Raw genomic sequence first — 57,671 nt, forward strand, 5'->3', positions numbered from 1 at the left:
CCTAAAGCTGCGGTGTAAAATTAACAATCAGATGTCCGGTATAATTCCCGGCTTGTTTACTGTTGATATCCATTGTCTTGGTGCTGAGTTCCAGTGGCGCAGGAACACACAATACTGCCTGTGGGATCCCGGGCAGATGTACAGGCCGGATATGAGCGGTCTGAATATCAGAAATCACCAGATCATCACCGCGTATTACGCTGACGTATTTGCCGTCGGGTGCCTGCATTCGCACATAATAATCAATGCGTCCTGAATCCAAATTAGTGTCGCCGTGATCAGAATAAATAGAGAAGTATCCGTTATTGCGCTGGGTTGTCCCCTGCTGCTGATCGTCAAATTTTATGGTGAAACTGCTGCTGTTCGAGCCATACCCATCGTACAAACACATATCTATAGTAGCCGAGCCGTTCATTTGCATTTGATTACCTTTAGTGCCGGGCAATGGACGCAGGTTAAGGTCAACACGCGGTGCGGCTTCGCCAAATTCGGGTAAATAGATTTGCTGGTTGTTGGTATCGGTGAGATTGACTGTGATGTTGGAATCCCAGTGATAAACCTCTGTTCCGCTGCTGTTATGCAGAAGGATTTTTAGCTGAGCAGTCCAGATGCCGCCAACCGGTAACTTATTGAGTTCGGTGGCAGGGATTTTCAGGGTTAAGTTAACACCATCTGTTGAATCACCGCTGCAGGAGTTTTGTGCGCTTTGATTCATGGGCTTAGGATCGCCATACATCGCGCAATTTCCGTTATACCAGTAGGCTTCGCGTATTCCCTGCAATTCGAGAGTCTGCGTTGCGCCACTGCGCTTTTCCGTAAATTTAAGATAAACCGGCAGATAGGCGGCATATCCGCCTTTACCCGTTGGGCATTTACCATTTTCATCGCTGGTGCTTGACGTGCAGGCCCAATAGTTAAGGCCCCAGCGACTGGAATTAGTCGAGTCGTATCCGCCGCTTTCTCTCGACCATATATTTACCGTTGATGCGGTACCCTTCGCGATGTTCAGTTCTGTATTGATGCTGTGATCCAACGGAGCAACCGTGTCAGCCTGAGCATCGGACAACGTGACTAACAGGGTGCTCAGTGAAATAAATAAAGCAGTCAGAAGTTGTTTATGTTTCATTTTCTTTCTCGAATCGCAGCGGGCAAATCCGCGGGCTGAACCGGTTTACACAATGTTTTACCGACATAACGCACGACATCGCGGCTTGATTGCACGGTGACTGCACACTGGTAATTCTGACTGCCACTGCGCAGATACAGGTTCTTCGCTAACGAAGTCATTTCTGCGGTAAAGCCGCCATCTTCTGAGCTGCTGAAGGCATTGGCATTGAGCAGGGTGCCCTGGGTTAACGGTTCGCCCGTGGCGGTAACCAGTTGTCCGACATAGGTATAATGCGATTCCATCGTCACTTCGCGTACTTTCATTTTCCCCGGCAGGAGGAACAATTTCTGGCTGCCTGCGCCCTGTGTAATGCTGGCCTGGCTACCTGAACTGACATCACGGCTTTCATCGACGGACACCTTGCCTTCTTCAAAACCGGTCACCGGGAATAACGCTTTGCTGTTCTGCTTCATGTGGGCCGCGCCGCCGCCCTGAACTGAAACGTCGATCAGTGCGTCATCTGCGGCATCCGCCTCTTCTTCATTACTGCCTTTCACCTTCACGGCTACCGCAGCACCCGGTGAGCCTGTACCGCCTGGCCCCCAGAAGAAGCCGGATTTAGATACCGCAACGGAAGAACTGTAGCTGCCGGTCACTGCGCCCTGATGGGTTTTTTGCTCATTGTCATAGCTGTCGGAAACGGTCAGTTCGCCTTCGCCATACTGGCCATTGAGACGGCCATGAACCGAGGCGTTAGCGTTGTCGGTATCTGTGCCGCCCACATCAATACCCAGTTCGCGGTCGTTATTGCTGCCCCAGTCCCAGTTCTGACTGGCGTTATACGTCATCTGCGCATCGCCGTTCTGGCTGCCCTGATAATCGGTGCTGAATGAAGTGTTACTGCTGCGAAGCTGCGCATCTTTTGGCGTATTACGTGACAGGGAGAAGCCGACGTAGACACCTTTGTCACTATCGCCGTCACTGCTGCTCTGACGACGGTAGCCACCAAAACGCGTGGTGATCGTCATCTGTTTCCAGTTGAAGCTTTTATTCAGGCTCAGTTGCAAGGTTTTGGATGTGCTCTGTGATTCGGTATTGTTGATCATGTTGTCTTCAAAAGGTTTTGAAGGATCGTACGTCGCAGAGTCCGGTGAGAGACTGGTATTTTTATTGTAAGTGTAGCCCAGAGAGGCAGACCAGCCCTTAACCGGCACGGAAAGTGTGGCGTTAACGGATTCGTAGCAGCCAATATCCGCATAATCATTTTCCCCGACATCGGCACTGGTGCAGCTTTTACCGTATGCGGCATTGCGATAGACGCTCATGGAAAAACCGTCGTTGTAGCTGATTTGCTCAACGTTACCTTTGGAACCGTCGGTGCCGCTAAACACGCTGGTCTGCATATCCAGCACGCCGTCGATCACTTTGCCGTTAAAACCGTGTGTCCATTGCAGGCCCGCTTCGCCATAATTTTCATTATCGGTATTGGCAATACCTGCCGTCGCTGTCAGCTCGGCAAACACCGGCAGACGCGCACCGGCTTGCATCACCGGTTTGCGTGATGTGCTGTCATTTTCTTCGTCATCTGTTGAGCTGACGACTTTGTTATCTGCCGTTTCACCGGCCTGTACAAACCATTGCATATGCCCGTCACTGATCCCGCCCGTTTTGGTAAACGGCTGGGTTTCGGTGCGCACGAGCTGGTTATTCTCATAAATTCGCAGGGTGACGGCATAACTGCCGCTCGGGAAGTTGCCGGTATCCAGCGTATTTGAACCGTTATTGAGATAAAACGTGCCGAGCAACTGATTGCCGCGATAAGCATCGACGCGGGATTTGCTGGAAAGCAGTACCACCAGCGGTGAACCTTTGCTGGCTTCATCAAGATTCAGGTAGCTCAGGGAACTCCCGGCACGGACGCCATCGATCGCATTCAGCGGTAACAGCGAGAAACTGATATTACCGCCCAGGTTGCTGGAAAGGTCGCGTGAGTCCATGCGTCCGGCCTGCACGTAGTGACGCTTACCTAAGCTCTGGCGGAAATAGAGATCATCGACAGATACTGTCTGGCTGTCACTGTCGTCACTTTTGTAAGAATCAAGCGACCAGTCGAAACCCACATAGCCGCTGGTCAGCACGCCCAGTGCGCCGGAGCCTTGTAGTGACAGACTCTGGTATTGATCCTGCGCTGCCACGTTCAGGGTTTGCTGATGAATTAAGGCATTTTCAGTCTGCGCGGTCGGGGTGTAATAAAGGGCTTTTTTATCAGCATCAGGCACCAGTGCTTTGCTGACAAAGACGTCGGCGGCGCTGTTGTTTTCATCGTAAATCAACGCCAGCGAGTCGGTTTCCAGATAACCACAGCCCCGGGCATCGGCATTGCTGCCACAGGCCAGGTTGCCATGGCGGGGAAGCGGTGCAGACAAGGTCGCCAGCATTTTCTGGTAATCCGGCGTGCCTGTTTTCAGCGGCAGATTCAGTGCGGTAAGTACCGCCTGCGGGTCTTTAAACTGTACGGTTTCCAGTGTGACGCTGGCTTCAAATAAGCCGGCAGACTGGCCGAGCAGATTGACGTTCAGCCAGACGTTCTGACCTGAGACCAGCTCTTCGAAACCCGGAGGAACGTCAGAGACAGCTAAAGCAAGATTGCTGAATAAAGCAAAATGAATCGCCAGAAAGCAGAGCGACACTTTCAAGTTAGGTTTCATTATTTTTCCTTTATTCAAAAATCTGGGAGGTGAAAAGAATCGGCCTGATTAACAGGCCGATGAGGAGTGATTCAGGTGGAATGAACGCTTATGGCGTTTCAGTTGCCTGAGTCAGTACCACGCTGACAACGCCGCTGTAGTTACCGGAAGCAACAGGTGCCTGAGTGGTCTGGCTGACTTTCAGAGGCTGAATGATGGAACCGTTAGTGGTATCGCCGTTCGGGAACAGGGTAGTTGCAGCCATGGTCTGCTGAGCCTGAGTCAGGGTCAGTTCGCCGTATTTAACAGTCAGTGGGATATTTGGGTTGGTACCCACGGTATCCATTAATTGCGGGGTACCTGCCAGGTTGATGTTCACATCTTTTTCAGCATCGTTAGAATAGATCTTGGTCATCTGTGTAACAGGTTCCAGACCTACGCCAGGCATATAAGTCATTTCCATCGTAGAAGGTAATACTTCGCCAGTGTCAGTGGTCATATCCAGAGTGGCGTCAACGTTTGCAGTCACAGTAATATCTTTCTGTACAGCAGAAGCGTTAATAGCGAAGCCCATGATTGCAGTGACCAGCAGTGGTTTGATAATTGATTTCATTTTTAATTCCTAATTTAGAAGATGCATATTGATATGCGGGGTTTATAACAAGAGTTATTCTTTATGCAAAATAATGAGATCTATTTTGCGCTGAATTCTTTTACGCCAACGGTTTTATCTGTCCAGTTGAAGTATTTCACTTTCACCACGTGGTAATTATTTCCTTTAAATAATGCCGGAGATAACGTTGCGTGCTGATTAGGGTAAATGCTATTTTTTATCGGTTTACTCCATTTACATCCGTCATCAGTGAGTTGCTGAGGACATAAACCGATACTGTTAATTTTAAGATGAATATTGCCGGTGTTGCTTACCTCACGACTCTCCAGGTTCAGCGTGAAGTCCAGCCGCGGTGCGGCAGGCGGGACGGTAACCAGTACGCCCCAGATCATGCTGATGCCGAGTTTGGTCTGATTCTTCTGGTCACTTTTCCCGCCGTTATTATTCAGCCCCGGAACACCTTCAAAGTAAACGCGGTACGCTTCTTCTGTTTGCGGTTGCTGAATATTAATCAGACGTATAATTCGGGTGGTGCCGGGTGCCAGTCCGAATTTCTCCGGTGTCACAACAATACCGTTGCCAGATGACTGAGTTATTGTTGTTTCATTTTCCTGCGGCGTTGCCGGGTTATTTATTTTCTTTACTGTCGTTTTTACATATTCCGTGGTAGCGGAGTTTGTTGTTACGCTAATTTGTGCGCCACCGCTTTTCTGCATAGGAACCGAAATAGGGTAGACGCTTATTCCTGCAAATGATGATGCTGATAAAAGTAATGGGGAGGCCGCTAAAATCATTATTAATGATTTTAATTTATTTGATGGCATTGTCATTTTCTCAATGTTTAATAAGTCGCTATCCTGAAGAAGATTTCGTTAATTCCCTTTGAGTAAATATTAGTCTGAACGCTTTCGATGGGGTGAATAATAGATTCAATGAATGTTCAGGTCAATGGCACGCAAATTAGCTATTTGTGTTATTTGTTTAAGTATAAATGTTCGACAACACAAATATAACATTTGAAAAAACGCTCACCATACTGATTATGAAGGGCTTTTAATCAGTATTTTATGTTAGTTATCGTCAATGTTAAAAAAAAGAGAGGGGGTAATTTAAATATTACGCATATCTACATAATGTATTAAGTAAAATAAATAAGAATGCATCTAAGAAAATAACCTTAAAAATCATTCAGATAAAACAACTGTGTTTATCTGTTGTTGTAAGCTGTTTAGGTATTAGAATGATGAAAAAGAAAGGAAAAAGAAAATAAAGGGAAACCAGAGAAATAAAAAACCCCGCTTGCGGCGGGGTTTGAGAGGTTTTATGTCGCGTGGGTTTCTTATAAACCCGCGGCTTCGCGCAACTGAGCGGCTCTGTCGGTTTTTTCCCAAGGGAAATGTTCGCGACCAAAGTGACCGTAGGCTGCGGTTTCTTTATAGATAGGGTGCAACAGATCCATCATCTGGATCAAACCGTACGGACGCAGGTCGAAGAACTCGCGCACCAGCAGGGTCAGTTGTTCGTTGGAGACTTTACCGGTACCGAAGGTTTCCACCATGATGGAAGTCGGTTCTGCCACGCCGATAGCGTAAGACACCTGGATTTCGCAACGATCTGCCAGACCGGCAGCCACGATGTTTTTCGCCACATAACGTGCCGCGTAGGCCGCTGAGCGGTCAACTTTAGACGGATCTTTACCAGAGAACGCACCGCCACCGTGACGGGCCATGCCGCCGTAGGTATCCACGATGATTTTACGACCGGTCAGACCGCAGTCACCCATCGGGCCACCGATCACGAAACGGCCAGTCGGGTTAATGTGGTATTTGGTACCGGCGTTCAGCCATTCTGCTGGCAGGACAGGTTTGATGATTTCTTCCATCACCGCTTCCTGCAAATCTTTCAGCGAGATGTCTTCAGAGTGCTGAGTAGACAATACCACTGCATCGATACCGACGATTTTGCCTTCGTCATACTGGAAAGTGACCTGGCTTTTCGCATCCGGACGCAGCCATGGCAGGGTGCCTGATTTGCGCACTTCAGCCTGACGCTGCACCAGACGGTGAGCATAAGTAATAGGTGCTGGCATCAGTACGCTGGTTTCGTTGGTCGCATAACCAAACATCAGACCCTGGTCGCCCGCGCCTTGTTCCAGCGGATCCGTACGGTCAACGCCCTGATTGATATCCGGAGATTGCTTACCGATAGCGCTCAGTACTGCGCAGGAATTGGCATCGAAACCCATGTCGGAATGGATATAACCAATTTCACGAACAGTCTGACGTGTGATTTCTTCAACGTCGACCCATGCGCTGGTGGTGATTTCACCGCCAACCAGGACCATGCCGGTTTTGACATAAGTTTCACATGCAACACGTGCTTTTGGGTCTTGCTCTAAAATTGCGTCCAGTACCGCGTCGGAAATCTGGTCAGCGATTTTATCTGGATGTCCTTCCGAAACGGATTCGGAAGTGAAGAGATGTTTAGCCATTATGTTCTTTACCTTACATACGACGGGTTAGATATCACTGCATAGCACTGGGGAGACTGGCAGATGAGGAGCAGAGCTCGCCATTGTCGCAATGCGTCCTGCATGTCCCCATTAGGCAAAGCCTTGAAGCAGTTTGCGCGTTAAACCACCCAAGCGTGTGGACGGATTAACATCTGGATGGCTATTTTAGGATAGCAGGCGTTCTGAATGCCAGTCATTTTTGTGACGGAGTGGGTGTTATTGTGCGGGTTTGCAGTGATATTCACGGTCTGAAACTATTTGTACTGCATTTTCATTTTGCATTTACAGCGTGTTATCGGTATAAACGGCGCGCGCTATGCACATTTCTGCAGGCCCTGCAGAAGCAGCGTATTCCAGTAATTACTGTTTTCTCAGCTCGAATGCCCGCGGGTGATGCGTGGCACGTGTGGAGGTGGTTAGTTTAATGACCCACTTTTTACCGTTTGTAACATTTCAACAGCATCCCCTGCAGCCTTTATTGCGTTCTGCAGCACTTCTTTCAGACCTTCATTCAGAAAAGCGTCTGTCATCTCTGCGATGTTTCAGACAGCCTGATTACAGACAGGTCAGTCACCGACATCGGTACGCTACTCAGTAAGCTCAGGTCTGCGTGAACATCGCATTCCCGACATATAACTGATGTAGCCTGCAATCTCCCGGGGCATTTGCTCCTGATTTCTCCCGACTCGTTACACGGAGTCTAAAAACGTGTTTTACAATGATATGAGTAGAAAACAGTCCCGTGGCTGTGGCTCGCAGGGTTTTATCCTGTCTGAAAGCCAGCCTTGCGGGTTGTTCTCACCTGTTGTTACTGCGATAGTGGCTGGCCATGTTGTCAGTATAGAAAGAGGATTTACCTATGTCTGATGACATCCAGTCCCACCGTCCGTCACACGCGGGCGATACTGTTTCTTTGCGCTCCATGCAGGAGGTTGCCGTGAACGATCGTGATGCCAGCAAGATGCTGCGCACTTACAACGTTGCCTATTGGGGTAACAACTATTTTGACGTCAACGAACTGGGCCACATCAGTGTCTGCCCGGATCCTGACGAGCCTTCTGCCCGTGTTGATCTGGCACAACTGGTGAAAGACATGCGTGAGCAGGACGGTCAGCGTCTGCCGGCACTGTTCTGTTTCCCACAAATTTTGCAGCACCGTCTGCGTTCGATTAACGCGGCGTTCAAACGTGCGCGTGAATCGTTCGGTTATGAGGGTGACTACTTCCTGGTTTATCCGATTAAGGTTAACCAGCACCGCCGCGTGATCGAATCGCTGGTGGAATCCGGTGAACCGCTGGGTCTGGAAGCCGGCTCGAAAGCTGAACTGATGGCCGTTCTGGCGCACGCCGGGATGACCCGTTCCGTGATCGTGTGTAACGGCTACAAAGACCGCGAATATATTCGTCTGGCGCTGATCGGTGAGAAGCTCGGTCACAAGGTATATCTGGTTATCGAGAAGATGACTGAGATTAAACTGGTGCTGGAAGAAGCCGAACGTCTGAACGTGATCCCACGTCTGGGTGTGCGTGCACGTCTTTCCTCGCAGGGCTCCGGTAAATGGCAGTCCAGCGGCGGCGAGAAATCCAAATTCGGTCTGGCGGCCTCTCAGGTTCTGCAACTGGTCGAAATGCTGCGTGAAGCAGGGCGTCTGGAAAGCCTGCAACTGCTGCATTTCCATCTGGGTTCACAGCTGGCGAATATCCGTGATATCTCGACCGGTGTACGTGAGTCTGCGCGTTTCTACGTCGAACTGCACAAGCTGGGCGTCAACATTCAGTGCTTCGATGTGGGTGGTGGTTTGGGCGTGGATTACGAAGGCACCCGTTCGCAGTCTGACTGCTCGGTGAACTATGGCCTGAATGAATACGCTAACAACGTCATCTGGGGTATCGGCGATGCCTGTAACGAACATGGCCTGCCACACCCGACGGTGATCACCGAGTCTGGCCGCGCCGTGACCGCGCACCATACCGTGCTGGTCTCCAATGTGATTGGTGTTGAACGTAACGAGTTCAAAGAGCCGGTTGCGCCTGAAGATGATGCACCGCGCGCGCTGGGCAGCATGTGGGATACCTGGAACGAAATGCACGATCCGGAAAACCGCCGCTCATTGCGTGAATGGCTGCACGACAGCCAGATGGATTTGCATGATGTCCATTCGCAATACGCACACGGTATTCTGGATCTGACGCAGCGCGCCTGGGCGGAAGATATCTACCTGAATATCTGCAACAAAATTCAGGATCAGCTGGATCCGAGCAACCGTGCACACCGCCCGATCATTGACGAATTGCAGGAACGTATGGCGGACAAACTGTACGTCAACTTCTCGCTGTTCCAGTCGATGCCGGATGCGTGGGGTATTGATCAGTTGTTCCCGGTGCTGCCGCTGGAAGGTCTGGATAAGCCACCGGTAGGTCGTGCTGTGCTGCTGGACATCACCTGTGATTCCGACGGCACTATTGATCACTACATCGACGGTGACGGCGTAGCCACAACCATGCCGATGCCGCCGTACGACCCTGAGAATCCGCCGGTGCTGGGCTTCTTTATGGTCGGTGCGTATCAGGAAATTCTCGGCAACATGCATAACCTGTTCGGCGATACCGCAGCGGTAGATGTCTTTGTCTTCCCTGACGGCAGCATTGAAGTGCAGCAGTCCGACGAAGGCGATACCGTGGCGGATATGCTGGAATACGTGCAGCTGGATCCGAATGTGTTGCTGGCCCGTTTCCGCGATCAGGTAAAAGAAACTGATCTGGATGCGGAATTGCAGGCGCAGTTTGTTGAAGAGTTTGAATCCGGATTATACGGTTATACGTATCTGGAAGAAGATGAATAATTCGTTGAAATAATACGTCGTATTACCGTCACAATAAAATGGCGAAGGGGTCCCCCTTCGCCATTTTTTTACTATTCATAATTGACAACAAAAGTACCGGTGGCAGAGAAGCGTCCTACCGAAATACTCCTGGAATCGCCGACCAGTTGCGCGTTGAATTGTAATTGTTTAGATGAGGGCATATTCAAATCAGTCACTGAGTAAACGGAATTGGTGTCGTTAGGTTTTAACTGACTGCCAGAACCCGTGGTGATTTTCACACCTACCCCGGTTGCCGCACTTGACGTCACCGAATTACCCAACAACATATTGTTCCCCGGCGCGACAATATTCGTCGTCACCCGGGTCTTAAACATGTTCACATTCGTACAGCCGGAAGCATTCAGGCTGAATTTCATCACGCTGGTAGCCCCTGAATTGACTTTTGCTGCACTGTAATCCCCCAGCGGGATAGTACCGCCGCCCGCACTGCTGACCAGCGCAGTACAGGTTGGGGTTTGCACGGGGAAGGAGAAAGTACTCATATTCAGACTAATATGATGGTTGTCAGAGTCCTCCTTACCCACCCTGAATCCACCAATATAACCCGCCGAAGCCGGTCGAATGGAGGTTACGCCTGCGGGTATACCGGTGAACTGGGGGGTCTGAAAAAGCACAATATAGTAATCATACCACTGACCCCCATCCATTGAGCTTTCCATATTGGAGGTATACTGTGCCGTGCTTTCATTTTCAAGGTAAAAATAAGGCATAAAAGCTTGAATTCTGTAACTGGCCCCGGTGCCTCTGATTTGAACTGAATAAAGGATCCCCGGGATATTGGTGGCATATAACCCCGCACTGGGGGAAGCCCCCGCGTAATCGTCAACCTGAGGAATGGCGCCGGCGATCCCATATAAAATCTCACCAGAATCGCCCGCGCGACAATCGGTACGCGCATTCCTAGTTGTGGTTGCTTTTTGATTTAAGTCCGTAATCATTTGCGTCCTGGCCACGTGCGGTAACAGGGAAACCACAGGGCCGGAAAAGCTTAGTGTGGCGGTGTAGGGAGCGTCCCTGAAATAACATTCTTCTGCCGCCTCAGCCGGTTTAACGGTTAAATCCCCCGTTAGTACTAATAAAACGGTAAAAATGAATGTGCGGATGAAACGAGACGACCGTATATACACTGTATTAAAAGGTAAATGATTATTCATAGCTAACACTCACTAATACTTTTGATGTAACCCGGCCTGCTGAGACAGCGCCTGTATTCTGATAACGTGTGTAGAAGTGATAGTCCGTTATTTCAGCAACGGGTGTTGCGGCGTTTATCGGGAAATTCACATCGGAAGAACCGTCTGCCTCCAGCACATTGGTGTTGTATTTCTGGGAAAATATCACCAGGCCCACGTTATCGGCGCCATCTGCTGCACCGTCTGTTTCGCTGATAAATACCTGTTTAGAGCCAGGTGCGAAATTTCCTGATTGCGGGGCAAAACTGAAATGAACATTCTCTATCACATCCGTGCATTCGCTCAGGCTAACAGTGAACGGATAACCGCCCAGCTGATCGGTGGGTAATATTGGCGCAGGCGGGGAACCGCGATCATCAAAATAATTGACGCTGACGGTAGGTAAATGAATGGCGCCGCCATTTTGTACGGTTAAGTGGCAGGTCGTCTCGAGAATATTAGCTTGTATATTCAGGTTGAGATCACTTTCTGCACTGGTGACGAAAGGAAACCCCACGGCTAATACCGTTAACAAACGTAATAATGTATTATTCATATTCACCGGGTGATTTATCATATTCCTTCCATTAGTCTTTGCTCGGCGATTTATTGATAGATAATCACAAACGTGATCGGTGCAATAAAGTTCCCTGGGGTAACATTTGATAGTGTACTGCCTGCTGCAATCACCATTCGGGCATTCATATTCAGGGTTGTGCCCGCAGTGGTGAGTGTGACCGTTTGCGGTGTGGCTCTGTCGACACAACTGAACTGAGTGCCGCTGTCAGGTGCATTCCGCCAGAGTTCAACCGCAGTCGCCGCTGCAGTGCCGCCATTGTTGGCAAATGAATCACCACTGGCTCCGGTACCGGAGCAGGCTCCTGCTGTTGGGTTGGCGGTGATCTCGGCGGATTTAACGCCGGAGCAATCGCTGAAAACCAGTTTAAAAGGCTGAATTTTACTTTTCTGTTTCAGTTCTGATTTATAGACATCATTAAAGTTAATGGCGGATGTCGGTGTCCCTGATGAGTCTTGAATCTGGGCAGCACAAGTCCCTGCTTCAATAGTAGAAGTAAAAGTAGCGGTTAAATTTTCAGTCGGCGTGAGCTCAACGGCATGTGCTGAACACGTCATGATGAATGCTGCTGTAAGCAGTAAAATTTGATTGGGTTTCACGTTATTCTTCTCCATGCAGATCTTTCATAACCTGATTTTTTCTATTTTATTCATAGTTAAAGTTAAAGGTGGCAACGGCGCTGAAATTCCCCGTTGTTCCTTTATTTGATTGCGTTTCTTGCAGGCGTGAAATCAGGGTGACCTCTTTTGCATTGATTTCTGCGCTGCTCCAGTTGAGCCGCTGGCTGTCATTGGTGGAGTTAATCACAAAAGGCTGGTTTGACGCCGAAGCCCGTGCAATAGAAACGCCCAAAAAGGAGGATGCCCCTTCACCTGAAATTCCATTACTAATCAGTGTGTTAACATAATTTGACTGCGTACCCTTTATGGTGGTTTTAATCGATGTGACTCCCGCCGGGCATTCCACAATTTTTATTTTGAAGGTTGCCGTAGCAGCAGTATCACCGGCAATAATTTTATCTAACCCTACCTTTCCACCCGAACCAACAGGAATGGTATTGTTAATGCCATTTCCTGAACCGCCTTCCAGTCTCATTTCACACGTCGTTTCAATAATATTAGCGCTAAAAGTAACGTTAACATTTTGTGCGAAAGTCGGTGTCATGTTTATATTGATAAATAAAGCTGAAAATATCGAGAATGATATTCTGTATCCATTTCTCATTCTTTTTCTCCTGTTTATTCTATTTACCTGGAAATCAATGGGTGATTTTGCAAAGGATGTTTTTTAACATGATTGTCATGTTCACTTTTTCCGGGTTTTCCGGGATGGAATAATTAATCTGACAGGATTGGTCAGACTGACTTCCCCAGACAACATGCAGTGTCCCTTTATCATCGATACCGCGAATGAAAGCCATTCCGCCCTGGCCCATATTTCCCACGAGGATGTTTTTATCATTAAAAACATCAGCACCTAAAGGAATGAATCCGTTATCGGAACGTTGCAACTCCATAATAACTGAGCGGCCTTCATCGGTTTCGAAATTAACTAATACCACTGAACCACTGCGCGGGTAGGTAATCGTGCTGGTATTAACAATATTAACGTCTGCCTCCAGTGTGCTGATGTCCAGACCCACCGTATTTTCCTGATAGGGTGAAAGATAAGGTGTGATTGCATATCCGTTACTGTCAATCCGACCTTCACCCGTACTCATTTTTGTGCCCTTCGCCCCTTTGGCGCTGACCAGTGCCAGCGTATCGGAGTCATTGATGTTTCCGGGAGCAAAATGTAATCCCGTCAGCGTGAATAACCATGCCTCCGCTGGAGCCGAAAGACGCCTGCCGTCCTCCGTCATCGGTTAAAGAGGCGGAAAGACTCACGGGGCCGTAAGCGCTGTTATAGCTTCCGTATCCGCCAATTTGATTTAAATTCTCTGAGTCGGCGAGTGAAGATGACGTATTAACGCTGTAGTTGTAGCGATTATCCTCGCTATAACCGCCAGCACTCATGTCCATTTGCGAGGAGCCTTTAAAGTCAGTGCTTATGCCGGCATTTAGGTTGGTAAATCCACCGGGACGTTTACCCTGCGTGAAAATGTTTTCCAGAGGAATACTCAGATTAACATACAGTCGATTATCCTGGTCGCCATTCTCGTTATACTCACGCTGAAGGGAAATACTATAGTTTGCCCAACGATAGCTATTGTTATATCCGAGAGAAAACTGAGACGTTTTCTTATTTTGATTCCAGTAAGTTTCCCAACTGCCCGTCATATAAAGAGAACCATAACTCTGTTCACGATATTCCAGAGGCTGGTTAACATTAATTTGTATCTGGTTTTTCATTCTGTCGTAATTGTTAAAAGTTTCCTCTTCATTCATTGGATCCCGGCTGAGTTCATCCTGAAGTGAAGCGGCATCGCGTAAGCTCAGATAGTCCTGTGTCGAAAATCGGTAAGCCGCAACATTCAGCGACGTATTGGTTTCAGTCAACAGCTTATTGTAAGAGATTCGATAGCTCTGACCGTCGAGTGACCGGTCGTCGTCGATATCGGCACGGGAGTGGGTAATGTCGAAGGCAAATGCACCCGCCGGGGTATTCATCGCAACCCCTGTCAGCAGGGCAAGGTAGTCCGATGACATCGCTTCAGCACCGGCATAGCCGGTGAAGGTATTATTGATCCCATAATAGCCAGTCAGCACCGCCACCTCGGGGGAGTTGCTGGATGAACTCTCATTGAGTTTGCCGAAGCCTACATCCCAGCGGCTATTACCGGGGCGTAACATCTGTGTGACCGAGGAGAAGGGCACTGAGAAAGAACGCCGGGTGCCATCTGATTCTTCTACTGTCACGTCTATACTGTTGCCATAACCCGTTGGGTTAATGTCATCAAGAGCAAAAGGTCCCGGCGGTACGGTGGTTTCATAAATCACCGTACCGCTCTGGCGGACAGTCACTTTCGCATTACTGTTTGCGGTGCCGCGGATCACTGGCGCATAGTTGTTAGATGAACCCGGTTGCATGCGGCTGTCACTGAACACCCTGAATCCTCTCAGATTGATGGAATCAAAGGCATCGCCCTGAGTGTAAGTATCACCCAAAACGAACTGGGCTTTTAATCCGGTGATATCGTGCTGAACATAAGCATCCTGACTGGTATAGGACAGGCCATTTTCCTGATCCCAGTTGGTTGAACCTCTGGCACGAAAACGCCAGCCAGATAAGTTCGCGCCATAATTCAGCCCTGCATAGGCGCTGTCGCGAGAATCTCCGTCAGCGCTTGAACGGTAGGCATTCATGTCGTAAGACAGCATGAACGCTGGAATGCCTTCTTCCCACAGAGCCGGATTGACATAACCAGAAGGACGTTTTGCGAGATAAATCTGCGGAATAGTAATATCCAGGCGTTGTTCCGATGAATTGAATTTGACCTTTGAATGACTGAGTTTTTCGGTCAGATTAATGCACGTGGTTTCCCCGCCTTCCGGCGAAATATCTGCAGTATCTTCTTTATCGATATCGATGAGGATATCTAACTGCTCAAGCAATTTTTGCGTGAGACACGGGCTGGCAATATTCGTCCCGTTATCAACGAAATTGACTTTAGAATTTAGTTTTAATGAACCGTTAATAAAAATACCGACGCTGTAAACGCCTGGCACAACAGGATTTCCCTTGCTAAAACGGCGGGTGTCTATTTTTTCACTGTTTGCTGTGCTGTAGAGAAACTGACTATCAAACTCTACATTTTCATCATCGTCTCCAACTTGATCATCGGATTTATCATTAGTAACCGCAGTTTCCGCCACGGACCTGGGTGACCACACAGCGCTGACGCCTATAGTCAAAGGAAGCAGTAATAAACCCGTTGTGATTTTATTTTTTTTCATAATATTGCTTTTTTTATGAATCAGATGGCGTCAGGGTTTTATTTAAAGGGATACTTCGTATTTCATATTTCCGCCATAATCATTAATTGCGGTATAATTTATCTTCCCTGCGTTTACCGTCGTCGTCAGCCCGTCGACTTTCATCAACTGAGTGGAATCGGGGGCGATCATTTTTGTCTCCAGTTCGTACTTGCGGCCATTCGCATTCAGAAAAGCTTCGTTCACAGTGACGAAGTAAGGGGTAGCATTTTTCACTTCTGCAAAAACCTGTTGACCGTTTTTCACTATTTTCCATGTCAATGCCGTCGCTGCTTCAGAAGCGGAACCCTTCAGCCCCTCAGGACGATAAAACAACTTTATGCGGGTACGAAAAGCCAACTGAAGCAAATTTTCATCGGTACTATTTTGGGCTTTAGGAGGAACTTCAAGAACGTTAAACCAAAATACAGTTTCTTTATCTTTGGGCAATTCGCCCCCAAAGCTGGAAATTTTCACTGTCTGGCCTTGTTTGGCGTTCATTCGTGAAATAGGGGGGGTCACAAGGAAAGGAATTTTCATCTCCTGCGGATTCACATCCTCGCGGCCATCATCCAGCCAGGATTGAACCAGCAAGGCTTTTTCTCCGCGGTTATCCAGTTTCACCGTAATCTCTTTCGCCTGAGCCGGATAAATAATCCGGGTGCCAGAAATGACAACATCTGCACAGACATCACAAGCAATAAACCCCAGAACGGCAAGGCAGAATGAAATGATTTTTGGTGTCGGTATAAAATTCATATTTCCCTCTATTAAATTTTATAATAAAAGCGCACCTGTTTGTTCATCGGGTACGCTTAATCATTAATTAACGTTGAATATTATTCGTAGTTCATAGTAAAGGTGACGTTAGTATTTACTTTACCCGCCTGAACACTATTTGTTGCAGACCAGTCAGCACTGGGTACATAGGCTGCTTTATAGGCAAACACACCACGACCTTCGACCAGAGCCACGCTTTGTGCCACATCAGTCGGGTCGCCGATCAGAACCTGGCTAACGTTGGTTGCTGTGTTGTTGTAAAGCGCAATACTGACGTTTTGCGCACTACCAGAGACGGTAGAGTCAGGTTTCAGCGTACCGCTGGATAATTCAGCAAATTGCTGTGAAGAGAAGCTGACGGAGGCTTTCTTCACTGATTCGGCGCAATCATTCAGCATTAACTCGAACTCTTTGGCACCGACACCGCCAGCAGCGCGAGTGGTGACATCCACTGCCGCTTTCGTCACCACAGGCATTGAGATAGTGACATTATTCGCTGCAATACCGTTGTTAGTGGTGATTTCACAGGTCGTGTCAGAGACCGCACCATCAAAGGTAATTAATCCCAAATCCGTTGCCTGGGCAGATAAGCTGCCGAATGCCAGACAAAAGACGGATAAAGGGAAGAGCGTCTTAATTTTTTTCATGAAATGTCCTTTTCATTATGAAAATAACCAAATAGTAAGGTGAAAGTATTAGTGGGCTAAATAAGCTTTTTTCAAAGACTTACTAAGGGGGGGGTTATAATTACGTTGTTGTTTATATCAAGTTGTACACACTGCAATATGGATGTAACTAAATATTTCATTGCGGGGTGTGTAATTAATCCTATAATTATTTTTTAAGTATTGAATTTTATTATGAGGGAAGTTATTAATTATCAGATAAAGAGATCTTAAGGATCGATTTTTCTAATTGAAATGGAAAAGTGCATGGAAATATATATCAAAATATATGATGGATTTAGTTTTAAAATCCGTGAAAATGATAAACAAATTGTGCTATTGAAAGTGGATAAGGTAATCAGGTTTTGTTTGCTTGCATAACGTACAGGTGTAATGACATGCTGAAGAGGAGGGGAGGCAGAAAGGAAAAATATTAAGGCACCCGAAGGTGCCTGGATGATTAACACGGAAATTAAAAGTCAGAGGCCCGACGCTTTTAGTGACGAACCGCAGGATGACTTCTTATGCATCTCTTTATTATTTCCCGGCAGCAATACGCTCGCGAATATGTTTAGCACGTGCTTCTGAAGACGGGTGATCATCAAACCAGCCGATGCTGCTGCCCTGATCCAGTTTTGCCAGTTTCTCAAAACTGGTTGCCAGACCTGTCGGGTCGATACCGCGTTTTTTCAGCAAATCAAACGAGTAATCATCCGCTTCGGATTCCTGTTTCTGCGAGAACTGCGCATTGACGTATTTCTCGCCCAGATCCGCCAGTTGCGATTGTGACAATGTTGCGCTGACGCCGCCGAGTGACGAAATCGCGGAACGTGCCGCCGTGGCGCTGTAGGCGACCTGCATGGCTTTACGGGTATGGCCGAGTGCGACGTGGCCCATTTCATGGCCGAGCACGCCTTCCACTTCATTGTCGTTCATTATGTCCATCAGGCCGCTGTAAACGCGGATACAGCCGTTGGCCATTGCCCAGGCATTGACGTCTTTGGTCAGGTAAACCTTATAGTTGGCGGGCGTGCCGTTAATGTTATCGCCCAGTGCTGCGGAGATTTTTTTCAGGCGCTGTGCGTATTCGCTGCTGTCGGGTGCTATCTGCGCCTTTTTATCCATTTCTTCACAAGACTGCACGCTCAGTGTTTTGACGTCGGCATCGCTCAGGGTATACGCCTGATAAGCCTGCGCGCCGGACTGCATTAAAGTGTCGGTATTGACGGTCGCACAACCGCTGACCAGTGACGCGGTAAAAAGGCTTAACAGAAGAGGGTGAGATTTCATCAATTTGTGTTCCCAGAAAAAGTTAACAAAACAGAAAATGTAGCCTGAAAAAGGCTCTGGTTGTAAGGATAGCGTTAAGGTAGGTTTTTCGCAGTGCACGATCTATAGTGTAAGTCCGAAAAAACGCCCTGATTTAAAAGCGGATTTTGTGAACTTAATCACGAGAGTGATTAGAGATTGCCGTTTTAATGCCGAGTCTGAGAAAATGACTTTCTTGACTGCTTTTTTAATCCGACCTGGAGTAGAACATGTCCTCTCGTAAAGAGCTTGCGAACGCTATTCGCGCACTTAGTATGGATGCCGTGCAGAAAGCGAATTCCGGCCACCCTGGCGCCCCTATGGGCATGGCAGACATTGCCGAAGTGCTGTGGCGCGATTACCTGAATCACAACCCGACTAACCCGCACTGGGCTGACCGTGACCGCTTCGTGCTGTCCAATGGTCATGGTTCTATGCTGATTTATAGCCTGCTGCACCTCACTGGCTATGATCTGCCGATGAGCGAACTGGCTAACTTCCGTCAGCTGCACTCGAAAACCCCGGGCCACCCGGAATACGGTTATACGCCTGGCGTTGAAACCACTACTGGCCCGCTGGGTCAGGGCATCGCGAACGCCGTCGGTTTTGCTATCGCAGAACGTACGCTGGCTGCGCAGTTCAACAAACCAGGCCATGACATTGTCGATCACCAGACTTATGCATTCCTGGGCGACGGCTGCATGATGGAAGGCATTTCTCACGAAGTGTGTTCTCTGGCCGGTACCATGAAACTTGGCAAACTGACCGCGTTTTATGATGACAACGGTATCTCCATCGACGGCCACGTAGAAGGCTGGTTCACCGATGACACTGCGGCACGTTTCGAAGCTTACGGCTGGCATGTTGTACGTGGTGTTGATGGTCACAATCCTGACTCTATCAAAGCGGCTATTGAAGAAGCGCACAAAGTTACCGACAAGCCTTCCCTGCTGATGTGTAAAACCGTGATCGGTTTCGGTTCGCCGAACAAGGCCGGTACTCACGATGTACACGGTGCCGCACTGGGCGCAGCCGAAGTGGCCGCTACCCGCGAAGCACTGGGCTGGAAATACGCTGCGTTTGAAATCCCGCAAGATATCTATGCGCAGTGGGACGCGAAAGAAGCCGGTAAAGCCAAAGAAGCGGCGTGGAACGACAAGTTTGACGCTTACGCTAAAGCGCACCCTGAACTGGCAAAAGAGTTCAAACGTCGTGTGAACGGCGAGCTGCCAGCAAACTGGGAAACCGAAGCACAGAAATTCATCGAACAATTGCAGGCTAATCCTGCGAACATCGCCAGCCGTAAAGCCTCCCAGAATGCGCTGGAAGCTTTCGGTAAAGTGTTGCCTGAATTCCTGGGCGGCTCTGCTGACCTGGCACCAAGCAACCTGACCATGTGGTCTGGTTCGAAGTCTATCGGCGACGATCAGGCAGGTAACTACATCCATTATGGCGTACGTGAATTCGGTATGACCGCGATCACCAACGGTATCGCGCTGCACGGCGGTTTCCTGCCGTACTCTGCGACTTTCCTGATGTTCGTGGAATATGCGCGTAACGCCGTGCGTATGGCCGCACTGATGAAGATCCGCAACGTGTTCGTGTACACCCATGACTCCATCGGTCTGGGTGAAGATGGCCCGACGCACCAGCCGGTTGAGCAAATCGCCAGCCTGCGCGTTACGCCAAACATGAGCACCTGGCGTCCTGCGGATCAGGTTGAATCTGCCGTGGCATGGAAATACGCCATCGAGCGTAATGACGGCCCGGTTACCCTGATCTTCTCCCGTCAAAATCTGACCCAGCAACCACGTACCGCTGAACAGCTGGCCAACGTGGCGCGCGGGGGTTACGTGCTGAAAGATTGTGACGGTACGCCAGAAGTGATCCTGATCGCGACCGGTTCTGAAGTCGGTATCACGGTAGAAGCGGCAGACAAACTGGCTGCTGCGGGCACCAAAGTGCGCGTGGTTTCTATGCCGTCTACGGATGCCTTCGACAAACAGGACGCGGCTTACCGTGAATCTGTCCTGCCGAAAGCCGTTTCTGCGCGCGTTGCGGTTGAAGCCGGTATTGCTGATTACTGGTTCAAATACGTTGGCCTGAATGGTGCTATCGTCGGAATGCACAGCTTCGGCGAATCTGCGCCAGCAGAACTGTTGTTCAAAGAATTCGGTTTCACTGTTGATAACGTTGTTGCTCAGGCACAAGCGTTACTGAAGTAATCCCGCTTTCTTAAAACTGCTTAAAAGCACCTTCGGGTGCTTTTTTTTTCGCCTGCATTTTCATGCGCCGGTTCTCAGTTTCGTACGAAATGACGCAGGTCAAACCCTTCTGACGCGGACTCGGTTACACTGCCTGCATTCTGAAAATGTTTCATTCGGTCATTTTTTGCGAAAAATCACTGTCGAAAAGGTGACGAAAAAGTAAAATCACTGTGAATACACAGAATTGACTGGTGTTTTTTTCAGCGATCGGCGCGATTAATGCGGGGTTGTTCTACGAATTATTCCTTTTATTCATCGTTTGGTTTATTCTCAGCTGAACCGTTTCAGTCCGGCTATTTGAGCTTAACATCGTCACCAGGTTGTTATCGTGCCTGAAACTGAAACTTTTCTGCCGCATGCATTGTGCGGACAGATGATGATGGTGATTCACCGTAAACGCACGCTGCATTACTATAGGTGTTACTGATATTGAGTAACAACCGTGTAACAGGGAGATGTATGCCAATACGTATTGCAATTAATGGCTTTGGTCGCATTGGCCGTAGCGTATTGCGCGCGTTATACGAATCCGGGCGTCGGGCGGAAATCTCCGTCATTGCCATCAATGAAATCGCCAGCCCTGAAGGCATGGCACATCTGCTTAAATACGACTCCAGCCACGGGCGCTTTGCCTGGGATGTCCGCCAGGAAGGTGAAAACCTTTACGTCGGCGATGACTCCATCCGTTTACTTCATCAGTCTGATGCCAGCCAGTTGCCGTGGGGCGAACTGAGCATTGACGTCGTGCTTGATTGCACTGGCGTTTATGGCAGCCGTGCAGACGGTGAAGCCCAGCTTGCGGCCGGCGCCAAAAAAATTCTGTTCGCGCATCCGGGCGCTCATGATCTTGACGCCACGGTGGTTTACGGTGTGAACCACCAGTTGCTCGAACGTCAGCACCGCATTGTGTCCAATGCGTCCTGCACCACCAACTGTATTATCCCTGTGATCAAACTGCTCGACGATGCTTTTGGCATTGAGTCCGGCACGGTAACGACCATCCATTCCTCAATGAATGACCAACCGGTTATCGATGCGTACCATGCGGATTTACGCCGTACGCGCGCCGCCAGCCAGTCCATTATCCCGGTCGATACCAAGCTGGCCGCAGGGATCACACGCATCATGCCCAAATTCTGCGATCGCTTTGAAGCGATCTCGGTGCGTGTGCCGACAATCAATGTCACAGCCATTGATCTGAGTGTATTTGTCGAGGGTTCTGTGACGGTAGGCGAGGTTAACCAGTTGCTGCAAAAGGCTGCAACAGGTGCTTTTCGTGGTATTGTTGACTATACCGAACTACCATTAGTCTCGACAGATTTTAACCATGATCCCCATAGCGCCATCGTAGATGGAACGCAGACGCGGGTAAGTGGACAGCACCTGATTAAGACACTGGTCTGGTGCGATAACGAGTGGGGTTTTGCCAACCGAATGTTGGATACAACATTGGCAATGTCCGCTAGCGGTTTCTAGTACGGCTGTTCCGGTCTCCCGACCGAAACGGCCTTCAAGCAACTTTAAAGAGAATCAACGAGAGGATTCACCATGTCTGTTATTAAGATGAGCGATCTGGATTTAGCGGGTAAACGCGTACTAATCCGTGCCGATCTGAACGTGCCAGTTAAAGATGGCAAAGTAACGTCAGATGCACGTATCCGCGCTTCTTTACCAACCATCGAAATTGCCCTGAAACAAGGCGCACGCGTGATGGTTACCTCGCATCTGGGTCGTCCGACTGAAGGCGAATATAACGAAGAGTTTTCTCTGCTGCCGGTTGTTAATTACCTCAAAGAGCATCTGAAATCCCCAGTACGTCTGGCGAAAGATTACCTTGATGGTGTTGAAGTTGCCGAAGGTGAGCTGGTGGTTCTGGAAAACGTTCGCTTTAACAAAGGCGAAAAGAAAGACGACGAAGCCCTGTCCAAAAAATATGCTGCCCTGTGTGACATCTATGTGATGGACGCATTTGGTACCGCGCACCGCGCGCAAGCTTCTACTCACGGCGTGGGCAAATTTGCTCCGATCGCCTGTGCCGGTCCGCTGCTGTCTGCAGAGCTGGAAGCACTGGGTAAAGCGCTGGGTAACCCGGCACGTCCGATGGTGGCTATCGTTGGTGGTTCTAAAGTTTCTACCAAACTGACCGTTCTGGATTCCCTGTCTAAAATCGCTGACCAGCTGATCGTTGGCGGTGGTATCGCGAACACCTTCGTGGCTGCTCAAGGCAACAACGTCGGTAAATCCCTGTACGAAGCAGACCTGGTCGGTACCGCAAGCAAATTGCTGGAAACCTGCGACATTCCTGTTCCTACCGATGTTCGCGTGGCGACTGAGTTCTCTGAAACAGCCGTTGCAACGGTGAAGTCTGTTAAAGACATCAAAGATGACGAACAAATTCTCGACATGGGCGATGAGTCTGCATACCGTCTGGCTGAGATCATTAAAAACGCTAAAACCATTCTGTGGAATGGTCCTGTAGGCGTGTTCGAGTTCCCTAACTTCCGTAAAGGGACCGAAATTGTGGCGCAGGCTATTGCTGACAGCGATGCATTCTCTATCGCAGGCGGCGGCGACACACTGGCAGCTATCGATTTGTTCGGTATCGCTGACAAAATTTCCTATATCTCCACTGGCGGTGGCGCATTCCTGGAATTCGTTGAAGGGAAAGCACTGCCAGCGGTTGTGATGCTGGAAGAGCGTGCTAAGAAGTAATGAACCCTGAACGGGGAGCATAATGCTGTCCGTTCTTCTTTGCCGCGCGGGGGGCTGCACAGTGGAGCCCGCGCGACATAGCAAACCGATTCAATCCATCTACGGCCGACGAATACAGGACAAAGAACTATGTCTAAAATTTTTGATTTCGTAAAACCAGGCGTTATCACTGGTGATGATGTACAGAAAGTTTTCGCTATTGCTAAAGAAAACAAATTTGCTCTGCCAGCGGTTAACTGCGTAGGCACCGACTCTATCAACGCCGTTCTCGAAGCTGCTGCGAAAGTCCGTTCACCGGTTATCGTCCAGTTCTCTAACGGTGGCGCTGCGTTCATCGCCGGTAAAGGCCTGAAAACTGACGTGCCACAAGGCGCGGCAATCCTGGGTGCAATCTCTGGCGCACACCACGTGCATCAGATGGCAGAACATTACGGCGTGCCAGTTATCCTGCACACCGACCACTGCGCGAAAAAACTGCTGCCATGGATCGACGGACTGCTGGATGCGGGTGAAGCTCACTACGCGAAAACCGGTAAACCACTGTTCTCTTCTCACATGATCGACCTGTCTGAAGAGTCTCTGGAAGAAAACATCGAAATTTGCAGCAAGTACTTAGCTCGCATGGCAAAAATCGACATGACTCTGGAAATCGAACTGGGTTGTACCGGTGGTGAAGAAGATGGCGTAGACAACAGCCATATGGACGCATCTGCACTGTACACTCAACCACAAGACGTTGATTACGCATACGAAAAACTGAACGCCATCAGCCCGCGTTTCACTATCGCTGCGTCATTCGGTAACGTACACGGTGTTTACAAACCAGGTAACGTTAAACTGACTCCAACGATCCTGCGTGATTCTCAGGAATACGTGTGCAAGAAACATAACCTGCCACACAACAGCCTGAACTTCGTATTCCACGGCGGTTCCGGTTCTACTGCAGCAGAAATCAAAGAATCTGTAGGTTACGGTGTTATCAAAATGAACATCGATACCGATACTCAGTGGGCTAACTGGGACGGTATCCTGCAGTTCTACAAGAAAAACGAAGCTTACCTGCAAGGTCAGTTGGGTAACCCGGAAGGCGCGGACAAACCTAACAAGAAATTCTATGACCCGCGCGTATGGCTGCGTTCTGCACAGTCTTCCATGGTGACTCGCCTGGAACTGGCATTCAAAGAACTGAACGCAATCGACGTACTGTAATTCTTACGCTTCCGGTGCTTGACCACCGGAATGTGAGGATAATCGTCAAAGGGGCTTCGGCCCCTTTTTTATTGCCTGCTTTCCGGCCACAATAGCCTGTTATCCGTGTTTCGCCAGAATCCCCGAAGAGAGAGCCATGAAGCCAAAATCTGTCACCCTCGATGATGTCGCGCGCCACGCCGGTGTGTCTTATCAGACCGTTTCGCGCGTCCTGAATCAGGCTGCACACGTCTCGGTCAGAACGCGCAACAAAGTCGAACAGGCAATGGCTGCGCTGAATTACGTCCCGAACCGTGTCGCCCAGCAACTGGCGGGCAAACAAAGTTACACCCTTGGGCTGGCGACCACCGAGCTGGCGCTACATGCCCCGTCGCAAATCGCGTCGGCAATGAAAACCCGCGCAAACCAGCTAGGTTTCAACGTCGTGATATCGATGATTGATAACCTGAGCCTTGCCGCGTGTCGTACTGCGGTGAATGAACTGATGTCACAGCGTGTCGATGGCGTACTGATTAACGTGCCGCTGTCGAATGAGGACGCAGACGCGATCGCACAGCTTTGTGGCAATTTACCGGCGCTGTTTCTGGATGTCGATCCGCAGGCCGATGTGTTTAAAATTCTGTTCGATCCTCACTGCGGGGCAGAGCAGGGCGTCGAACATCTGCTGGCGCTCGGACATCAGCAGATCGCCGTACTGACCGGCCCGCTCGAATCCATATCTGCACGCTTACGTTATGAAGGCTGGCTGAATACGCTGGCATTGCACGATATTACGCCGTGCACGGTTCAGCATGGCGACTGGAGCGCGGCTTCGGGTTACCAGCAGGCGTTATTGTTGCTCAATCAGCCCGCACGCCCTACGGCGATTCTGGTCGCCAATGATCAGATGGCGCTGGGCGTACTGCGCGCTGTCCATGAGTTTGGCCTGCGGGTGCCGGAGCAAATCTCGGTGATGGGCTATGACGATACTGAAGACAGCGCATTTTTCTTCCCGCCGCTGACCACCATCAAACAGGATTTCCGCCTGCTCGGTCACGAGAGCATTAACCGGCTGGTAGAGCATCTGCATACGCATGGCGATCACCCGCAGTCCTCATTGTTACTGCCCACTTCTTTGGTTGAACGCCACACAACCGCCAGACCGGGTACAGACACTGTGTCGCAGGAAACTTTATCGCAGGAACTGATCCGCATCGCACGTCAGCTCAGCGCGCTGTGAATCTTTTTTAAGAACTGACTGACGCGGAATTTGTGATCCGCGTCCCTTTCCCGCATCCCCGCACTTTACTTACTCTCTCCGGTTACGCATGTTTATATTATTGTGAGCGCATAACAATTTACCGGGGAGATATTATGAATCCATCAGCGGAAGATAAATTATCATCGCTGGCCACTGTTCTGGCCCGCCGTGACTGGGAAAAACCGGCCTCGACGCAGTGCAACCGATTACCCGCACACCCGCCGTTCAACAGCTGGCGAAATGCAGAGAAAGCGAGAAACAACAAGGCTTCAGAAAAAATTCGTAACCTGAATGGCGAGTGGGCGTTCAGCTATTTTAACCGTCCTGAAGCCGTGCCGGAGCAATGGCTGCAACAGGATCTGCCTGATGCCGATGCTGTGCAGGTGCCGTCAAACTGGCAGTTAGCGGGTTATGACGCGCCGATTTATACCAACGTGCAGTACCCGATCCCCGTCAATCCGCCGTTTGTACCGGAAGAAAATCCTGCGGGTTGTTACTCGCTCACAGTTTCTGTGGATAATGACTGGCTGAGCAGCGGGCAGACGCGCATTGTGTTCAACGGCGTCAATTCTGCGTTCTATTTATGGTGCAACGGTCAGTGGATCGGCTATTCCCAGGACAGCCGTTTACCGGCGGAATTCGATCTCAGTCATGTGCTGCACGCGGGTGAAAACCGTCTGGCGGTGATGGTGCTGCGCTGGAGCGACGGCAGTTATCTGGAAGATCAGGATATGTGGCGCATGAGCGGCATCTTCCGTGATGTCACCTTGCTGCATAAACCGGCAGAGCAGATCACCGATTTGCAGGTGCGCACGCATCTGTTCCACGGCTTCACGCAGGCCGAGCTGGAAGTACAAGTCAGCGCCGCGGTGCCGCAGGACACCGCAGCTGATTATCAGGTGCGCGTCCAGTTATGGCAGGGCGATAAACCGGTCGCAGAACATCAGCAACCGCTCGGCAGTGAAATCATTGATGAACGCGGGACGGCATTTGACCGCACCACGCTGCGTCTGCCGGTCAGCCGGCCCGCATTATGGAGCGCTGAACAGCCCGCTTTATACCGTGCTGTCATTTCCCTGATTTCGCCACAGGGCCAGCTTATTGAAGCCGAGGCCTGTGACGTCGGTTTCCGTCAGGTGGAAATCAGCAACGGGCTGCTGAAAGTGAACGGTCAGCCGGTGCTGATCCGCGGCACCAACCGTCACGAGCATCATCCCGAAAACGGTCAGGTGATGGACGAAGCGACGATGCGCCGCGATATCGTGCTGATGAAACAGCACAACTTCAACGCCGTGCGCTGCTCGCATTATCCGAACCATCCGCTGTGGTACCGGCTCTGTGACGAATACGGTCTGTACGTCGTGGATGAAGCCAATATCGAAACCCACGGCATGCAGCCGATGAACCGTCTGTCGGATGATCCGGTGTGGTTCAACGCCTTCAGCGAACGCGTGACGCGCATGGTTCAGCGCGACCGCAATCATCCGTGCATCATCATCTGGTCACTGGGCAACGAGTCCGGTCATGGCGCCACTCATGACGCGCTGTACCGCTGGATCAAATCTGTCGATCCGACCCGTCCGGTGCAGTACGAAGGCGGCGGTGCCAACAGCGCGGCGACCGACATTATCTGCCCGATGTATTCCCGCGTTGAGCAGGATCAGCCGTTCCCGGCTGTACCGAAATGGTCGATTAAAAAGTGGATCAGCATGCCGGACGAAACGCGTCCGCTGATCCTCTGCGAATACGCCCATGCGATGGGCAACAGCTTTGGCGGCTTTGATAAATACTGGAAAGCGTTCCGTCAGTTCCCGCGTCTGCAGGGCGGTTTTGTCTGGGACTGGGTTGATCAGAGTCTGCTGCGCACCAGCGAAAACGGTGAGCGTTATATGGCCTACGGCGGCGATTTTGGTGATACGCCAAATGACCGGCAGTTCTGCATGAACGGTCTGGTATTCGCTGACCGCACTCCGCATCCGTCCTTATTTGAAGCCCAGCGCGCCCAGCAATTTTTCCAGTTCTCGCTCACAGGCACTTCGCCTTTGATGATTGAAATACAAAGCGAATACTTGTTCCGGCACAGTGATAATGAGCAGTTTGTCTGGCGCATTGAACGTGACGGCGAAGTCATTTCACAGGGCGAGGCGGTACTGGATATCGCGCCCAACGGCAAACAAACCCTGAATCTGGGGGATATGCCGCAGGCAGAAGGCGATTTGTGGCTGAATGTTGCGGTACACCAGCCACAGGCGACTGCGTGGTCAGAAGCCGGACACCGTAGTGCCTGGGATCAATGGCAGTTGCCGCAACCGCTGATATTGCCGGTGCCGGAAAAAATCTCTGCCGCCACGCCGGTTCTCGATCAGCAAGGTGACGTGATTTCCGTACTGCACGGCGCGCAGTGCTGGCAGTTCAGTCAGCAAAGCGGATTGCTGGAACAGTGGTTCGATGGTAAAACGCCGCGCCTGCTTTCCGCCTTGCGCGACCAGTTTGTCCGTGCGCCGGTAGATAATGATATCGGTGTCAGCGAAGTCACCCGTATTGACCCGAATGCCTGGGTTGAGCGCTGGAAAGCGGCGGGTATGTACCATCTGGAATCGCGTTTATTAAACATCTCCGCCGATCAGTTACAGGACGGGGTAGTGATCACGACCACTCACGCGTTTATGGCGGAGGAAGAAACGCGACTGCTGAGCCGCAAGATTTTCCGCATTGATAATCAGGGCGAACTGCATATCAGCGCGGAGGTTCGCGTGGCATCAAACGTGCCGTCACCGGGGCGCATTGGCCTGACCTGTCAGTTGGCTGAAACCGCAAAAAACGTTAGCTGGCTGGGCCTGGGGCCGCATGAAAACTACCCGGATCGCCGTCTGGCTGCGCAGCACGGGCGCTGGAATTTGCCGCTGACAGAGATGTACACGCCTTACGTTTTCCCGACCGAAAACGGTCTGCGCGGAGAGACCCGTGAGCTGGATTACGCCGGATGGACGCTGCGTGGCAATTTCCACTTTGGCCTGAGCCGCTACAGCCTGCAACAGTTGATGGACACCAGCCATCGTCACATGTTGCGTGAAGAAGAGGGCACCTGGCTGAACATCGACGGCTTCCATATGGGCGTCGGCGGTGATGATTCGTGGAGCCCGAGCGTCAGCCCTGATTTCCTGCTGACAGCCGGTCAGTACCATTATTCGTTCACCTGGAAACGTGCCTGACAGCCTGCGCCGCCGTGTTAATCCCCGGCGGCGCGATATTCAGACGTAAGGAAAATGCTTATGTATTACCTGAAAAATACTAACTTTTGGATGTTCGGGCTGTTCTTCTTCTTTTACTTTTTCATCATGGGTGCCTACTTCCCGTTCTTCCCGATCTGGCTGCATGATATTAATCAGATCAGCAAAAGCGACACCGGCATTATCTTCGCCAGCATTTCGCTGTTCTCACTGTTGTTCCAGCCGGTGTTTGGTTTACTGGCGGATAAACTGGGGCTGAAAAAGCATTTGCTGTGGATCATCACCGGCATGTTGATCCTGTTTGCGCCATTCTTTATCTACGTGTTTGGGCCGTTACTGAAAATTAATATCTATCTCGGTTCGGTGGTGGGCGGGATTTACCTTGGCCTGATTTACAACGCCGGTGCGCCTGCGATTGAAGCCTATATCGAGAAAGTCAGCCGTCGCAGCAGCTTTGAATTTGGCCGTGCACGTATGTTCGGTTGTGTCGGCTGGGCGCTGTGCGCATCGGTGGTCGGCATCATGTTTACCATCAACAATGAATTTGTGTTCTGGCTCGGCTCCGGCTGTGCGGTGATCCTCGCCATCCTGTTGCTGATCGCCAAACCGGAAGTCACGTCCAGCGCGCGCGTGGCCAACGAACTGGGGGCGAACAGCAAACCGTTCAATCTCAAACTTGCCCTCGAACTGCTGAAAGACAAGAAGCTGTGGTTCCTGGCGCTGTACGTCATCGGTGTTTCCTGTACGTACGACGTGTTCGATCAGCAGTTTGCCAACTTCTTTACCTCCTTCTTCACGTCATCTTCTGAAGGGACGCGCGTCTTTGGCTATGTGACCACGATGGGCGAACTGCTCAACGCCAGCATCATGTTTTTCGCACCGCTGATAGTGAACCGCATTGGTGGCAAGAATGCTTTGCTGCTGGCCGGTACCATCATGTCAGTGCGCATCATCGGCTCGTCTTTCGCGTCATCGCCGCTGGAAGTGGTGGTGCTGAAAACCTTGCACATGTTTGAGGTGCCGTTCCTGATTGTCGGTTGCTTCAAATACATTACGTCCGTGTTTGAGGTGCGTTTCTCGGCGACGATTTATCTGGTGACGTTCTGCTTCTTCAAACAGGTGGCGATCATCTTTATGTCCGTTTTCGCGGGCAACATGTATGACCGAATCGGTTTCCACGGCACCTATCTGATCCTCGGAGTCATCGCGCTGACCTTCACGGTGATTGCTGCCTTTACGCTGAGCGGCCGCGGCCCCCTTCAGGCATTCAAAACCCCTGAACCGTTAAAAAACAGCCACGCAAATTCTTAATTTATCTGAACTCTTTGCTGCGAAATTGGCACTTCATCGCATTGTTAGTTAACCTTACAGAACACTTGCTGCCTCGTTAAACGGGGCAGCTTTGGTTTCTTGCAGCCCGTGAGGGTGTAATTTTGGGGTACTTTAAATGGATGATTTAAACGTTGTGGGCAGCATCAATAATGCTGGCAACTGGTTGGTGAGAAACCAGGCGTTACTGCTTCATTACGCGGTGAATATTGTGGCAGCGATCTTCATTCTGATTGTGGGGATGATTATCGCCCGTGTCGTTTCCGGTGCCGTCAGCCGGGTCTTAAAAGTTCGTGGTATTGACATCACCGTTTCCGACTTCCTTTCCGCCATGGTGCGTTACGCGATTATCGCGTTCACGCTGATTGCGGTTCTGGGGCGGATTGGCGTGCAAACCACGTCCGTGATTGCCGTCATCGGTGCCGCCGGTCTGGCCGTCGGTCTGGCATTACAGGGGTCGCTGTCCAACTTTGCGGCCGGCGTTTTGCTGGTGATCTTCCGTCCGTTCCGTGCCGGTGAATATGTCGATCTCGGCGGCGTGGCCGGTACCGTCACTCAGGTACAAATTTTTTCCACTACCCTGCGTACGCCGGACAACAAAATCATTGTGGTGCCGAATGGTAAAATCATCGCCGGTAACATCATCAATAATTCACGCGAACCGACCAGCCGTATCGAGCTGACGGTGGGCGTGGGTTATGACTCTGACATCGATCTGGTGAAAACGATCCTGACCGATATCATCACAGCCGATCAGCGCGTTTTGAAAGATAAAGACGTCGTGGTTCGCCTCAACGAAATGGCAGCTTCAACCCTGAATTTCATTGTGTACGCCTGGACCAGCAACGGTGATGCACAGAACGTGAAATGGGATCTGCTGGAATCGTTCAAACGCGCGCTGGATAAAAACAATATCAATATTGCGTATCCGCAGATGGATGTTCACCTGTATCAGGTGGCGAATGCGGCGGGCAACCAGCAGGAAGAACGACGCACTTTCGAATAAAGTATGCTTCCCGGATTCAGATTTTCTCAGGCGCCTGCGGGCGCCTTTTTCATGCCTGAAATATCATCCTGCCACTGATAAGCCAGTCTAATGACCGATTAGAAATATCCATTTCCTCTTATACCGGCTAAGCCCTTACACTGCGCGCAATCTCTGTTATTCACTCTCTGAAGGATATCCCATGCTGGCTATTTTCCTGCAAGGACTGGCGATGAGCGCCGCGATGATTTTACCCATTGGCCCGCAGAATGCATTTGTGATGAATCAGGGCATCCGTCGTCAGTATCATCTGATGATCGCCGGTTTGTGCGCCCTGAGCGACATTGCGCTGATTTGTGGCGGTATCTTTGGCGGCAGCGCGCTGCTGAGCAAATCCCCGACCTTACTGATGCTGGTGAGCTGGGGCGGCGTGGCGTTTTTACTCTGGTATGGCTGGGGCGCGTTTCGTACTGCCTTCAGCAAAAATCCCGAACTGGCGCAGGCCGAAGTGGCGAAGCAAAGCCGCTGGAAAATCGTGGTCAGCATGCTGGCGGTCACCTGGCTGAATCCGCACGTTTATCTCGATACTTTCGTGGTGCTCGGCAGTCTGGGCGGCAGCCTGAGCCATGATGAGCGTTCGTGGTTTGCGCTCGGCGCGGTCAGTGCGTCAGTGATGTGGTTCTTCGGGCTGGCGATCCTCGCCGCCATGCTCGCGCCCTGGCTGAATACCGGCAAAGTGCAGCGCGTCATCAACTTTATCGTCGGTGCAATTATGTGGGGAATTGCAATACAACTGGCGCGTCAGACCGGGGTATTTTGAGTTTTGTCACTAATCTTAGTTTCTGTTGTAACGGATTATGCTACGGTTTCGCAGATTGTTTGACCTATCTATTGCCAGATCTTTGATGATTAATGGAGGCACTGTGAAACTGAAAGCATTGGCTGTAGCAGCGATGTTGGGATTAGGGACATTACCGCTGGCGTTACAGGCGGCAGAATTACCTGCCGGGCCGCACGTCGTGACGTCAGGCACCGCAAGCGTGGATGCCACGCCGGATATCGCGACACTGGCGATTGAAGTCAGCGTGTCGGCGAACGATTCAGCCAGCGCCAAGAAGCAGGCTGATGAACGCGTGGCAGAGTACTTTGCTTTCCTGCAGAAAAACGGCATTGAGAAAAAAGATATCAATGCGGCGAACCTGCGTACTCAGCCGGAATATAACTACCTGAAAGATGGCACGTCACAGCTCAAGGGCTACCGCGCCGTGCGTCAGGTTCAGGTAACTTTGCGTCAGCTCGACAAACTGAATGAACTGCTGGATGGCGCGCTGAAATCCGGCCTGAATGAAGTGCGTGCGGTTGAACTGGGCGTCGCCAATCCGGATAAATTCCGTGATGAAGCGCGTCAGAAAGCGATTGAAAACGCCACGCAGCAGGCAAAATCGCTGGCCGAAGGTTTCCATACCAAACTGGGGCCGGTTTACAGCATTCGTTATCACGTTGCTAACTACCAGCCGATGCCGGTGGCGCGTATGTATAAAACCGCCGAAGCCGCAGGGCAGAGCGATGTCGCGCAAACCTACGAGCAGCAAAGTATTCATTTCGACGATCAGGTCGATGTGGTATTCGAATTGCAGCCTCAGGCACCTGCACCAGCCCCGGCTCAGTAAGAATGATTCTGTAAAAATGAAAAAACCCGCTCCGGCGGGTTTTTTGTTTCTGACCTTTTATGTTGCCTGTCGGACTTCTTTATCGGCTGAAAACGTCACCTGTTTCTGTGCTTCCAGCACCCGCAATCTTTCTGTCAGCGCCTGGCTGATCGAGGCATAAGCGGTACTGCCCAGCGCCAGACGTAGTGGCGGACTGACGGCATCGGCAGCGGTGATCATCGCCCGGACAGTATTTACCGCGTCACCTTTAATGGCGAAATCACCGGATGCAATCGCCCGGCGTACCTCACCGGCGGGTGTCTTTTCGTAGCACGGCAAGGGCGTTGCATGATCCAGCCCGGCGCCAAATTCTGTGCTGGTCGGGCCGGGTTCCACGATCAGGAAATCAATGCCAAACGGTGCCACTTCCTGCGCAACGGATTCGACAAACCCTTCAATCCCCCATTTGGTCGCATGATAAAGACTGAAGTTGGGATAAGCGATCTGTCCGCCTTCCGATGAAACCTGCACAATCCGGCCGCCACCTTGTCCGCGCAGGTAGGGTAAAACGGCGCGGATAAGCTGGATCGAACCCACCAGGTTAGTGGCGATCTGCCTGTCGATTTGTTCGTCACTGGTTTCTTCGCCTGCGCCGAACAGGCCATAACCGGCATTGCTGACCACGACATCAATACGTCCCATCTTAGTGAATGCGCCGGCAACGGCTGCTCTGATTGCCGGAGTGTCTGTGACGTCGAGCGTGATGCTATGCAACTGATCGCCATAGATCGCCTGTAAGGCGTCAAGCGCACCTGGCTTGCGTAAGGTGGCGATCACCCGGTCACCGCGCTCAAGTAGCTGTTCAGTGAGCAGGCGTCCAAGGCCGGTCGATGTGCCGGTAATAAACCATGTCTTTGCCATTATCAAATGCCTCTGTTGCAGAAGTTGCCAGACATTCAGGGTAGGGCAATACTATTGTTGCGTTAATACCCAATAACCCGCATGAACAGGTGAATATTACCCACCAATGAGCAAACCATTATTGAGCAAACCGACCCTGGCAGAACTCAGGGCCTTTATGGCCGTTGCTGAACACCGCAGTTTCCGCCGTGCCGCCGATCTTTTAGGCATTACCCGATCCTCGCTCAGCCATATTATGCGCGGGCTTGAAGATCGTCTTGGCGCACGCCTTTTGCACCGCACGACGCGCAGTGTGTCACTGACCGAAACGGGTGAACGCCTGCTGAAACGGATTAATCCGCTGATGAACGGGCTTGATGCGGCGCTGGAAGACGTAGCAGGCGAGCCGGGGCGGCTGACGGGTGAATTACGTATCAACGGCAGCGAGGGCGCTATCCGCTTGTTGTTGCGCAATATTGTTCCGCAATTCATGGCGCGTTATCCCGGTGTGGCGCTGGATCTGGTGGCGGAAGGAAAGCTGGTGGATATTGTCGGGGAAGGGTTTGACGCAGGGATCCGGCTGGGAGAAGCGGTTCCACGGGACATGATCGCCGTGCGACTCAGCCCCGACATGCGCTTTCTGGCCGTGGCTTCGCCGGATTATCTTGCGGCGCATCCCGCCCCTGAAACGCCGGATGATCTCGCCCGCCATCAGTGTCTGCGTCAGCGCCTGCCCAGCGGAAAACGCTATCGCTGGGAGTTTCACAAACGCGGACAGGAAGTGGCGGTGGACGTGCCGGGAAATCTGACGCTGGATAATACGCAACTGATGATTGAGGCCGCACAGGACGGGCTGGGGATCGCGTATGTTCCTGAAGATTATGCGCAGGTTGCGCTGAAAGAAGGGCGGCTAATCGCAGTGCTGGAAGACTGGTGCCCGCCAATCCCCGGTTTGTTTCTCTACTTCGCGGGCAACCGGCATGTGCCCGCGAGCCTGCGGGCATTGATCGAGATGGTCCGGGAGAAAAGCGATTAAACGCCGCTTTTCACGCCGGATAATTCTGTCAGTCCTGACGCAACACCTGATGTCCGTGGGCGATCAGTGCATCGGTGACTTTACGCATCATGCGGCTTTCGGGCGCAAAACGGTGCCAGTAAAGCATACGGCGCTGGAACAGGCCGGGCGTCAGGTCGATCAGCTCGCCGCTTTCCAACTCTTTCTCGATTTGCAGATGCGGGATCATGCAGCAGGTGGTGCCCTGACGGGCCAGTTGCACAAAGGCTTCCGACGAGTTAACGATGTGGCACGGCACGCTGCCCGGCGATAAATCGAAGTTCTGTTGCAGGAAGGCCTGATGCATATCGTCCAGATGGTCAAACGCTACCGCAGGCGCTTTCAGCAAGGCGGAGCGGGTAACGCCGTTCGGGAAATAGCGATCAGCAAAAGGTTTCGAACCCACAAACAAATAGTCCAGCGCACCAAGCTGATCCACCAGACAGCTCGGCAGTGGCTGGGGCTGAATACTTACCGCGCCCACCACTTCACCACGACGCAGACGTTCCTGCGTGCGCGTTTCATCTTCCACCTGTAAATTCAGGCGGATAGGGGAATCAACCAGCACTGATTTCAGCGCCGGTAACAGCCAGGTTGCCAGACTGTCGGCATTGACCGCCAGTGAAAGCAGCAGAGGTGTATCATTGCTTTCATTGTTGCTGTCACTGCCAAGCCACTCTTCTTCCAGTAATTCCACCTGATGTAACAAGGCCAGTAATTTCTGTCCCTGTTCAGTCGGCCGGGGTGGAACGGTACGAACCAGCAGCGGCTGGCCGAACAAATTTTCCAGTTGCTTGATGCGCTGAGAGACGGCCGATTGTGTGATGCAAAGCTTCTGCGCTGCGCGCTCAAAACCGCGCTCACGGATCACCGCGTCCAGTGCCTGCAGCGTTCTATAGTCCGGGCGTTTCATCGGAGTTCTGTCCCTTAGATTTAATTTTATCCGAACACTATGCCACAGATTGTCAGGATTTGTGGTGAGGAAAATCTTTGTGTTTGCAGCACAATTGCACTTAATAAGTGTGATCTGGCTGCGGTGTTGTTTATCCAAATTGCCGGGACATGCTTTATAATCACCGGCACTCTTCGTTCCACCGAACTATTCACGCCACTTACGTGTTATCAGACAGAGAAGCCATTATGACGCAGGAAGAATTGAAAAAAGCAGTCGGCTGGGCCGCACTGGATTACGTCACGCCGGGCACCATTGTCGGTGTCGGTACCGGATCCACCGCCGCACATTTCATTGATGCACTGGGTTCCATCAAAGGCCAGATTGAAGGTGCGGTTTCAAGCTCCGATGCTTCTACCGCAAAACTGAAGAGCCTGGGTATTCATGTTTTCGACAGCAATGAAGTGGATTCGCTGGATGTGTATGTCGATGGCGCGGATGAAATCAACGGCTCGATGCAGATGATCAAAGGGGGGGGCGCTGCGCTGACCCGCGAAAAAATCATTGCCGCGATTGCCAAAAAATTCATCTGTATCGTGGATGCTTCCAAGCAGGTTGATGTGCTGGGTAAATTCCCGCTGCCGGTGGAAGTGATCCCAATGGCGCGCTCTTATGTTGCGCGTGAACTGGTTAAACTCGGCGGCCTGCCGGAATACCGCCAGAATGTGCTGACAGACAATGGCAATGTGATCCTTGATGTGCATAACCTGAACATTCTTGATGCCGTCGCGATGGAAAATAAGATCAACAATATTGCCGGTGTTGTGACTGTCGGCCTGTTCGCCAACCGGGGTGCTGACGTGGCGCTGGTCGGGACTTCTGAAGGTGTCAAAACCGTCAAACTGAAGTAATCAGAATATAAGCAGAAGATCTGGCTGCTTTAGGGCAAGGCAGCCAGCCTAAGCCTCGTCATTGCGCTGTCATAACGCAATGTTATGAAGATGATAATTTTCTGACTGAATCATCTTTTCTTCAAAGGCTTTAATTTGGTGACTTATGTCACATTTCTGTATTTCTCCTCCTGAACGTCTGGCACAGTAAAATTGAACCAGCATGAAATGCTAAAAACCGGCAGGCGTGCTGAGCCTTCTGCTGGGGGGCAGGCAATCGTTTGTATTGATGATGGCGGATTTTTTGTTATGTTGACTGTGAGCAGTCATCTTGCAGTTCGAATTCAGCCAGAAAAATATAGGGTCGGGAAATGGCAAAAGTATCACTTGAGAAAGACAAGATTAAATTTTTGTTAGTGGAAGGCGTCCACCAAAGTGCGGTTGATACACTCCGTGCCGCGGGTTACACCAATATTGAATTTCACAAAGGTGCTTTAGACACGCAATCGCTGAAAGAATCGATCCGTGATGCGCACTTTGTTGGACTCCGATCGCGTACTCAGCTGACTGAAGAAGTGTTCCAGGCAGCAGAAAAACTGGTGGCTGTTGGGTGTTTCTGTATCGGCACCAATCAGGTAGATCTGAAAGCTGCGACCCGTCGTGGTATTCCGGTCTTTAACGCACCCTTCTCCAACACCCGTTCGGTTGCGGAAATGGTGCTGGGCGAGATGTTGCTGATGATGCGCGGCATTCCTGAAGCGAATGCGAAAGCGCACCGTGGTGTCTGGAACAAGCTGGCGGTCGGTTCATTCGAAGCGCGCGGCAAACGTCTGGGCATTATCGGTTACGGCCACATTGGTACGCAACTGGGGATCCTGGCGGAAAGCCTGGGGATGCGCGTCTTCTATTATGACATCGAAAGCAAACTGCCTTTGGGCAACGCGCAGCCGATTGCCACACTGGAAGAATTGCTCAATACCAGCGACGTCGTCACGCTGCATGTGCCGGAAACAGCCGGAACCAAAGACATGATTTCTGAAGTGCAGCTGGCGCAGATGAAGCCGGGCGCACTGCTGATCAACGCCTCACGCGGTACGGTCATCGACATTCCTGCGCTGTGCAATGCGCTGCGCAACAAACATCTTTCCGGTGCGGCTATCGACGTCTTCCCGGAAGAACCGGCGACTAACAGTGACCCGTTCAATTCTCCGCTGTGTGAATTCGACAACGTATTGCTGACGCCACATATCGGCGGTTCAACGATGGAAGCGCAGGAAGGTATCGGCCTCGAAGTGGCAGGCAAACTGGCGAAATACTCTGACAACGGTTCTACACTGTCAGCGGTTAACTTCCCGGAAGCGTCTCTGCCAGCGCATACCGAGAAAGCCAGCCGTTTGCTGCATATCCACGAAAACCGTCCGGGTGTGCTGACCAGCATCAACCAGATTTTTGCGGAACAGGGCATCAACATTGCTGCGCAGTACCTGCAAACCAGTCCAGAAATCGGTTATGTGGTGATTGATGCAGAAACGGATATCAATACGCTGACTACCGCGCTGCAACTGATGAAGGCGATTCCGGGAACCATTCGTGCCCGTTTGCTTTACTGATAAGCCTTTCTGAAACAGACAAAATACCAACCGCCGAAAGGCGGTTTTTTGTTTTATGGCATCAGGGCGTTAAAAAATGTCTGCAGAGGGAATAAAGGGGGGATCAAAACGTCAGAAGTAAAAGGACAGGGTAATCAGACCGCAGAGGATCATTGATGAAAAAGTGATTTCGAACAGGTAGCGGCGCAGCATCATCTGTCAGTACCTCAGGGCAGAAAACGGAGAAAAAAACACCCGGCGAACCGGGTGTTAAATTTTTCAGTCTTGATAAGAGTGAACAGATTCGTTCACAAAGACTTCTTAGTGACTTCTTATGCTGCCGGAGTTGCTTTAGCCGGAGCAGCTTTCTTAGCATGTTTCACGTGCTTTTTAGCCGCCTGCGCCTTCTGAGCAACAGGAGCCGCTTTCTTAGCATGTTTCACGTGCTTTTTAGCCGCCTGCGCCTTCTGAGCGACTGGTGCTTTTTTAGCGGCTTTTTTGTGTTTCTTGGCAGCTTGCGCTTTCTGAACAGGTTTCTTGTGTGCTTTATGCTTAGTGGCATGAGCCGGAGCTGCGGTGGTTGTGGTAGCAGCAGGTGCCGGCGTTGCGGTAGTTTCAGCAGCGAAAGCGACAGAAGACAGGCCCATTGCAGCGGCTACAACCAGAGCTAATACTTTTTTCATCTTTAATTCCTCAGGGATCTTGGTTTGTGTGTCTACCCCACTGCGGGGCCGATGTGAGAATAATAGGCGTGACAAACCTTGCTGTCCGTGAGTGATTGGTTTCGGCGTGTAACGGTGTGTATAAAGAGAAAGTATTATTAATTTCAATTGGTTGTGTTTTTAAAAGGCAAGGGAGACGTGCGGATTTCAAGCTTAGTTACAACATACTCATGAGGTGTGCTTCTATTTCTGGCTGGCACTCTGCTTACCGTGGATTTATATCGTCTGGCATCACCATCTCCACACTTTTCCAGGCGTGATGACCTCAGGTAAAGGCACATCCCAGTGTTCCACCGGTAAAGCATCGACATGCTGACAATCGTGCGCTAATCCGATCGGATACGGCCCGCCTTCTTTCCAGCGCTCAAGTGTGCGGTCATAAAAGCCACCACCCATACCTAAACGTTGCCCCGCACTGTCGAACGCCACCAGCGGCGTCAGGATGATATCCAGCTGCGCCAGTGGGATCACCTGCGTGACATCCAGTTGTGGCTCAAGAATGTTGAGCCGGTTGCGCACCAGCGTCGTATCGGGCGTATAACGCAGAAAAAGCAGATTACCCGGCGAGAAAGGGTGCAGCACTGGCAGACAAAGCTGTTTGCCTTCGTTCCACAAACGGGCGATCAACGGTGCGGTATCCAGCTCACCATCAAAGGACAGAAACAGGGAGACTGAAGTGGCGGACTGAATTTTCGGATGGGTTGCAACGCGTTCTGCAGCCTGCAGCGCAAAATGAGTTTGCTGTTCAGCGGTCAGCGTATTTCTGCGTTGGCGTATTTCACTGCGGATGGTTTGTCGGGCAGAAGCAAAAAGCGGCGTGTAGGGCATAGATACAAACACCAGAAAGGGATGTACCAAAAAGAAAGGGGAATCTCCGAGATGCCGTCGCAGGCTGTAACCCTTGAACCCATGGTTCAAGGTGAACGTGCTGTCGCAATCTTTAGGCTTCTCGGACGGACCGAGCATGCGCACCGATTACGGATCATCACATTCTGTTGGTACTAATTATCGGCTCAGGGGACGGGCCCGCTGGCGAACATCTCAGAGAAATTTTTTACCGTTTCTGACGACCTGTGACCAGTCAGTCAGCAACGTGTGTTATTCGAAAGGCGCCCCTTCACGTTCAGAGATCCGGCCTTGTTCGAGCAATGCCTGCTCGATGGTTTGTTGCAACATCCGTATACGTTGTTCCATATTGGATGCGTAGTCGCGCGTTTTCAACCTTTCCTGAGCAAGTTCGTGACATACGTTCAATGCCGCGATGAATACCAGTTGCTCCGTATTGGTGACTCTAGTGCGAACTTTCAGATCTTGCAACCGCTGATTAAGATCTTCAGCTGCCAGATTCAGTGCTTCCTGTTGTTCTGGCGGACAATTCACCCGTAAAGAGCGACCAAAAATTTGAATATCTACCGGTTGTGCAGACATGCCACCTTCCTGCTGATTTATTCGTCCGCCCCAACGTGACCACTACGACCTGGCGCAGGATGTTGGAAGCGGGCGCCACTATAACTATCTCAATACCAGGTTACAACCCCATGACCGGCTGACTGCTGCCCGATTGTTCAGAGCGTGCCATTCATGTTTAAGACCACCCCATCACGGGCTGCTAATCTGGTACTACGACAGACCTTGGTGGTAGCATAACACGAACTTAACCTGCCAACGATGGCGAATGCGCATGTCTATAGAGAATACTTACCCTACTTACGATTCGTTGGATCAAAACCTGAAACAACAATCGGTTGCTTTGACCGCAGCAGAAATGCACGGTTTGATCAGTGGTTTGCTGTGCGGTGGCAATCGCGACGGCAGCTGGCTGACGATGGTGCATGATCTGACTAACGAAGGTATGGCCTTCCCGCACACGCTGGCAGATTTGCTGCAACAATTGCGCAAAGTGACGTCAGACACTCTCGAAGATGACAGCTTCGAATTCAAAATGTTGATGCCCGACGATGAAAAACACATCTTTGAGCGTGCCGATGCGCTGGCCGGATGGGTTAACCATTTCCTGCTTGGCCTGGGCATGATGCAGCCAAAACTCGCCAAAGTGAAAGGCGAAGTCGGTGAAGCGATCGACGATTTGCGCAGCATCGCGCAACTGGGCTACGACGAAGATGAAGATCAGGAACAACTGGCGCAATCTTTAGAGGAAGTGGTGGAGTACGTCCGTGTTGCCGCCATTCTGTGCTTTGGTGAATTTGGCCACAGCCGCCCGACGGCTGCGGAAAATCACCGTACTTTGCATTGATGGTACATTGCATTACATAAACTGATTGCACTCATTAAAACGATTTCAGGAGAAGGTGATGACTCAGCAAGAGTACGAGAATCGTCGTCAGGCGCTGTTAGCGAAGATGGCCCCGGGAAGTGCTGCGGTAATTTTTTCTGCGCCCGAAGCACCACGCAGTGCCGACAGTGAATACCCGTATCGTCAGAGCAGTGATTTCTGGTATTTCACCGGTTTCAATGAGCCGGAAGCGGTATTGATCCTGGTGAAAAGTGATGAAAATCATAACCACAGCGTCCTGTTTAACCGCGTCCGTGATCTCACCGCTGAAATCTGGTTTGGTCGTCGTTTAGGTCAGGAAGCCGCGCCCGCCAGGCTTGGCGTGACCAAAGCGCTGCCTTTTGATGATATCAACGATCAGCTTCATCTGCTGCTTAACGGTCTCGACGTGCTGTATCACGCACAGGGCGATTACGCCTATGCGGATGAAATCGTTAACCGTGCCATGGAAAAACTGCGCAAAGGCTTCCGTCAGAATCTCTCGGCCCCGGCCACTGTCACCGACTGGCGTCCGTGGGTGCATGACATGCGCCTGTTCAAATCGGCTGAAGAGTTTGCCGTCATGCGCCGCGCCGGACACATCACCGCGCTGGCCCATACCCGTGCGATGGAAAAATGCCGTCCGGGCATGTTCGAATATCAGCTTGAAGGCGAGATTCATCACGAATTCACCCGTCACGGTGCACGTTATCCTTCCTATAACACCATTGTGGGCGGCGGCGAAAACGGCTGCATCCTGCATTACACCGAAAACGAATGTGAACTGCGTGACGGCGATTTAGTGCTGATCGACGCCGGTTGTGAATATCAGGGTTATGCGGGTGATATCACCCGCACGTTCCCGGTGAACGGCAAATTCAGCAAAGCGCAGCGCGAAATCTACGACATCGTGCTGGCGTCAGAATATAAAGCGCTGGAAGTGTTCGGGCCGGGCAGCAGCATTCAGGCCGCGACCGAAGCCGCAGTTCGCGTGATGATTGAAGGTCTGGTCAAACTGGGCGTGATGAAAGGTGACGTTGAAACCCTTTACGCGGAGCAGGCACACCGCCAGTTCTTCATGCACGGTCTTTCCCACTGGCTGGGGCTGGACGTTCATGATGTCGGCCATTATGGCTCAGTGGATCGCAGCCGTACGCTGGAGCCGGGCATGGTGCTGACCGTTGAACCGGGTCTGTATATCGCGCCGGATGCCGACGTACCGGAAGCATACCGCGGCATCGGTATCCGTATTGAAGACGACATTCTGATCACCACCACCGGTATTGAAATTCTGACCGGCGATGTGGTGAAAGAAGCCGATGATATTGAAGCGTTAATGGCGGCGGCAAAGAAATAATATGAGCATCGTAATTGTTGGCGGCGGCATGACCGGTGCCACGCTGGCGCTGGCGATTTCCTCGCTGACGCAGGGACGTTTGGCGGTGCATCTGGTGGAAGCCACTGCGCCGGAACATCACGGACACCCGGGCTTTGATGCCCGCTCGATTGCACTGGCGCAGGGAACCTGCCAGCAATTATCGCGGGTGGGGATCTGGTCTGCCCTGGCGGCAATCGCCACGCCAATCCGTGATATCCATGTCAGCGATCGTGGTCATGCGGCCTTTGTGAATCTCAATGCCGCGCATTATGGCGTCGAAGCGCTGGGGCAGGTGGTTGAGCTGCATGAAGTTGGCAAACGTCTGTTTGCGATGCTGAAAAATGCACCCGGCGTCACGCTGCATTGTCCGGCGAAAGTTATGGATGTCGCGCGTTCACAAGATTCCGCCAGCGTGACGCTAGACAGCGGTCAAACGCTGACAGCACAGCTTTTGGTGGCCGCTGACGGTTCGCATTCTTCGCTGGCAAAAGCCTGCAATATTGGCTGGCAGCGTGAAGATTATGGCCAGATTGCCGTCATCGCCAACGTGGCGACCAGCGAGCCGCACAACAATCGTGCTTTCGAGCGTTTCACCCAACACGGTCCGCTGGCACTGCTGCCGATGTCCGATGGCCGCAGTTCACTGGTCTGGTGTCATCCGCGCGAAGCGAAAGGCGAGATTGATCACTGGAGCGAAGCGCAGTTCCTCAGTGAGCTGCAAAAAGCTTTCGGCTGGCGACTGGGCACCTTCCGGCAAGCCGGTAAACGGTTCAGTTATCCGCTGCAATTACAGCAAGCCAATAGTCACATCAGCCACCGTCTGGCGCTGGTTGGCAACGCGGCGCAAACGCTGCATCCGATTGCCGGACAGGGTTTTAACCTCGGTCTGCGTGACGTCATGACGCTGGCGGAAATACTGGCTAATGCTGCTGCACAAGGTGCCGATGTCGGCAGTTACCGCGTGCTGAGTGAATATCAGCAGCGCCGTCAGCCCGATCAGCAGGCAACCGTCGGCGTTACCGATGGTTTGATCCACCTCTTTGCCAACCGCTGGCTGCCGTTAATGGTCGGGCGCAATCTCGGTTTACTGGCGATGGAAGGCATTACGCCATTACGCGATGCTTTCACTCGCAGAACGTTAGGTTGGGTTGACCGTTAATCCCTACAGGAAAAATTATGCAATCTTTTGATGTGGTTATCGCCGGTGGCGGAATGGTTGGTCTGGCGCTGGCGTGCGGATTACAGGGCAGCGGTCTGCGTGTTGCCGTGCTGGAAAATCAGCAGCCGGATCTTGATACGCCATTGCCGGCACAGCCTGGCTTGCGGGTTTCAGCGATCAATGCTGCCAGTGAACGTCTGCTGAAATATATCGGCGTCTGGGACAACATTATTGCGCAGCGTGCCAATGCCTATCAGGGGATGGAAGTCTGGGATCGCGACAGCTTCGGCAAAATCGCGTTCCGCGGTGAAGAATACGGTTTCAGCCATCTGGGCCATATTATTGAAAATCAGGTGATCCACCGCGCCTTGTGGCAACGTGCGGAAAAATCTTCCGACATCACGTTGCTCGCACCAGCCACATTGAAGAATGTAGCTTGGGGCGAAAACGAAGCGTTTATCACCCTTAATGATGATCGCCAGCTCAGCGCGCGTTTAGTGGTCGGCGCGGATGGCGCACAGTCGTGGCTGCGTAAGCACGCCGATATTCCGCTGACCTTCTGGGATTATCGCCATCATGCACTGGTGGCGACCATACGCACTGAAAAACCGCACCAGTCTGTCGCAAGGCAGGTATTCCACGGCGAAGGTATTCTGGCATTTCTGCCGCTGGCAGATGCACATCTGTCTTCTATCGTCTGGTCAGTGTCACCGGATGAAGCGCAGCGCCTGAGTGCGCTTGAGCCGGAAGAGTTCAACAAAATCCTCGCCAGCACCTTTGACCTGCGCCTGGGTATTTGTACCGTAGAAAGCGAGCGCGTGACCTTCCCGCTGACCGGCCGTTATGCCCGCAGTTTTGCCGGACAACGTCTGGCGCTGGTGGGCGATGCGGCACACACCGTGCATCCGCTGGCCGGGCAGGGTGTCAACTTAGGTTTTATGGATGCCGCAGAACTGGCCTCCGAAATCAAACGCCTGCAAAAAGAAGGCAAAGATTTCGGCCAGCACATGTACCTGCGTCGTTACGAGCGCCGTCGTAAACACAGCGCTGCGCTGATGCTTGCCGGGATGCAGGGCTTCCGCGAACTGTTTGCCGGTGACAATCCGGCCAAAAAATTGCTGCGTGATATTGGCCTGACGCTGGCGGATTCCCTGCCGGGTGTGAAGCCGAAACTGGTCCGCCAGGCAATGGGGCTGAATGATTTACCGGAATGGTTACGGGACGATTCGCTTCGATTGAAATAATCTAATTTTAGCTCAATTTTTCCATTACATTTTCTAATCCGGGGCCGGATTTCTCATTCTGCAAATGGTGAGAAATCCGGCCTTGTCGTTATATAACATCGATACTTTTGATGTTTATTTGTAGATTTTGCGCCATAAACCCCAGTTTGCCAGTCAAAAACTCTGCACAATGCCCTTGTGAGATCACTGACATTCGTTCCGCTCTGCATATTTTAACTTATGGTTAGTGAGCTTATTCAGTGGTAAGTTCGAGCAAGGGTATCGTTTGCGCCACCACGCAAAATCCCGTCATCATTCGAGCTATCTCCGCGTTGGCTTCCTTCGCGAACCCCGGTCACATACTTATGTATGCTCCCGGGGATTCACTCAGTTGCCGCCTTGATCTAACACGAATGATTTTGGGTTTTTACGTGGTGTGCCGTTTATGCATTTGTATTCAAATGAGGAATAAGATGGTTAAGCAGACTCAGCTTTATGAACAACATGTTGCGTGCGGTGCGCGTATGGTCGATTTCCACGGCTGGATGATGCCTCTGCATTACGGCTCCCAACTGGATGAACACCACATCGTGCGTCAGGATGCCGGTATGTTTGACGTCTCGCACATGACCATTGTCGATCTCCACGGTGCCCGTACCCGTGAATTCCTCCGTTACCTGCTGGCGAACGATGTCGCCAAACTCACCGTTCCCGGCAAAGCGCTCTATACCGGTATGCTCAATGCGTCCGGCGGCGTGATCGACGACCTGATTGTTTACTTCCTCAACGAAAATTATTTCCGTCTGGTGGTTAACTCCGCAACCCGCGAGAAAGATCTGGCATGGATTTCGCAGCATGCAGAACCGTACGCCGTTGAACTGACGGTGCGTGATGATCTGGCGCTGGTCGCTGTACAGGGGCCGCAGGCGAAAGAAAAAGCGGAAACCTTGTTTACCGCCGGGCAAAAACAAGCTGTCGCGGGCATGAAGCCGTTCTTTGGCGTGCAGTCCGGCGACCTGTTTATCGCGACAACCGGTTATACCGGCGAAGCGGGTTATGAAATCGCGCTGCCGCAAGAGCAGGTGGCGGATTTCTGGCAGAAATTGCTGGCAGCAGGCGTGAAGCCCGCCGGTCTGGGCGCGCGCGACACGCTGCGTCTGGAAGCCGGTATGAATCTCTACGGTCAGGAAATGGACGAAGGCGTTTCGCCGCTGGCGGCCAACATGGGCTGGACCATCGCGTGGGCGCCGGAAGACCGTCACTTTATTGGCCGTGACGCACTGGAAAGACAGCGCGAGCAGGGCACCGAACAGCTGGTCGGCCTGGTGATGACCGAGAAAGGTGTATTGCGTAACGAACTGCCGGTGCGATTCACCGACAGCGCGGGCAACACGCTGGAAGGCGTGATCACCAGCGGGTCATTCTCTCCGACGCTGGGCTACAGTATTGCACTGGCACGCGTTCCGGCAGGCATTGGCGAAAATGCCATTGTGCAGATCCGCAACCGTGAAATGCCGGTAAAAGTCACCAAACCCGGTTTTGTCCGTAACGGCAAACCGCTGGTGCAGTAACGAATTCGTGATAAAAATTATCCGGTTAACGCTGAATTAAGCACTTTTTTGGAGAAAGTAACATGAGCAATGTTCCAGCAGATTTGAAATACGCATCCTCCCACGAGTGGATACGTTCAGAAGGCAACGGCGTTTATACCGTAGGCATCACCGAACACGCACAGGAGTTACTGGGCGATATGGTTTTCGTTGATCTGCCAGAAGTCGGCCGTGAAGTTGCCGCCGGTGAAGACTGCGCCGTGGCTGAATCCGTCAAAGCGGCGTCAGATATTTACTCTCCAATTAGCGGCGAAATCGTTGCAGTTAACGGCGAACTGGAAGGTTCTCCGGAGCTGGTCAACAGCGAGCCATACGGCACCGGTTTCCTGTTCCAGATTAAAGCGTCAGACGAAAGCGAACTGGCTAAGCTGCTTGATGCAGAAGCCTACTCAGCGTCCATCGACGAGTAATTACACATTGCATTACCCGCCCCGCAAACCGCTTGCGGGGCAGTTCCAGACCCGTAGCTTTTGTCAGTATCCCAAGACACCTCCAGCAGATTTCAGGAATGCGTAGCAAATGACTCAGACTCTCAGCCAACTCGAACACAGCGAAGCCTTTATCGGCCGCCACATCGGTCCGTCTTCTCAGCAGCAGCAACAGATGCTGGAAACGGTCGGTGCGGATTCTTTAAATGCGCTGATCCAGCAGATCGTTCCGGTCGATATCCAGTTACCTGGCCCGCCGGCTGTCGGTGATGCCGTCACGGAACATCAGGCGCTGGCTGAGCTGAAAGCCATTGCCAGCCAGAATCAACGCTATAAATCCTACATCGGTATGGGTTACAGCGCGGTGCTGACACCGCCGGTTATCCAGCGCAATATGCTGGAAAATCCGGGCTGGTACACCGCGTACACGCCGTATCAGCCGGAAGTGTCTCAGGGCCGTCTTGAAGCGCTGCTGAACTTCCAGCAACTGACTTTAGACTTAACGGGGCTGGATCTGGCTTCTGCTTCTTTGCTTGATGAAGCGACTGCCGCTGCCGAAGCGATGGCGCTGGCAAAACGTGCCAGCAAACTCAAAGACGCTAACCGTTTCTTCGTGGCAGACGACGTGCATCCGCAAACGCTGGATGTGGTGCGTACCCGTGCGGAAACCTTCGGTTTTGACATCATCGTTGATAAAGCCGAAAAAGTGCTCGAGCTGGAAGGCGTGTTCGGCGTGCTGCTGCAGCAGGTTGGCACCACCGGTGAAGTTCACGATTACACCGCGCTGCTGGGCGAACTGAAATCCCGCAAAATTATTACCAGCGTTGCCGCTGATATTATGGCGCTGGTGCTGCTGGCTGCACCGGGCAAGCAGGGCGCAGACGTGGTCTTCGGTTCCGCGCAACGCTTTGGTGTGCCGATGGGCTACGGCGGTCCGCACGCGGCATTCTTCGCCTGTGTAGATGAATTCAAACGTTCCATGCCAGGCCGTATCATCGGGGTTTCCCGTGATGCCGCAGGCAAAACTGCACTGCGCATGGCTATGCAGACCCGCGAGCAACATATCCGCCGCGAAAAAGCCAACTCCAACATTTGTACCTCGCAGGTTTTACTGGCGAATATTGCCAGTCTGTATGCGGTATTCCACGGTCCTGAAGGCCTGAAACGCATTGCGTCACGTATTCACCGTCTGACCGACATTCTGGCCGCTGGCCTGAAACAGGGTGGCCTGACGCTGCGTCATAACACCTGGTTTGACACGCTGACTGTTGAAGTCAAAGACAAAGCCGCTGTGCTGGAACGCGCACTGAGTTTCGGTCTGAACCTGCGTACTGACATTCACGGCGCAGTCGGTATCACCCTCGACGAAGCCACGTCCCGCGAAGACGTTCAGGTTCTGTTCGCTGCCCTGCTGGGTGACGACAATGGTCTGGATATCGACAAGCTGGACAAGGCGGCATCGACCGACAGCAACTCTATTCCTGCGGCGATGCTGCGTGTGGATCCGATCCTGACCCATCCGGTATTCAACCAGTACCACAGCGAAACCGAGATGATGCGTTATATGCACCGTCTGGAGAAAAAAGATCTGGCGCTGAATCAGGCCATGATCCCGCTGGGTTCCTGCACCATGAAACTGAACGCTGCGGCAGAAATGATCCCGATTACCTGGCCGGAATTTGCCGATCTGCACCCGTTCTGTCCGACAGAACAGGCTGGCGGTTATCAGCAGATGATTGGTCAGTTGTCACAATGGCTGGTTCAGCTCACCGGTTACGACGCAGTTTGCATGCAGCCAAACTCCGGCGCGCAGGGCGAATACGCGGGTCTGCTGGCCATCCGTCGTTACCACGAAAGCCGTAACGAAAGCGGCCGTCACATCTGCCTGATCCCAAGTTCAGCGCATGGCACCAACCCGGCTTCCGCGCAGATGGCGAGCATGACCGTTGTAGTGGTCGCGTGTGACAAACAGGGCAACATCGATCTGAGTGACCTGCGTGAAAAAGCGGCGAAAGCGGGCGATGAGCTGTCTTGTATCATGGTGACGTACCCTTCAACGCACGGCGTTTACGAAGAAACCATCCGCGAAGTTTGCCAGATTGTGCATCAGTACGGCGGTCAGGTTTACCTCGACGGCGCGAACATGAACGCACAGGTCGGCATTACCACGCCGGGTTACATCGGCGCGGACGTCTCGCACCTTAACCTGCATAAAACCTTCTGTATTCCGCACGGCGGCGGCGGTCCTGGCATGGGCCCGATTGGTGTGAAAGCGCATCTGGCGCCGTTCGTTCCGGGTCACAGTGTGGTGCAGATTGACGGCGTGCTGACGCAAAACGGTGCGGTTTCTGCGGCTCCGTTCGGCAGCGCATCCATCCTGCCAATCAGCTGGATGTATATCCGCATGATGGGCGCGGAAGGTCTGAAACAAGCCAGCCAGGTGGCAATTCTGAATGCGAACTACATCGCAACCCGTCTGAAAGACGCGTATCCGGTGCTGTATACCGGCCGTGATGGTCGTGTGGCGCACGAATGCATTCTGGATATTCGTCCGCTGAAAGAGACGACCGGTATCAGTGAAATGGATATCGCCAAGCGTCTGATCGACTACGGATTCCATGCCCCGACCATGTCCTTCCCGGTGGCCGGTACGCTGATGGTTGAACCAACCGAATCAGAAAGCAAAGTGGAACTGGATCGCTTCATTGATGCGCTGCTGGCGATCCGCAGTGAAATCGACCGCGTGGCGCAAGGCGAATGGCCGCTGGCAGACAACCCGCTGGTGAATGCACCGCACGTGCAGAACGAGCTGGTCAGCGACTGGAACCATCCGTACACCCGCGAAGTCGCGGTATTCCCGGCCGGTTACGACAACAAGTACTGGCCGACGGTGAAACGTCTGGATGACGTGTACGGGGACAGGAATTTGTTCTGTTCGTGTGTACCGATGTCAGATTACGAGTAAGACGCCGGTCTGCTCCTCGCTGAGAAGGGTGAGGAGTAAAAAACTCGGGCTGCTCCCTCCCCTGCGAAGGGGAGGGTTGGGGTGGGTATTAAGGTCAGAATCCAAAAATTAAAGTTAGCTTTGTCAAAGTGTTAGTCCTTAAAACCCCCTCCCGGCCTCCCCCTTCGCAGGGGGAGGAGCTAAGCCAAATTCCCCTTTCTTTCTGTTTCTCCTACACTTTCCTCATTTCCCCCAATGGAATCTTACACTCATGAAAATCGCTCTCGTCACCGGCGCCAGTCGCGGCATCGGCCGTGCAACGGCTCTTCTTCTTGCGCAGCAGGGTTACGCCGTCGGTGTGAATTACGTGAATAATGAAACCGCAGCGCAATCTATCATCAATGAAATCCATCAGTCCGGTGGCAAAGCCATCGCGCTGAAGGCTGATATTTCCGATGAAGTGCAGGTCGTCGCGATGTTCAAACAGTTGAGCAACGAACTCGGCCCGATCACCGCGCTGGTGAATAATGCCGGGATTTTGTTCCAGCAGACCACCATTGAAAATCTCTCTGCTGCACGTATCAACAAAGTGCTGACGACTAACGTGACCGGGTATTTCCTGTGCTGCCGCGAGGCGGTGAAAATCATGTCACACCGGCATGGCGGAAAGGGCGGGGCGATTGTGAATGTGTCCTCGGCGGCTTCCCGTTTAGGTGCGCCGGGTGAATATGTCGATTATGCGGCATCGAAAGGTGCGGTGGATACCCTGACAACCGGTCTGGCGCTGGAAGTGGCGGCGTACGGTATCCGCGTTAACTGTGTGCGTGCGGGTCTGATCTACACCGAAATGCACGCCAGTGGCGGTGAGCCGGGGCGGGTCGATCGCGTGAAAGCCAATCTGCCGATGCAGCGCGGCGGTCAGCCGGAAGAAGTCGCACAGGCGATTGCCTGGCTGCTGTCGGATTCCGCCTCTTACGCCACCGGCAGCTTTCTCGATCTGGCTGGCGGCAGATAGTCAGCGTAAATCATCGATAGCGGGGTTCGCTCCCCGTTCACTCCCCCAAAACGGTCAAATCCACACAAACGGTCATTAACGGTCATTAAATTGCACGAGGAATTGTGACCGTTTGCAAATCTGTTGCTGTTCTGTTGCAACGCAAATGACGATTTAATGCCGTTCCCACCACAGATCCAAACTTTAACATTTCATCTTTTCTCACCTTTTCGTGACAACTATCACAGGACGATTGTGGCAAAAAATGCGCACAGTCGCCTTTGAGGCACTGCGCATTCCATAAACATCCGGCTGCGTATCCTATTTGACATCGGGAAAGAGGAATCACCACATGCTGCCAGTAGAGCGACATCGATATATCACCGAAATTCTCAGCCAGCGCGGACGCATTCTTGTGCAGGAAGTGGCGCAGTTATGCCGCATCTCGCTGGAAACCGCGCGGCGGGATCTGGCGCTGCTGGAAAAGCGTGGCGTGCTGTTACGCAGCCATGGCGGCGCGGTGTTTAAAGAACATTCGGCGGCAGAAAAAACCTATGTGCCGTCGCAGATTGAACAGGGTGAATCCTTTCGTGACCGCAGCAATCAGTCACCGGACAGCAAAACGCGTATCGCCAAACGGGCGTTACAGCTGATCAATCCCGGCGATTGCCTGCTGCTCGACAGCAGTTCCAGCAGCTGGTTTCTGGCGCGCCAGTTGCCTGACATTCAGCTGGTGGTGCTGACCAACTCGGTGCACATCATTCAGACGCTGGCGGTGAAAGCTAACGTGCGGGTGATCGGACTGGGCGGCGAATACTCGGCGAAGTATGAAGATTTTGTCGGTGTGCTGGCCGAACAAATGCTGAAAGAGTTCGTCATCAACAAACTGTTTTTCTCCTGTCACGGTATCAGCCACGAAGGCGGCATCCGTGAAAGCAATGAACATCACGCACGGCTGAAACAGCAAATGCTGCTTTCCTCCGAGCACAAAATTTTGCTGGCTGACTCCAGCAAATTCGGCCGCCGCTCTTTTGCGCGGATCTGCCACTACCGGGAAATCGACACACTGATAACAGACCATCTGGAGGATGAAGAATTCCGCCAGGAACTGGCCTGGAGCAACGTTAACGTGATTGAAGTTTCTCCGTCACCCCTACAGAAAAAAACTAAAAACAGCCGCAACGGCCCGTTAGCTGCGGCACATAACTGACCTCCCAGGAGAGTAAACATGATCAAGAAATCCGTTCTTGCCTGCCTGTTCGCCACAGCCATGTTGTCCCTGTCTGCGCACGCCGCCGACAAAATTCGCATGGGCGTGGTGGTGAAAGTCGGCGGTAACGCCTGGTTCAACGCGATGGAAGCCGGGATCAAAAGCGAAGCGGCCAAACGCGGGATCGACGCGTGGCAGGTCGGGCCGACCAGCGCGGATCCGGCGTTACAGGTGCGTGCGATTGAAGATCTGATCGCCCAGAAAGTGGATGTGATCGGCGTGGTGCCCAACGACGCCCGCGTGCTGGAGCCGGTACTGAAACGCGCTCACGACGCCGGGATCAAAGTCATCGTGCATGAATCGCCGGATCAGAAATATGCCGACTGGGATTTCGAAATGGTCGATGCCACGCAGCATGGCATTAATCACATGATCGCGCTGGCGCAGTGCATGAAAGAGAAGGGCGACTATGCGGTGTATGTCGGAAGTCTTACCGTGCCGCTCCATCAGAAATGGGCTGATGCCGCCATCAATTACCAGAAAGAACATTATCCGGATATGCATCTGGTCGGCGACAAATTTGGTGTCGGCGAATCCCTTGATGACAGCATCCGTACCACCAACGACCTGATGTCCAAAGACGCCAACCTGAAAGGCATTCTGGCGATCGGCTCGCAAGGCCCGATTGGCGCAGGCCGCGCGGTGCTTAACCGTGGCAAAACTGACGACATCTGTGTGTTCGGGCCATTCAGTCCGGGTCAGGGCGCCAGTCTGGTGAAAGCCGGGGCCATCAAAGGCGGCTTTATCTGGAACCCGATGGTCGCAGGTGAAGTCTTTGTGCGCATCGCCGAGAAGCTGGAGAAAGGCGAAAAAATCACTGACGGCATGACCATTGAAGGCATGGGCAAAGTGAAAGTCGATGAAGCAACGCACACCATTCTGGGCAACGAAACCGAAAGCCTGGACAAAGCTAACCTGCCGAAACTGGTCAAAATGGGGCTGTAATCATGGCAATCTCCGAGATCATTCAAACAGAGAACGCGCCGCTGATTGATGTGCAAAACCTGTCGGTGACGTTTGGCGGGCAGCGTGCACTCAACGACATTTCCTTGCGGCTGATGCAGGGCGAAGTTCACTGCCTGGCGGGCACCAACGGCTGCGGGAAAAGTACGTTGATCAAAGTGATCTCGGGGGTTTATCAGCCGGATAACGGTTGCCAGATCACGCTCAGTTCGCCGTCGCAGGGCAGCCAGAGTTTCAGCAAACTCTCTCCGGATCAGGCACGTCAGTTTGGCGTGCAGGTGATTTATCAGGACTTGTCGCTGTTCCCGAACCTCAGCGTGTTCGAGAACATCGCCTTCGACCACAACTTACAAGGGCTGATGGGCTGGTATCGTCCGTCACGCCTGCGGGAAACCGCGCAGCGCATTCTGACTGAACTGAATTACACGCTGGATCTCGACAGCAAAGTCTCGGCGCTGCCGATTGCCCAGCGCCAGCAGGTGGCGATTTGCCGTGCGCTGGTCGCCGATGCGCGGTTAGTGATTATGGATGAGCCGACCGCCTCGCTGACCCGCACCGAAGTGAATCAGTTGCTGCGCACCGTGCATTATCTCAAAAGCAAAGGCATCAGCGTGGTGTTCGTCAGCCATCGCCTCGATGAAGTGCTGGAGATTTCCGACAGCGTCACGGTGATCCGTGACGGCAAAAAGGTCGGCACATTCCCGGCCTCTGAAGTCAGCAGCGAACGCCTGACCGAACTGATGACCGGCCTGAAACTCGATTACCGCCTGAAAGCCGCCAACATGAATGACGAACGCATCATGCTGGAAACCGACAAACTCAGCCGCGCAGGCCAGTATCACGACGTCAGTTTCAAACTGCACGCCGGAGAAGTGCTCGGTTTATGCGGTCTGCTCGGTTCCGGCCGCACCGAACTGGCGCTCAGCCTGTTTGGCATGACCAAACCCGACAGCGGCAAAATCTACCTCGACAGCAAGCCGGTACGTTTTCGCAGCCATGAAGACGCGATCAAATCCGGCGTCGGTTATGTGTCGGAAGATCGCCTGACGCTCGGCCTGATCCAGCAACAATCGGTGGGCGACAACACCGTGCTGGCGATCATGGATCAGCTGCGCAGCCGTTTTCATCTGATCGACGAATACCGCAAAAACAAGATCATCCAGCAGTGGATCGAAAAACTCGGCGTCAAAGTCGCCAGTCCTGAACAGGCGATTTCCACCCTTTCCGGCGGCAATCAGCAAAAGATCGTCCTCGCGAAATGGGTGCTGACGCAGCCGAAAATCCTGATCCTCGATTCGCCAACGGTCGGCGTCGATGTCGGTGCGAAAGCCAGCATTTATCAGTTGATCCACCAACTGGCGGAAGAGGGGATTTCTATCCTGCTGATTTCCGACGAAGTGCCGGAAGTCTATTTCAACTGTGACCGCGTGCTGCATTTCAGTGAAGGCACGGTGGTTGGCGAATATCTGCCGGGCGCGATTACCCAGCAACAACTTGCGGAGGCGGTCAATGCTTAAGCTCAGCCGGTTACGCCCGTCCAGCAACGAAGGTTACTTAGCCTGGGTATTGCTGGTGGTGATCGTCACCTTTTCCTTACTCACCAACCAGTTTCTGACTTTACAGAACCTGCTGGATCTGACCGAAAGCTACGCCGTCAGCGGCATCTTTGCCCTCGGCCTGTTCGTGGTGCTGGTCACCGGCGGAATCGATATTTCGTTCGCCGCCGTGGCTTCGGTCGTGCAGTACCTCATCGCCACGCTGGCGATTCACTACGGCCTGAGCAGCCCGACCGGCAGCATTTTACTGGCGGTCGCCATCGGCACGGTGCTCGGGATGATCAACGCGATTCTGATCTACTGCCTGCGCATCGTGTCGATCATCGTCACCATCAGTATGCAGTCGCTGCTGTTTGGCATGCTGATGTGGCTGACCAACGGCACCAGTTTGTACGACCTGCCAGACTGGCTGACGACGCCAATCCGCGTGCTGCCGTTCAGCGTCGGCGAGCAGCATTATCAGATTGGATTGCCGGTGGTGGTGATGCTGGCAGTCGCCGGGCTGAGCTGGATCCTGCTTAACAAAACCCATCTCGGACGCCAGTTGTTTGCGGTTGGCGGTGACCAGGAATCCGCACGCCGTATCGGTATTCGCGTCGGTTTGCTGCATCTGTTTGCTTACGGATATCTCGGCGCGATGGCGGCGATTGGCGGGCTGGTGCAGGTGTATCGCGTCGGTGAAGTGGTGCCGAATGCACTGGTCGGCGGCGAGCTGGATGTACTGGCGGCGGCGGTACTCGGCGGTGCCAGCCTCAACGGCGGCAAAGGCAGCGTGGTCGGCACCCTGATGGGCGTGTTCCTGATTGGCGTGCTGAAAAACGGCCTCAACCTGATCGGCGTTTCCAGTTACTTCATGAACATCGTCATCGGCGTGGTGATCGTCGCGGCCATCACCGTCACCCATTACAAGAAACGCAAAGAAACCGAAGTCGGCTTCGCCTGAGGAAAACCGCTATGTTCGCAAAAAGCAGAAATGTGAGTCTTAAAGCGAAGCCCGATGCGCGGCCTCGCCTGAAAATCGCTTCCCTGAAAATAGATAACACCACGCTGGGATTATCGCTGTTATTGCTGGTGGTGATCATCGGTTTCAGCCTGGCGATGCCGGGGCGCTTCTTCAGTGACGCCACCTTTATGAGCGTCGCCTTCCAGTTGCCGGAGTTGGGTTTACTGACGCTGGCGATGTTTATCCCGATCCTCAGCGGCGGCCTGAACCTGTGCATTATCGCCACCGCTAACCTGACCAGTTTACTGATGGCATGGGTGTTTCTCACCTGGTTGCCGCCGGATGCCAGCATGGCGATGCAGGCGGTCTGGCTGACGCTGGCGCTGGTCGGCGCAATGATTCTGGCGCTGGTGATTGGCATGCTGACCGGCGCGCTGGTGGCGTATGTCGGCGCCCATCCGATTCTGGTGACGCTGGCGACCATGACCATGGTGAACGGCGTCGGCATCTACCTTTCACGCGGTGCGGCGATCAGCGGTATGCCGGACATCGTGCGCTTTATCGGCGCGGAAACCCTGCTCGGCGTTCCGGTTCCGCTGATTATCTTCCTGCTGACTGCAGCCTTAATCGCGGTGTTTTTAGAACGCACCCGCCTCGGTAAATACATCTACATGAGCGGCAGCAACATCAACGCCACCCATTTCAGCGGCGTGAATACCCACCGCGTACTGATCGCCATCTACGTGATTTCCAGCATGTTATGCGTGATTGCCGGGCTGATTATGATGGCGCGTTTCAACTCGGCGCGCATGGGCTACGGCGACTCGTATCTGCTGCTGACGGTGCTGGCCATCATCCTCGGCGGCACCGATCCCAACGGGGGTTTCGGCAAAGTCGCGGGCGTGGTGCTCTCGCTGATTGTCCTGCAGGTGATTTCCACCGGCCTGAATCTGATGAACGTCAGCCCGCATTTCAGCCTGGCGATGTGGGGCGCGGTACTGATTGTGGTGCTGGCGCTGAAATTCTTCCGCAGCCGTTATCTGCAAAAAAGGGCAGGGCGAATGAGCGCTGCCAAAGCGCGGGCGGCTCAACCTTAAACACTTTTTTAAAATTGCCTCTGACTTAGGAAAACATCATGGAATACAAAATTTCTCCGTCGCTGATGTGCATGAGCCTGATCGACATTAAACAGCAACTCGAGGTGCTGAACCGTCGCGCTGACATGCTGCACATTGACATCATGGACGGGCATTACGTCAAAAATATCACGCTGTCGCCGTTCTTTATCGAGCAGATCCGCCCGCATACGCCGCTGGTTCTGGACGTGCATATGATGGTGGAAAACCCGGCTGACTTTATTGAGCCGATAGCCCTTGCCGGTGCCGATTTTATTTGTCCGCATGCCGAAACCATTAACCGCGATGCCTTCCGCATCATTAATCAGATCCGCTCGCTGGGCAAAAAAGTCGGCGTGGTGCTCAACCCCGCGACACCGGTGGAATACATCCAGCACTACATTCATCTGCTGGATAAAATCACCGTGATGACCGTCGATCCGGGTTACGCCGGTCAGCCGTTCATCCCTGAAATGCTGGGGAAAATCGCGCAACTGCGTGATCTCAAACAGCAAAAAGGCTACCGCTATCTGATCGAAATCGACGGATCCTGCAACCTGCGCACCTATCAGGATCTGATGGGCGCAGGCGCGGAAGTGCTGATCGTCGGCAGTTCCGGCCTGTTCACGCTGGACAACGATCTGGATGTTGCCTGGGACAAAATGCTCGATCAGATGCGTCAGGCGCGTCACGCAGCCTGAGGGCAGGAGAGCCGTATGCCGCACTTTCTTGGAGTGGATGTCGGGGGCACCAATACCCGTTTAATGCTGATGGACAGCCAGCAAAATTTTCGCGGCTACCACAAAACCCCGACCCAACGCTGGGCGGGGCAGTCCGATCCGTTACAGGGGCTGGAAAACCTGATCACGGCGTATTTGCAGGAACAGGACCCGCATCATCAGGTGGCGCAGGTGATGCTCGGGCTGCC

At 52.3% G+C, this 57,671-nt stretch carries 46 protein-coding genes, 1 other RNA gene and 1 pseudogene (1 of these 48 running past the window's edge); 29 read left to right on the forward strand and 19 right to left on the reverse strand.

Going from position 1 to position 57,671, the window contains the following annotated elements; genetic code table 11:
• Position 1: 1 nt before the first annotated feature.
• The 5 genes from EX31_RS21330 to metK form a co-directional block, all read right to left on the reverse strand.
• Positions 2-1,126, reverse strand: a complete 1,125-nt coding sequence (locus EX31_RS21330) for a CfaE/CblD family pilus tip adhesin (RefSeq protein ID WP_037036646.1) — start codon at positions 1,124-1,126, stop codon at positions 2-4.
• Positions 1,123-3,816: a TcfC E-set like domain-containing protein gene (locus EX31_RS21335; RefSeq protein WP_037036647.1), complete on the reverse strand. Its 2,694-nt coding sequence runs from the start codon at positions 3,814-3,816 to the stop codon at positions 1,123-1,125. Before EX31_RS21335 ends, EX31_RS21330 begins: the two co-directional genes overlap by 4 nt.
• A gap of 88 nt (positions 3,817-3,904) precedes the next feature.
• A complete protein-coding gene (locus EX31_RS21340; protein ID WP_013576817.1) occupies positions 3,905-4,408 on the reverse strand; it encodes a fimbrial protein in 504 nt (167 codons plus the stop codon).
• A gap of 80 nt (positions 4,409-4,488) precedes the next feature.
• Positions 4,489-4,974, reverse strand: coding sequence for a hypothetical protein (locus EX31_RS21345; protein WP_325147971.1), 486 nt, complete (start codon positions 4,972-4,974; stop codon positions 4,489-4,491).
• Between the two features lie 773 nt (positions 4,975-5,747).
• Entirely contained in the window at positions 5,748-6,899 is a 1,152-nt protein-coding gene (gene metK / locus EX31_RS21350; protein ID WP_037036650.1) for a methionine adenosyltransferase, read from the reverse strand.
• Positions 6,900-7,779: 880 nt separating this feature from the next.
• On the opposite strand from metK, the gene speA reads away from it, so the two are divergent.
• Positions 7,780-9,762 (forward strand): biosynthetic arginine decarboxylase, encoded by a 1,983-nt coding sequence (gene speA / locus EX31_RS21355; protein WP_013576814.1) that lies wholly within the window; start codon positions 7,780-7,782, stop codon positions 9,760-9,762.
• Between the two features lie 71 nt (positions 9,763-9,833).
• Here the strand turns inward: speA and EX31_RS21360 are convergent, their stop codons facing one another.
• The 8 genes and pseudogenes from EX31_RS21360 to EX31_RS21395 form a co-directional block, all read right to left on the reverse strand.
• Positions 9,834-10,958, reverse strand: a complete 1,125-nt coding sequence (locus tag EX31_RS21360) for a fimbrial protein (protein ID WP_037036651.1) — start codon at positions 10,956-10,958, stop codon at positions 9,834-9,836.
• Complete coding sequence (locus EX31_RS21365; protein ID WP_231576097.1) at positions 10,951-11,532, reverse strand: fimbrial-like protein; 582 nt, start codon at positions 11,530-11,532, stop codon at positions 10,951-10,953. The genes EX31_RS21360 and EX31_RS21365 overlap by 8 nt, the downstream gene beginning before the upstream one ends.
• Before the next feature lie 50 nt (positions 11,533-11,582).
• Entirely contained in the window at positions 11,583-12,167 is a 585-nt protein-coding gene (locus EX31_RS21370; RefSeq protein WP_037036655.1) for a fimbrial protein, read from the reverse strand.
• Between the two features lie 31 nt (positions 12,168-12,198).
• The gene (locus tag EX31_RS21375; protein WP_037036658.1) at positions 12,199-12,777 is read right to left on the reverse strand and encodes a fimbrial protein; all 579 of its coding nucleotides are present in this window, start codon (positions 12,775-12,777) and stop codon (positions 12,199-12,201) included.
• A 34-nt stretch (positions 12,778-12,811) separates the two neighbouring features.
• Positions 12,812-15,449, reverse strand: a pseudogene (locus EX31_RS21380) (outer membrane usher protein).
• Between the two features lie 42 nt (positions 15,450-15,491).
• Entirely contained in the window at positions 15,492-16,226 is a 735-nt protein-coding gene (locus EX31_RS21385) for a fimbrial chaperone (RefSeq protein WP_037036659.1), read from the reverse strand.
• Between the two features lie 80 nt (positions 16,227-16,306).
• A complete protein-coding gene (locus tag EX31_RS21390; RefSeq protein WP_037036661.1) occupies positions 16,307-16,894 on the reverse strand; it encodes a fimbrial protein in 588 nt (195 codons plus the stop codon).
• A gap of 555 nt (positions 16,895-17,449) precedes the next feature.
• Complete coding sequence (locus EX31_RS21395) at positions 17,450-18,202, reverse strand: metalloprotease LoiP (RefSeq protein ID WP_037036662.1); 753 nt, start codon at positions 18,200-18,202, stop codon at positions 17,450-17,452.
• Between the two features lie 248 nt (positions 18,203-18,450).
• Between EX31_RS21395 and tkt the strand changes: the two genes are divergently transcribed.
• The 10 genes from tkt (at position 18,451) to EX31_RS21445 (ending at position 32,862) form a co-directional block, all read left to right on the forward strand.
• A complete protein-coding gene (tkt, locus tag EX31_RS21400) occupies positions 18,451-20,445 on the forward strand; it encodes a transketolase (protein ID WP_013576805.1) in 1,995 nt (664 codons plus the stop codon).
• 501 nt (positions 20,446-20,946) lie between these two features.
• On the forward strand, positions 20,947-21,963 hold the full coding sequence (gene epd, locus EX31_RS21405; protein WP_013576804.1) for an erythrose-4-phosphate dehydrogenase: 1,017 nt from the start codon (positions 20,947-20,949) through the stop codon (positions 21,961-21,963).
• Between the two features lie 72 nt (positions 21,964-22,035).
• Entirely contained in the window at positions 22,036-23,199 is a 1,164-nt protein-coding gene (pgk, locus tag EX31_RS21410; RefSeq protein WP_013576803.1) for a phosphoglycerate kinase, read from the forward strand.
• Between the two features lie 129 nt (positions 23,200-23,328).
• Positions 23,329-24,408: a class II fructose-bisphosphate aldolase gene (gene fbaA, locus EX31_RS21415; RefSeq protein WP_013576802.1), complete on the forward strand. Its 1,080-nt coding sequence runs from the start codon at positions 23,329-23,331 to the stop codon at positions 24,406-24,408.
• Positions 24,409-24,544: 136 nt separating this feature from the next.
• Positions 24,545-25,627, forward strand: a complete 1,083-nt coding sequence (locus EX31_RS21420; protein ID WP_037036665.1) for a LacI family DNA-binding transcriptional regulator — start codon at positions 24,545-24,547, stop codon at positions 25,625-25,627.
• A gap of 134 nt (positions 25,628-25,761) precedes the next feature.
• On the forward strand, positions 25,762-28,860 hold the full coding sequence (locus EX31_RS21425) for a beta-galactosidase (RefSeq protein ID WP_037036666.1): 3,099 nt from the start codon (positions 25,762-25,764) through the stop codon (positions 28,858-28,860).
• Between the two features lie 60 nt (positions 28,861-28,920).
• Complete coding sequence (locus EX31_RS21430) at positions 28,921-30,189, forward strand: MFS transporter (protein ID WP_013576799.1); 1,269 nt, start codon at positions 28,921-28,923, stop codon at positions 30,187-30,189.
• 136 nt (positions 30,190-30,325) lie between these two features.
• On the forward strand, positions 30,326-31,213 hold the full coding sequence (gene mscS / locus EX31_RS21435) for a small-conductance mechanosensitive channel MscS (RefSeq protein WP_013576798.1): 888 nt from the start codon (positions 30,326-30,328) through the stop codon (positions 31,211-31,213).
• Positions 31,214-31,394: 181 nt separating this feature from the next.
• The gene (argO, locus tag EX31_RS21440) at positions 31,395-32,012 is read left to right on the forward strand and encodes an arginine exporter ArgO (protein WP_037036668.1); all 618 of its coding nucleotides are present in this window, start codon (positions 31,395-31,397) and stop codon (positions 32,010-32,012) included.
• A gap of 103 nt (positions 32,013-32,115) precedes the next feature.
• Positions 32,116-32,862, forward strand: a complete 747-nt coding sequence (locus tag EX31_RS21445; protein WP_013576796.1) for an oxidative stress defense protein — start codon at positions 32,116-32,118, stop codon at positions 32,860-32,862.
• Between the two features lie 57 nt (positions 32,863-32,919).
• Here the strand turns inward: EX31_RS21445 and EX31_RS21450 are convergent, their stop codons facing one another.
• Positions 32,920-33,762 (reverse strand): SDR family oxidoreductase, encoded by an 843-nt coding sequence (locus tag EX31_RS21450; RefSeq protein ID WP_037036671.1) that lies wholly within the window; start codon positions 33,760-33,762, stop codon positions 32,920-32,922.
• Between the two features lie 106 nt (positions 33,763-33,868).
• Between EX31_RS21450 and EX31_RS21455 the strand changes: the two genes are divergently transcribed.
• The gene (locus EX31_RS21455; RefSeq protein WP_037036673.1) at positions 33,869-34,777 is read left to right on the forward strand and encodes a LysR family transcriptional regulator; all 909 of its coding nucleotides are present in this window, start codon (positions 33,869-33,871) and stop codon (positions 34,775-34,777) included.
• Positions 34,778-34,805: 28 nt separating this feature from the next.
• On the opposite strand, the gene EX31_RS21460 is transcribed toward EX31_RS21455, so the two are convergent.
• Entirely contained in the window at positions 34,806-35,708 is a 903-nt protein-coding gene (locus EX31_RS21460; protein WP_013576793.1) for a LysR family transcriptional regulator ArgP, read from the reverse strand.
• Between the two features lie 227 nt (positions 35,709-35,935).
• Between EX31_RS21460 and rpiA the strand changes: the two genes are divergently transcribed.
• Both rpiA and serA read left to right on the forward strand, forming a co-directional pair.
• Positions 35,936-36,598, forward strand: coding sequence for a ribose-5-phosphate isomerase RpiA (rpiA, locus tag EX31_RS21465; protein ID WP_037036674.1), 663 nt, complete (start codon positions 35,936-35,938; stop codon positions 36,596-36,598).
• Between the two features lie 350 nt (positions 36,599-36,948).
• Positions 36,949-38,187 carry a phosphoglycerate dehydrogenase gene (gene serA, locus EX31_RS21470; RefSeq protein WP_037036675.1) on the forward strand — a complete coding sequence of 413 codons (1,239 nt, stop codon included), beginning with the start codon at positions 36,949-36,951 and terminating at the stop codon, positions 38,185-38,187.
• Positions 38,188-38,498: 311 nt separating this feature from the next.
• Here the strand turns inward: serA and asr are convergent, their stop codons facing one another.
• The 4 genes from asr to zapA all read right to left on the reverse strand — a co-directional run bounded on the left by asr (position 38,499) and on the right by zapA (position 40,316).
• The gene (asr, locus tag EX31_RS21475; protein WP_037036677.1) at positions 38,499-38,849 is read right to left on the reverse strand and encodes an acid resistance repetitive basic protein Asr; all 351 of its coding nucleotides are present in this window, start codon (positions 38,847-38,849) and stop codon (positions 38,499-38,501) included.
• A 270-nt stretch (positions 38,850-39,119) separates the two neighbouring features.
• On the reverse strand, positions 39,120-39,716 hold the full coding sequence (locus tag EX31_RS21480; protein WP_037036679.1) for a 5-formyltetrahydrofolate cyclo-ligase: 597 nt from the start codon (positions 39,714-39,716) through the stop codon (positions 39,120-39,122).
• 39 nt (positions 39,717-39,755) lie between these two features.
• A non-coding RNA gene (gene ssrS, locus EX31_RS25610) (6S RNA) lies at positions 39,756-39,939 on the reverse strand.
• Between the two features lie 47 nt (positions 39,940-39,986).
• Positions 39,987-40,316, reverse strand: a complete 330-nt coding sequence (gene zapA / locus EX31_RS21485) for a cell division protein ZapA (RefSeq protein ID WP_013576788.1) — start codon at positions 40,314-40,316, stop codon at positions 39,987-39,989.
• A gap of 253 nt (positions 40,317-40,569) precedes the next feature.
• On the opposite strand from zapA, the gene EX31_RS21490 reads away from it, so the two are divergent.
• The 15 genes from EX31_RS21490 to alsK all read left to right on the forward strand — a co-directional run.
• The gene (locus EX31_RS21490; RefSeq protein WP_015690331.1) at positions 40,570-41,142 is read left to right on the forward strand and encodes a YecA/YgfB family protein; all 573 of its coding nucleotides are present in this window, start codon (positions 40,570-40,572) and stop codon (positions 41,140-41,142) included.
• 58 nt (positions 41,143-41,200) lie between these two features.
• Positions 41,201-42,517: a Xaa-Pro aminopeptidase gene (gene pepP, locus EX31_RS21495; RefSeq protein ID WP_037036682.1), complete on the forward strand. Its 1,317-nt coding sequence runs from the start codon at positions 41,201-41,203 to the stop codon at positions 42,515-42,517.
• Position 42,518: 1 nt separating this feature from the next.
• Positions 42,519-43,697, forward strand: a complete 1,179-nt coding sequence (gene ubiH, locus EX31_RS21500; protein ID WP_037036683.1) for a 2-octaprenyl-6-methoxyphenyl hydroxylase — start codon at positions 42,519-42,521, stop codon at positions 43,695-43,697.
• A 17-nt stretch (positions 43,698-43,714) separates the two neighbouring features.
• Positions 43,715-44,941, forward strand: a complete 1,227-nt coding sequence (gene ubiI / locus EX31_RS21505) for an FAD-dependent 2-octaprenylphenol hydroxylase (protein ID WP_037036684.1) — start codon at positions 43,715-43,717, stop codon at positions 44,939-44,941.
• Positions 44,942-45,393: 452 nt separating this feature from the next.
• Entirely contained in the window at positions 45,394-46,491 is a 1,098-nt protein-coding gene (gcvT, locus tag EX31_RS21510; protein ID WP_013576783.1) for a glycine cleavage system aminomethyltransferase GcvT, read from the forward strand.
• Between the two features lie 62 nt (positions 46,492-46,553).
• Positions 46,554-46,940 carry a glycine cleavage system protein GcvH gene (gene gcvH, locus EX31_RS21515; protein WP_037036686.1) on the forward strand — a complete coding sequence of 129 codons (387 nt, stop codon included), beginning with the start codon at positions 46,554-46,556 and terminating at the stop codon, positions 46,938-46,940.
• Positions 46,941-47,049: 109 nt separating this feature from the next.
• Positions 47,050-49,923: an aminomethyl-transferring glycine dehydrogenase gene (gcvP, locus tag EX31_RS21520; protein ID WP_013576781.1), complete on the forward strand. Its 2,874-nt coding sequence runs from the start codon at positions 47,050-47,052 to the stop codon at positions 49,921-49,923.
• A 250-nt stretch (positions 49,924-50,173) separates the two neighbouring features.
• Positions 50,174-50,917, forward strand: coding sequence for an SDR family oxidoreductase (locus EX31_RS21525; protein WP_037036688.1), 744 nt, complete (start codon positions 50,174-50,176; stop codon positions 50,915-50,917).
• Between the two features lie 331 nt (positions 50,918-51,248).
• Positions 51,249-52,106, forward strand: coding sequence for a DeoR/GlpR family DNA-binding transcription regulator (locus EX31_RS21530; protein WP_013576779.1), 858 nt, complete (start codon positions 51,249-51,251; stop codon positions 52,104-52,106).
• Between the two features lie 18 nt (positions 52,107-52,124).
• Positions 52,125-53,111 carry a substrate-binding domain-containing protein gene (locus EX31_RS21535; RefSeq protein ID WP_013576778.1) on the forward strand — a complete coding sequence of 329 codons (987 nt, stop codon included), beginning with the start codon at positions 52,125-52,127 and terminating at the stop codon, positions 53,109-53,111.
• A 2-nt stretch (positions 53,112-53,113) separates the two neighbouring features.
• On the forward strand, positions 53,114-54,646 hold the full coding sequence (locus EX31_RS21540) for a sugar ABC transporter ATP-binding protein (RefSeq protein ID WP_013576777.1): 1,533 nt from the start codon (positions 53,114-53,116) through the stop codon (positions 54,644-54,646).
• On the forward strand, positions 54,639-55,628 hold the full coding sequence (locus EX31_RS21545) for an ABC transporter permease (protein WP_013576776.1): 990 nt from the start codon (positions 54,639-54,641) through the stop codon (positions 55,626-55,628). The genes EX31_RS21540 and EX31_RS21545 overlap by 8 nt, the downstream gene beginning before the upstream one ends.
• Before the next feature lie 11 nt (positions 55,629-55,639).
• Positions 55,640-56,725: an ABC transporter permease gene (locus EX31_RS21550; RefSeq protein WP_037036690.1), complete on the forward strand. Its 1,086-nt coding sequence runs from the start codon at positions 55,640-55,642 to the stop codon at positions 56,723-56,725.
• 38 nt (positions 56,726-56,763) lie between these two features.
• Complete coding sequence (gene alsE / locus EX31_RS21555) at positions 56,764-57,444, forward strand: D-allulose 6-phosphate 3-epimerase (protein WP_013576774.1); 681 nt, start codon at positions 56,764-56,766, stop codon at positions 57,442-57,444.
• A 15-nt stretch (positions 57,445-57,459) separates the two neighbouring features.
• On the forward strand, positions 57,460-57,671 hold the 5' end (the start) of the coding sequence (gene alsK, locus EX31_RS21560) for an allose kinase (protein ID WP_037036691.1). Its footprint extends 733 nt past the window's final position; 212 of the gene's 945 nt are visible here — the first part of the coding sequence; its start codon is at positions 57,460-57,462; its stop codon lies off the right edge, out of view.

The sequence above is a fragment of the Rahnella sp. WP5 genome (genome assembly GCF_000745615.1).
Lineage (GTDB): Bacteria > Pseudomonadota > Gammaproteobacteria > Enterobacterales > Enterobacteriaceae > Rahnella > Rahnella aceris.

What these genes read in the sequence shown, in the direction of transcription:
- zapA (WP_013576788.1), bottom strand. Translation starts at nt 40,316, where the DNA reads ATGTCTGCACAACCGGTAGATATTCAAATTTTTGGTCGCTCTTTACGG.
- argO (WP_037036668.1), top strand. Translation starts at nt 31,395, where the DNA reads ATGCTGGCTATTTTCCTGCAAGGACTGGCGATGAGCGCCGCGATGATT.
- EX31_RS21450 (WP_037036671.1), bottom strand. Translation starts at nt 33,762, where the DNA reads ATGGCAAAGACATGGTTTATTACCGGCACATCGACCGGCCTTGGACGC.
- EX31_RS21490 (WP_015690331.1), top strand. Translation starts at nt 40,570, where the DNA reads ATGTCTATAGAGAATACTTACCCTACTTACGATTCGTTGGATCAAAAC.
- EX31_RS21385 (WP_037036659.1), bottom strand. Translation starts at nt 16,226, where the DNA reads ATGAATTTTATACCGACACCAAAAATCATTTCATTCTGCCTTGCCGTT.
- EX31_RS21365 (WP_231576097.1), bottom strand. Translation starts at nt 11,532, where the DNA reads ATGAATAATACATTATTACGTTTGTTAACGGTATTAGCCGTGGGGTTT.
- EX31_RS21540 (WP_013576777.1), top strand. Translation starts at nt 53,114, where the DNA reads ATGGCAATCTCCGAGATCATTCAAACAGAGAACGCGCCGCTGATTGAT.
- speA (WP_013576814.1), top strand. Translation starts at nt 7,780, where the DNA reads ATGTCTGATGACATCCAGTCCCACCGTCCGTCACACGCGGGCGATACT.
- serA (WP_037036675.1), top strand. Translation starts at nt 36,949, where the DNA reads ATGGCAAAAGTATCACTTGAGAAAGACAAGATTAAATTTTTGTTAGTG.
- EX31_RS21480 (WP_037036679.1), bottom strand. Translation starts at nt 39,716, where the DNA reads ATGCCCTACACGCCGCTTTTTGCTTCTGCCCGACAAACCATCCGCAGT.
- EX31_RS21370 (WP_037036655.1), bottom strand. Translation starts at nt 12,167, where the DNA reads ATGGAGAAGAATAACGTGAAACCCAATCAAATTTTACTGCTTACAGCA.
- EX31_RS21455 (WP_037036673.1), top strand. Translation starts at nt 33,869, where the DNA reads ATGAGCAAACCATTATTGAGCAAACCGACCCTGGCAGAACTCAGGGCC.
- EX31_RS21395 (WP_037036662.1), bottom strand. Translation starts at nt 18,202, where the DNA reads ATGAAATCTCACCCTCTTCTGTTAAGCCTTTTTACCGCGTCACTGGTC.
- ubiH (WP_037036683.1), top strand. Translation starts at nt 42,519, where the DNA reads ATGAGCATCGTAATTGTTGGCGGCGGCATGACCGGTGCCACGCTGGCG.
- EX31_RS21375 (WP_037036658.1), bottom strand. Translation starts at nt 12,777, where the DNA reads ATGAGAAATGGATACAGAATATCATTCTCGATATTTTCAGCTTTATTT.
- rpiA (WP_037036674.1), top strand. Translation starts at nt 35,936, where the DNA reads ATGACGCAGGAAGAATTGAAAAAAGCAGTCGGCTGGGCCGCACTGGAT.
- mscS (WP_013576798.1), top strand. Translation starts at nt 30,326, where the DNA reads ATGGATGATTTAAACGTTGTGGGCAGCATCAATAATGCTGGCAACTGG.
- EX31_RS21535 (WP_013576778.1), top strand. Translation starts at nt 52,125, where the DNA reads ATGATCAAGAAATCCGTTCTTGCCTGCCTGTTCGCCACAGCCATGTTG.
- EX31_RS21460 (WP_013576793.1), bottom strand. Translation starts at nt 35,708, where the DNA reads ATGAAACGCCCGGACTATAGAACGCTGCAGGCACTGGACGCGGTGATC.
- EX31_RS21390 (WP_037036661.1), bottom strand. Translation starts at nt 16,894, where the DNA reads ATGAAAAAAATTAAGACGCTCTTCCCTTTATCCGTCTTTTGTCTGGCA.
- EX31_RS21430 (WP_013576799.1), top strand. Translation starts at nt 28,921, where the DNA reads ATGTATTACCTGAAAAATACTAACTTTTGGATGTTCGGGCTGTTCTTC.
- pepP (WP_037036682.1), top strand. Translation starts at nt 41,201, where the DNA reads ATGACTCAGCAAGAGTACGAGAATCGTCGTCAGGCGCTGTTAGCGAAG.
- EX31_RS21425 (WP_037036666.1), top strand. Translation starts at nt 25,762, where the DNA reads ATGAATCCATCAGCGGAAGATAAATTATCATCGCTGGCCACTGTTCTG.
- EX31_RS21550 (WP_037036690.1), top strand. Translation starts at nt 55,640, where the DNA reads ATGTTCGCAAAAAGCAGAAATGTGAGTCTTAAAGCGAAGCCCGATGCG.
- gcvT (WP_013576783.1), top strand. Translation starts at nt 45,394, where the DNA reads ATGGTTAAGCAGACTCAGCTTTATGAACAACATGTTGCGTGCGGTGCG.
- gcvH (WP_037036686.1), top strand. Translation starts at nt 46,554, where the DNA reads ATGAGCAATGTTCCAGCAGATTTGAAATACGCATCCTCCCACGAGTGG.
- EX31_RS21360 (WP_037036651.1), bottom strand. Translation starts at nt 10,958, where the DNA reads ATGAATAATCATTTACCTTTTAATACAGTGTATATACGGTCGTCTCGT.
- EX31_RS21335 (WP_037036647.1), bottom strand. Translation starts at nt 3,816, where the DNA reads ATGAAACCTAACTTGAAAGTGTCGCTCTGCTTTCTGGCGATTCATTTT.
- EX31_RS21340 (WP_013576817.1), bottom strand. Translation starts at nt 4,408, where the DNA reads ATGAAATCAATTATCAAACCACTGCTGGTCACTGCAATCATGGGCTTC.
- ubiI (WP_037036684.1), top strand. Translation starts at nt 43,715, where the DNA reads ATGCAATCTTTTGATGTGGTTATCGCCGGTGGCGGAATGGTTGGTCTG.
- EX31_RS21525 (WP_037036688.1), top strand. Translation starts at nt 50,174, where the DNA reads ATGAAAATCGCTCTCGTCACCGGCGCCAGTCGCGGCATCGGCCGTGCA.
- fbaA (WP_013576802.1), top strand. Translation starts at nt 23,329, where the DNA reads ATGTCTAAAATTTTTGATTTCGTAAAACCAGGCGTTATCACTGGTGAT.
- alsE (WP_013576774.1), top strand. Translation starts at nt 56,764, where the DNA reads ATGGAATACAAAATTTCTCCGTCGCTGATGTGCATGAGCCTGATCGAC.
- EX31_RS21420 (WP_037036665.1), top strand. Translation starts at nt 24,545, where the DNA reads ATGAAGCCAAAATCTGTCACCCTCGATGATGTCGCGCGCCACGCCGGT.
- asr (WP_037036677.1), bottom strand. Translation starts at nt 38,849, where the DNA reads ATGAAAAAAGTATTAGCTCTGGTTGTAGCCGCTGCAATGGGCCTGTCT.
- metK (WP_037036650.1), bottom strand. Translation starts at nt 6,899, where the DNA reads ATGGCTAAACATCTCTTCACTTCCGAATCCGTTTCGGAAGGACATCCA.
- epd (WP_013576804.1), top strand. Translation starts at nt 20,947, where the DNA reads ATGCCAATACGTATTGCAATTAATGGCTTTGGTCGCATTGGCCGTAGC.
- pgk (WP_013576803.1), top strand. Translation starts at nt 22,036, where the DNA reads ATGTCTGTTATTAAGATGAGCGATCTGGATTTAGCGGGTAAACGCGTA.
- tkt (WP_013576805.1), top strand. Translation starts at nt 18,451, where the DNA reads ATGTCCTCTCGTAAAGAGCTTGCGAACGCTATTCGCGCACTTAGTATG.
- EX31_RS21530 (WP_013576779.1), top strand. Translation starts at nt 51,249, where the DNA reads ATGCTGCCAGTAGAGCGACATCGATATATCACCGAAATTCTCAGCCAG.
- EX31_RS21330 (WP_037036646.1), bottom strand. Translation starts at nt 1,126, where the DNA reads ATGAAACATAAACAACTTCTGACTGCTTTATTTATTTCACTGAGCACC.
- EX31_RS21545 (WP_013576776.1), top strand. Translation starts at nt 54,639, where the DNA reads ATGCTTAAGCTCAGCCGGTTACGCCCGTCCAGCAACGAAGGTTACTTA.
- gcvP (WP_013576781.1), top strand. Translation starts at nt 47,050, where the DNA reads ATGACTCAGACTCTCAGCCAACTCGAACACAGCGAAGCCTTTATCGGC.